Origin of the sequence: Nonomuraea antri (assembly GCF_013283785.1) — a bacterium.
GTDB classification, from domain to species: Bacteria; Actinomycetota; Actinomycetes; order Streptosporangiales; family Streptosporangiaceae; genus Nonomuraea; species Nonomuraea antri.
Map to the genome: position 1 here is coordinate 1 of NZ_JABCPZ010000079.1, position 42,647 is coordinate 42,647.

Consider the following 42,647-nt stretch of genomic DNA (forward strand, 5'->3'; position numbering starts at 1 on the left):
AAGAGACAGGGGGCAAGGGTGGTGCGGTGGGTTATAGGTCGGTGAGGAAGTCGAGGGCGATCGACCAGGCGCGTTCGGCGGCTTCGGCGTCGTAGTCGGGCAGGTCGGGGTCGGTGAACAGGTGGCCGGCGCCCGGGTAGTGGAAGACCTCGACGTCGGCCCTGGCCCGGCGCATCTGGATGTACCAGGCGTTCAGCCAGTCGACGGGCTCGTAGGTGTCGGGTTCGGCGACGTGCAGTTGTACCGGCAGGTCGTCGGCGGCGACGCCGTCGGCCATGTCAGAGGTGCCGTGCATCAGGAGCAGGCCGCGTGAGCGTTCGTCGCCCAGGGCGAGGTTCTGGGCGAGTGCCGCGCCCAGGGAGAAGCCCACGTAGACCAGGCCGTCGAACGACAGCGGGGCGGCCGCGGCCACGGCTCGTTTCAGGAGTTCGTCCCGGCCGATCTCCTCCTTGATCGCGATGCCGTCTTCCGGGTTGTCGACGACCCGGCCGTCGTACAGGTCGGGGACGTGTACCTCGTGGCCGGCCGTCCGCAACCTGTCGGCGGCCTGGTGGACGGCGGGCCGCAGACCGTACATCGAGTGCAGGAGCAGAATTCTGGCCATGTGCGCAGCTTAGCCAGCGGCGGGCGGCGGGCTCTCACAGGCGTAGGCACAGCGCGGGGTCGGGGTGGTCGGTGAAGCCGAGGTCGCGGTAGAGGGGTTCGGCCTGGTGGGAGGCGTAGAGGTCGACGCGGACGGCGTCGCGTTCGGCGAACCAGTCGAGCAGGCCGCGCATGATCGCCCGGCTGTAGCCGCGGCGGCGGTACGCCGGGTCGGTGACCACGCCGATCACGTGCCCGATCCGGCCGTTGCGCGAGTGCGGTCCGGGGAACCACTGCTCGATGGTGCCGATGCCGCAGGCGGCCAGGCCGTCGTGGCCGGGGACGACGAGGATGCGCGTGTTGTCGTCCTGGGTCAGCTTCTCCTTCAGCACGGTGGCGAGGGCGGAGCGCCAGTCGTCGCCGGCGGACTCGGGGTTGAAGAAGTCGCCGCCGAGGGTCTCGAACAGCAGGGCGCGCAGGCGGACGAGCTCCGCGACGTCCTCCGGCAACGCCGGGCGCACATCGATGGGGTGAGTCATGCCCGCCAGCATGCTGTAATGGTCTTATGCATCTCAACCCTTACGGCGAGGATGCCGTCAAGCTGGCCGCGGATCTGGCCAACCGGCGTCCGGCCGACCCGGTGGAACTCGCCGAGCGTTGCCGTGCCGCCGGGCTCGTCCTGGAGCGCCCGGTCACTCGTGACGATCTGGAGCGCACCGGGGCCGTGCTGGACGCGTGGGAGAAGGTGGTCGACGCCGTCGACGAGCGCGAGCGTGCCGACCTGGTGAACCGGATGCTGGCGGCGGCCGCGGCCTATCCTCGGCTGACCGATCACGCGGACAGCGGCTGGCATCTGCACTACCGCGACGATCACCAGCCGCTCGGCTCGCTGTTGTTCTCGCTGATCTCCGTCGGCACCGCGTTGCATCTGGCGGGACGGGGGATGCATCGGCTCAGGCGATGTGCTGTGATCGAGTGTGCTGTGATCTTCGCTGATACGTCGCGGACGGGGCGGCAGCGGTACTGCGGGCAGCGGTGTGCGAATCGGGACGCGGTTCGCAGGCACAGGAGCCGGGTGGCGCGGCTCCCCTGATCGGGGCAGGTCTGCCGCTGGTGGTGGGTCTGCTGGTGCTGGCAGGTCTCCTGTCGGTGGCGGCTCTGCTGGTGGTAGCTGGTCTTCCGGTGGTGGCGGGTCTCCTGTCGGTGGTGGGCTTCCTAGCAGTGGGGGCTCCCGCCGGTGTGGGAGTTCCCGGTCGTGTGGGTTCGCTGTAGTGCGGGTCCTCAGTGGTGGCGCTCGTATCCGGCTGCGCGGGTCCGGGTGGTGGGCGGTCAGGGCTTGTCTGTCGCTGCTCTGATCATGCGGTTCATGAAGGCCTGGATGCGGCCGTCGGACGCCGCCGTGGTCCACAACTCGGCGGTGGCCGGTTCGGTGTCCCGGGCGAGACGGTCGAGTCGGTCGTTCGTCTCGTGCCTGAGCTGCGCCTTGGTGTGGCGGAAGGTGTCGGCGGGGATGCCGGTGGCCAGGTCTCGGGCGGCCGCTGCGGCGCGGGCCGGGAGTGCGTCCGGGGCGATCAGCTCGTCGACCAGGCCCTGGGCCAGGGCCGCGGACGGCTCGTGGTTGGTGCCGTCGAAGATGGCGCGGCGGGCGGCGACCGGGCCCAGCGCGAACAGCATGATCTCCAGCGCCGCGGCCGGGAACGGCACGCCGACCCGGAGTTCCGGTACGCCGATCCGACTGGTTCCCGCGGCCATGATCCGGTGGTCGCAGGCGGCGGCCAGGACGCAGCCGCCGGCGATCGCGTGCCCGTTGATCGCCGCGACCACCGGTTTGCCGAGGTCGAAGACGGCACGGAAGGCGCCGCTGAGCGCGGGCAGGAACTCCGTCACGTATGCGGCGCCGCCGTCGATGACACGCTTGAGATCGACGCCGGCCGAGAACGTGTGTCCGGTTCCGGTCAGCACGACCGCCGTGGCGGGGTGGTCCCGGTCGTCCAGGTCGCGCATCGTGCGTTCGATCGCCCGGCACAGTTCCAGGTCCAGGGCGTTGACCTTGCCGTGGGCCAGGCGTACGGCCGCGATGCCGTCCGCCATGTCGACCTCGATCACGGCGCTCCTCCGTCCCTCGCGTGCGTCCAACCTAACGGGCGGGCGCGGGGCCCGGCGGATCGCGGCGAGGGGTGACCGCGTCGCACCCATGAGATGATCTAGCTCATGATGGGTCTGTCAGGGGCGGGCCGACGCGGGCGGCACTCCCGCGCGTCGGCCGGCATGGGCGTCCCGTGAAGCACGCGGACGGTCGGGAGATGACCAGCGTCGGGCAGCTCGACGGGCTGCGTCCGCGCGTGCGCCAGGGCGACGGGGGCCAGGTCCCCGCCGCCGACGTCGCCGTCGTCGACGAGCTCGATCCGCCGGCCAGGCGGGTGGTCGTAGCCTGGCTGAGCGAGAAGACCTCGATGTCGGGACGCCGGTCCTGCCTGCGCGATCTGGCCTCGTACCTGCGCTGGCTGGGTGAGACCGAGCCGGGGCTCGAACCGCTCGCGGCCAGCGGCGCCCATCTCGACGCCTACTGCTACGCCGCGCTCACCACCGGGCTTCGCACGCCCGGACGTCCGCTGGCCCCCTCGACGGTGGCCGGCCGGCGCGCCAGGCTGGCCTCCTTCTACGCCTTCGCCTGGCGGCACGGCGCGACCCGGTCGCCGCATCCGGTGAACGGCGCGTCCCCGCTGACCAGGACGGAACGTCGGCTGCTGCGTGCCGGGGTCGCACGGCTGGCCGAGACCGGACGGACGGCGGAGGCGCTGGCGGTCGCGCTGCTGGAGTCGACCGGCGCGTCCGTGGCGGCGCTGGCCGCGTTGACCACCGACGACCTGCATCCCCAGCCCGGCGACGGGCATCCGCTGGTGATCACGGTGCGGGAGAGCCGCGACGGCGCCGTCGCGTTCCCGATCCCCCCGCGGGTCGGCGTGCTGTTAGGCGGCGTGCGCGACGCGCTGACCCCCGGCGCGCGAGCGGTGATCGTGGGCGCCGGCTGGATCGGGGCCGAGGTGGCGACCGCGGCCGCGGGCAAGGGCTGCCTGGTCACCGTCGTGGAGGCCGCGGACCTGCCGCTGGCCGCCGTGCTCGGCCCGGAGATCGGCGGGCTGATCGTCGGCTGGTACGAGGAGCTGGGCGTCGAGCTGCGTACCGGGACGAAGGTGGCCTCGGTCGATCCCGGCGGCGTGCGGCTGGCCGACGGGGACTTCCTGGCCGCCGACGTGGTGGTGACCGGCGTCGGCGTGCGACCCGAGGTCGGCTGGCTGGCGGGTTCCGGCATCGAGGTCGGGGCGGGGGTCGTCGTGGACGGCTCGCTGCGCACGTCACGGCCGGAGGTGGTGGCCGTGGGCGATTGCGCCGCCTGGTGGTCGGCGCGGTACGGCCGCCGGTTGTCGGCCGAGCACTGGGACACCGCGCTGAACGCCCCCGACGTCGCCGCCGCGGCGCTGCTGGGCCAGGAGGCGGTCTACGACCCGGTGCCGTACATCTGGTCGGAGCAGTTCGGGCGGATGGTGCAGTACGTTGGTCATCACTCGGCGGCGGACCGCCTGGTGTTCCGCGGCGACCCCGGCGCGTCCGCCTGGACGGCGCTGTGGCTGAGCGATGATCGGCTGCGTGCCGTCCTGGCCGTCGACCGGCCGCGCGACGTGACCCAGGGCCGCCGTCTCATCGCCGGCGGCGCGCCCGTGGCGCTCGGCCTGATCGTCGACCCGGACGTCGCGCTGAGCAGCGCGGCCCGGGTGGCGTCGGCGGGCGCACATGGGGAACGCTGATCGACAAGCCGGGAGAGAGCGAGGATCTGGATGGACGCGGACGAGGCCCGGGCGCGGTTCGGCGCGGCCAGGGTCGCGCATCTGGCCACGGCCGGCGCGGACGGGATGCCGCACGTGGTGCCCGTGACCTTCGCCGTGACGGGCGACGTGGTCGTGTTCGCGGTCGACCACAAGCCCAAGCGGACGACCGACCTGCGCAGGCTGCGTAACATCCGCGAGAACCCGCGGGTCGGCTTCCTCGTCGATCACTACGACGAGGACTGGGACCGGCTGTGGTGGGCCCGCGCCGACGGCGTCGCCAGGATCCACCAGGACGGCTCCGCGCGGGAGGCGGCCGTGGCCGCCCTGGTGGGCAAGTATCCGCAGTATCAGGCGCAGGCGCCGGGCGGGCCCGTGGTCGTCACCACAATCAGCCGCTGGTCAGGCTGGTCCGCCCGCCCCGCCCCGCCGCCGTAACCATGCGGCATGCGGTTCGGGGCCGGGCCGACCGAACGGACACGGGCCGAGACGGCCGTGCGGGGTCAGGCCGGGGCGACCGGTTTGATCGGGGTGCGGCCGCGGCCGAGCAGCCAGAGCATGCCGCCCAGGGCCGCGACCTGCAGCGGCCAGCCCATGACGATCTTGGCGAAGCCCAGCGCCGCCACCGCCTCGTCACCGCCGCCGAACAGCCACACCGGCAGCTGCACCGCCACCCGCACCACGCACGGGATCATCAGCAGCCAGGTGAGCTTGGTGCACAGCCGCACGATGCCCGGGTCTTTGTGCCAGGCCAGCGGGTCGTTGGCGTTGGTCACCGAGCCGATGATGAAGCCCACGATCGGCCATCTGGAGACGATCGAGATGAGCATCGCGACCGCGTAGCCGCCGTTCCACAGTATGCCCGGCAGGAAGTAGTCTTTGGCGTCGCCGGTCCGGCTGGCGAAGAACCAGCCGATGCCGATGCCGATGAGGCTGTTGATCACGAACTGCGGCGTCGACCGCTGGACGATCCTGACCAGCAGCAGCACCGCCGACAGCGAGATGCTGATGATCAGCGACGTCTTCATGTTCTGGGTGGTGATCCAGGAGAGCGTGAAGGCTGCCGTGGGCACCGCCGCCTCGATCATCCCGCGCACGCCGCCGAAGGCCTTGGCGAGCTGGGCTCGCACGGCCGCCTCGACGGTGTCGTGGGCGGCTTCTTCCGCCTTAGCACTCACCTGATCAACTCCCTGGGCGCAGCTCGTAACGCGGATTGAACATCACCTTGCGCCCGTCCTGCATGCTGACCAGGCCCTCGGCCTTGACAGTGCGGCCGGGCTCGATGCCGGCGATCTTGCGGCGGCCGAGCCACACCAGGTCGATCACGTCTGACCCGTCGTAGAGCTCGGCTTCGAGCGCGGGGGCGCCGCCCCTCGGACGCAGCGTCACCGTACGTAGCGTACCCGCTACGCAGAACCGCCGGCGACCGCCACACGACGCGATGGGGGTGGCGCCGACCTCGTCGGCGTCTTCGCGCAGCTCCTGGGCCTCCATCTCGGACTGGGTGGTGGCCAGCCGACTGAAGAACCCTCGCAATCCCCCGCGTTTCGGAGGCTCTGCCGTACTCATGATGAATCAGCCTATGTGATGAGAGTTCGTCAGCGTATCTCGCTGATTTCCGGTCCTCGTTTGAACGGGTTGAGTCCGGGACCCTCGCTCGCCGGGCCCGCCGGCTGCTCGTTGGGACGGCGCAGCGGAATCGACTCTTCCCGGGCCATCGGCTCGTCGCCGCGCACGACCACGACGTCCTTGATGAAGTCGAGGTAGGCCGTGGCGACCGACTCGTCGAGCGCCCCGCGCCCGGTGATGACGGCCAGCAGGAACCAGCGCGGGCCGTCGATGCCGAGGTAGCGGGCGGGACGGTTGGTGCCGTCGGTGTTGATCTCGCCGGCCAGCTCCACGCCGAACGGCCCCTCCTGCTCCTTCAGCGTGGGGGCCTGCGCGAGGATCTTCGTCTTGACCTCGTCCCACAGGCCCGTGGACCGCGGCGCGGCCAGGGCCTGGAGCTGGAGCGAGCTCTCCTCGTACAGGGCGACCACGCCGACGTGCTGATCCCCCACCGAGGCCAGGCGCAGGTCGAAGTCGGGGTTGTGCGGCAGGCGCAGCCCCCCGAGGTCGATCCGGTCCGTCTCGGGGTGGGGCTCGTCGGCGTCCCACGGGCCGGACTCGCGCGTGGGGGCGGCAGGCTCCTGCTCGGCCACCGGCTCCGGCTGCTCACGACGTCGACGTCGGAACACTTTCCTCACTCTCCCTGGTTGGTTGTGCTCAGCGTCCGGTAGATCCGAACCCGTTGGCGCCGCGCGCCGAGCCGGGCAGGCGTTCGACCTCGTAGAAGGCGGCCCGCTCGACCCGCTGGATCACCAGCTGCGCCACCCGGTCGCCCCGCTGGAGGCGGAAGGGCTCCTTGGCGTCGGTGTTGATCAGCGTCACCCTGATCTCGCCCCGGTAGCCGGCGTCGACCGTGCCTGGGGCGTTGACCAGCGTCACGCCGTGCTTGGCGGCCAGGCCGGAGCGCGGGTGCACGAACGCGGCGAAGCCGTCGGGCAGCGCGATCGCCACGCCGGTGCCGATCACGGCTCGCTCGCCCGGCTGCAGCTCGACGTCCTCGGCCGCGTACAGGTCTGCGCCGGCGTCGCCCGGGTGGGCGTAGGACGGCAGCGGCAGCCCGGCGTCGAGCCGGTGGATGAGGACCTCGACGTCGCTCAAGGGTTCACCTCGTAGTCGTGGGGTACGCGGTCCTGGTGCTCTGCGGCTATGGCGGCCAGATCGCCGTGCTGGGCGAAGTGCTCCATGTTCACCTCGATGAACAACGCCGCCGCGCGCACGGCGACCGGGCCGTCGGGGGCGTCTACACGCCCCTCTGCCTCAAGGTACGCCTTCCTGCCCGAGATCCCGTTGCACCAGGCACGCAGGTGGAGTGTCGTGCCCACGGGAACGGGGAGAAGGTAGTCGGTCTCCAGGCGTCCTGTCACATACGGCTTGTGGAACAGCCAGACGGACATTCCGATGACCTCGTCCATCGCGGCCGCCAGCACGCCGCCGTGCGCCAGACCCGGCGCCCCCTGGTGAGACTCGCCGACCGTGAACCGCGCCTCGACCGTGGTGCCGTCGGGGGTGACGGCGTTGAGGTGCAGGCCGGTCGGGTGGTCGGCGCCGCAGCCGAAGCAGCGGCTGTAGTGGGAGCCAAGCGCGCTGCCCGGCGGGGGCGCGTTGAGGTGCGCCTTGGGCTGGTCGGCCCCCGGCGGCGGGGTGGTCAGGGAGGAACGAGTCACGGGTGACGAGGTTACTCGGTATCGGGCCGACGTCCGTCCTCGACGCTCTTTCCCGCGCCGGCGGGCGCGGGTTCCTCCCGTTCGTTCCGGTCCTCGCGCGCTTCCAGAGCCTCCGGGGCCTCATCGGACGGCGGCCCCGGCTCTTCTGCGGGGGGCTGGTCGTCGGCGGGCGGTGGCAGGGCGGGCGGTTTGTGCCTGAGCTCGGGCAGCGCCCGGTAGATCACCGCCGCCACCGGGACGGCGACGGCCGCGCCCGCGATTCCGGCCAGGATGCCGCCGATGGCCAGCACCAGGATGATCGCCAGCGGGTGGAAGTTGAGCGCCCGCCCCACGATCAGCGGCTGCAGCACGTGGTTCTCCAGCTGCTGCTCCACGACGAGGATGCCGAGGAAGATCAGCGCGTAGACCAGGCCCCGCGCGCCCAGCGTGACCAGGGTGGCGACGGTGCCGGCGAAGAAGATGCCGACGATCGGGATGAAGCTGGCGAAGAAGATCAGCACCGCCAGCGGCGCCCACAGTGGCACGCCCATGCCGGCCAGCACGATGCCCATGATCACCCCGTGCACGGCGGCCACCGCGACGGTCCCCTGGACGTAGTGGGACAACGTGGTCCACGCGGCCCGCCCGGCCCTGTCGACCCTGGGCGCGACGTCGCCGAACCCCTTGAGGAACCAGGACCAGATCCGGTCGCCGTCTTTGAGCAGGAAGAACGTCACGAACAGCAGCAGCACGATGGAGGCCAGCACCTCGACGGCCACGGCGCCGGCCGTCAGCACGGTACCGGTGATCGCGTTGCGCTGGGTGTTGACCATGTTGGCCAGCTCGTTGACGTAGCCGGTGATCTGGGCTTCCTTGAGGTGCAGCGGCCCGGTGATCAACCAGTTCTGGACGTCTTCCGCGGTGGACTTCACCTGGTCGACCAGGTTGGGGAACTCCTCGGACGCCCGGACGCCGACCAGCCACCCGGTGCCCACGATCACGGTCAGGGCGACCAGCATGGTGATCCAGGTGGCGTAGATCGGGCGCATGCCGGCCCGGCGCAGCCTGTTGGTCAGCGGGAACAGCAGCGCGGTCAGCAGCAGCGCGATCGCCACGGGCAACGCCACGAAGGTGAGCCTGGCGATCACCTGGACGAAGAAGTAGACGACCACGCCGACGAGGATCAGGCACACGCACCATGCGGCCATCTTGGCCAGCACGGGCGGCACGAGCTTGGTGGGGCGGTCGGTCAGCACGTAGTAAAGCCTGGCACGTCCGGAGCCCGGATGCGCGCCGATAAACGTTCGGCCTTCGGCCGCGAGTACGCCCGCCGTGAAACGCCGCGATCCGGACACCGCAAACACCACGATCCGGACACCGGAAGCGCCGCGATCCGAACCCCGGACGCGCGGCAGCCCGGACCCGGGAAACGTGGCGGCGGCGGAAGATCGGGTCTGGGCAAGGTCCCCGCCGCGTGTCACCGTCGTCGTCATGAAGGCTGTGGCGGTCCTCATCATGCTCGCGAGCCTCATCGCGGCGCCCGCTCCCGCGTCCGCCTCACGCGCAGGCCTGGCGCTCGAGGTGCTCTCCAGCCGTCCCGACCAGGTCAGCGGCGGCGACGCGCTGATCAGGGTCCGGGCGGACCACGCCGCCAGGCTCACGGTGACACGCAACGGCGAGGACGTCACCGCCGTCTTCGCGCCCGACCCCGGCGGACGCACCCGTACCGGGCTGGTGACCGGCCTGCGTGACGGCGACAACACGATCCAGGCGGTCGCCTGGCCGCACCGCAGGACGCTGCGGCTGCGCAACCACCCGGTCCAGGGCCCGATCTTCTCGGGCGCGCACCAGTACCCGTTCCTGTGCAAGACCGAGCGCGCCGGGCTGGGCCCGCCCGTGGTGGACAACCAGGACGGCCAGGGCTACCGGGTCGAGGGCGGCTGGAGCAGGGACTGCTTCGCCCCGGCGGTGACGGACCGGCTCTACCGGTCCACCGACGGCACGTTCAAGCCGATGCCCGCCGAGCGGCCGGCGGACCTGGCCACGACCACGCTGCCCGACGGCCGCACGGTCGACTTCGTGGTCAGGCGAGAGCGCGGCGTGATCAACCGCTTCCTCTACTCGATCGCCGTGCTGGAGCAGGGCTACACCGGCCGGGCGCTCTACCGGTTCGACGGCGGCGTGGCGATCGGCCACGACCAGGGCACGCTGGGCGGCGGCGCGCTCGACCCGAACGGGCTGGGCCAGGGCTACGCGGTGCTGTACTCGTCGGGCACCCGCACCTCCACCCACTACAACCTGATCCTGGGCGGCGAGACGGCGCTCATGGTCAAGGAGCGGTTCATCGAACGCCACGGCGTGCCGCTGTACACGGTCGGCGTGGGCGCCTCCGGCGGCGCGATCCAGCAGTACATCTACGGCCAGAACCTGGGCACGCGGGTCATCGACGCGGCCATCCCCCAGTACTCCTATCCGGACATGGTCACCCAGACCATCCACGTCGGCGACTGCGAGCTGCTCGAACGTCACATGGACCACGATCCGCGCTGGGCCCGCTGGGACGAGAGAACCGCGCTGATCGGCATGAACGCCAGTGACACCGTGTTCAACCGCTACACCGGCAAGCCGGGCTCCACCGAGTGCGTGAACGGCTGGCGCGGGCTGACGCCGCTGTCGATGAACCCGCTGTGGACGTCCAACAACGACCCGGAGTGGCAGCGCATGGACCCGCCGGGCGTCAAGGACACCGTGCAGTGGACGCACTGGGACGACCTGCGCAAGGTCTACGGCGTGGACGAATCCGGCTACGCCCGCTCCACCTGGGGCAACGAGGGCGTCCAGTACGGGCTGGCGTCGCTGGTGAAGGGTGTCATCACGCCGGCCGAGTTCCTGGACGTCAACGCCAAGGCGGGCTCCTGGAAGGAGGCGAAGGACATGGTGCGGGAGGGCTGCCCGTTCGTCCCGTCCGCCTGCCCGGGCGACCTCGACCCGTGGAGCGCGCGCAACGCGCGCCTGGGTGACCCGGCGCCGCGCCGCACGGCCGACCCCGTCGCGGTCAGGAACGTCATGCGCAGCGGCCTGGTGTTCACCGGCGACATCGACCTGCCGATCATCGACTGGCGGCACTACCTGGAAGAACAGCTCGACATGCACAACGCGCACCAGTCGTTCGCGTCCAGGCGGCGGATGCTGGACCACGACGGGCGGGCCGGCAACCAGGTCATCTGGTTCACCGACGCCCGTCCCGACGGCCCGCGCTTCGACCAGACGCCCGAGGCGCTGCGCGTGATGGACGCCTGGATGGCCAACATCCGCGCGACGCCGTGGCGCGGCGTGGCGGGCAACAGGCCGCCCGAGGCGGTGGACCGGTGCTTCGCCACCGACGGCGGCCCGATCGCGGCCGGGCCCCACGTGTGGGACGGCGTGCTCGACGACCGGCCGCCCGGCGCCTGCACCGCCCGCTTCCCGCTGTACGGCACCTCGCGCACGGTGGCCGGCGGCCCGATCGCGGGCGGCGTGTACCAGTGCGGGCTCCAGCCGGTCGCCCGGGCGATCGCCCGCGGCCTGTACGGCTCCTGGCGCCCGTCGGCCGAGCAGCGGGCCAGGCTGGAGCAGATCTTCCCGACGGGGGTGTGCGACTACTGAGCGGCAGCCGCGGGCAGCTCGCGCAGGGTCCGCAGCGGCGAGGTGAACACCCACAGGAACGCCAGGCAGCCACCACAGGCGGCGACCAGCAGCGCGTTCCTGATCCCGATCACCTCGCCGAGGATCCCGCCGAGCAGCCCGCCCAGCGGCAGCGTGCCCCAGACCAGGAAGCGCATGGTGGCGGTCATCCTGCCGAGCAGCGGCTCGGGCGTGACGGCCTGGCGGAAGCTGAGCTGAGTGACGTTGTAGACGACCACGCCGGCCCCGGCCGCGAACTCCTGCAGCGCCACCAGCGTCAGCCGCCAGTCCGCCGCGGCCCACGGCAGCAGGAACAGCAGCGGCGCGGGGACTGCGATGGCCAGCCAGATCGCCGGGCCCTGACCGATCCGGCGCGCCAGCGGCCCGGCGGCGAACGCCCCGGCCAGCCCACCGAGCCCGCCTGCGGCCATGAGCAGCCCGATCGTGCCGGGCGCCAGCCCGAGCTCCCTGGCCAGCAGCAGCAGGATCATCGGCTGGGCCATGGCGGAGAACAGGTTCGCGGTGGCCGTGCAGCCGGCGATCCTGCGCAGCAGCCGGTGCCCGAGCACGAACCGCAGCCCCTCGCCGATCTCCCTGCCCAGCCGCACGCGCCCGCTGCCCGGCCCCACGAGGTCGCCCGGACGAGTGCGCGGCTCCGGCCGGCGGATGCGGCCCAGGCACAGGGCCGACCAGGCGAATCCGCCCACGGTGGCGGCCAGCGCGAACGGCGCGCCGAGCACCTGAACCAGGTATCCGCCCGCGCCGGGCCCGCCGAGCTGGGCCACCGTGCGCACCACCTCCAGCGCCGAGTTGGCGCCGACCAGGCCGTCCCTGGCCACCAGGTGCGGCAGGTAGCTCTGGTAGGCCACGTCGAAGAACACGGTGCACGCCCCGAGCAGCACCGCCACCACGTACAGCTGGGGCATGGTCAGCGCGTCCAGCCCCCAGGCGACGGGGACGGAGGCCAGCGCGAGCGCCCGGCCGAGATCGCTGACGACCATGACCGCGCGCTTGCTCAGCCGGTCGACCAGGGCGCCCGCGGGCAGCCCGATGACCACGAACGCGAGCGTCTGGCACATGGCCAGCACGCCGACCTCGGCCGGCGAGGCCCGCAGCGCCGTCACCGCCGCCAGGGGCAGCGCGAGCATGAGGATCTGGGCGCCGACCTGGCTGGCGGTGTCGCCGAGGAAGAGCAGCCTGAAGTCACGCAGGCGCAGCAGTGCGGAAATCCTCACGAGCAGAGGCTCACGTACCGATTGATAAAAGTCAATCGGTTGTGGACGCGTTATGGTGACCCGGCATGGGGATCCAACGCCGTCCCGCCACCGAGGCCGAGGCCCGCGCGCTCGCCTCGGCCGTCCGGCTGCGCGTCCTGCGGCTGTGCCTGGACCGGGCGCTGACCAACAAGGAGATCGCCGAACGCCTCGGCGCGAACCCGGCCACGATCCTGCACCACGTGCGCAAGCTGGTGGCCACCGGCTTCCTGGCCGCCGAGCCGAGCCGGCCCGGCCCGCGCGGCTCCACCGAGATCCCCTACCGGGCCACCGGCAAGTCGTGGCAGCTCGACGTGGGCGAGAGCCACGACGCCATGCTGGAGGCGTTCCTGCAGGAGGTCAGGCTCGCCGAGGCGAAGCAGACCGACTTCACCAGGCTCGGGCTGTGGCTGGACGACGCCGAACGCGCCGAGCTGCTGGCCCGGCTGCACGAGGTGCTTGAGGACTTCCGCACCCGCGAGAGGTCGGCGGACGGCGAGGCGTATTCGCTGTTCCTCGCCGTCCACCGGGACATCTCACGCGACTAGGACGCGGGCGGCTCGTCCTGGAGCTCGACCGCCACGGTCAGCGTGCCGGCGGCGCCGTCGAGCACGAACTCCTCGACGTTGCCCGCCGCGCACAGGTCGTCCTGCGCCTGGCGCACCAGCTCCAGCTCGGGACCCGAGACGGTCAGCCGCGAGACCTCCGCCCGCATCGACAGCTTCGACGCGGACTTGGCCTTGCGCACCTGGCGCAGCACCTCGGAGGCGACGGTCAGCACGGCCGGGTCGCCGGTGCCGCGCTCGGGCGCCGGCCAGGCGGCCCGGTGCACCGAGCCGTCGCGCCACCAGGACCAGACCTCCTCGGTCACGAACGGCAGGAACGGCGCGAACAGCCGCAGCAGCACGTCGAGCGCCCGGCGCAGCGCCGCGTGCGCGGAGGCCGCACCCGGGCCCGATTCGTACGCCCTGGCCTTGACCAGCTCCAGGTAGTCGTCGCAGAACGCCCAGAAGAAGCGCTCGATGACCTCGACGGCCCTGGTGTGGTCGTAGGACTCGAACGCCTCGGTGGCCTCGCGCGTCATGTCGGCCAGGGCCGCCAGCATGGCCAGGTCGAGCGGCTCGGTGACGTGGTCCGGCCCAGGGTCGTCGCTCTCGGCCAGCCCGAGCACGAACTTCGACGCGTTGAGCACCTTGATCGCCAGGCGTCGCCCGATCTTGAGCTGCCCCACGTCGAAGGCGGTGTCGACGCCGTAGCGCCCGTTGGCCGCCCAGTAGCGGACCGCGTCGGAGCCGTGCTGCTCCAGCAGGTCCATCGGGGTGACCACGTTGCCCTTGGACTTGGACATCTTCTTGCGGTCGGGGTCGAGGATCCATCCGGAGATGGCCACGTCGCTCCACGGCAGGCTGCCGAACTCCAGGTGCGAGCGCACGACGGTGGCGAACAGCCAGGTGCGGATGATCTCGTGCGACTGCGGCCGCAGGTCGGCCGGGAACACCCGCCGGTAGAGATCGTCATCGCTGGCCCACCGGCCGGCGATCTGCGGCGTCAGCGACGAGGTGGCCCAGGTGTCCATCACGTCGGGGTCGGCCGCGAAACCGCCGGGCTTGCCGCGCTGGTCCTCGGTGTAGCCGTCGGGCACGTCGGACGACGGGTCGACGGGCAGCAGGTCTTCTGACGGCGTGATCGGCGCGTCGTGGACCGGCTGGCCGGACTCGTCGAGCGGGTACCAGACGGGGAACGGCACGCCGAAGAAGCGCTGGCGCGAGATCAGCCAGTCGCCGCTCAGGCCCTCGACCCAGTTGTCGTAACGCACCCGCATGTGCGGCGGGTGCCAGTCGAGCTCGCGCCCGCGCTCCAGCAGCCGCTCGCGCAGCGCGGCGTCGCGGCCGCCGTTGCGGATGTACCACTGGCGGGTGGTGACGATCTCCAGCGGCTTGTCGCCGCGCTCGTAGAACTTCACCGTCCGCTGCACCGGGCGCGGGTCGCCCACCAGGTCGCCGGACTCGCGCAGCAGCTCCACGATCCGCTCGCGGGCGCTGTGCACGGTCTTGCCGGCCAGCTCCTTGTACGGCTCGGCGTCGACGCCGTCGGGCGGCTCGGGCAGCAGCCTGCCGTCCCAGCCGATGACCGGCCGGGTGGGCAGGTGCAGCTCACGCCACCAGGTGACGTCGGTGACGTCGCCGAACGTGCAGATCATCGCGATGCCGGTGCCCTTGTCGGGTTCGGCCAGGTGGTGGGCCAGCACCGGCACCTCGACGCCGAACAGCGGCGTCAGCACCGACGTGCCGAACAGCGGCTTGTACCGCTCGTCGTCGGGGTGGGCGACCAGCGCCACGCAGGCGGGGATCAGCTCGGGCCTGGTGGTCTCGATCAGGACCAGGCCCTGCTCGCCGTAGAAGGAGATCTTGTGGAAGGCGCCGGGCCACTCCCGGTCCTCCAGCTCGGCCTGGGCCACGGCGGTGCGGTACGTGACGTCCCACAAGGTCGGGGCCTCGGCCAGGTACGCCTCGCCCCGGCCCAGGTTGCGCAGGAACGCCCGCTGCGAGACCGCCCGCGACTCGTCGCTGATCGTGGTGTAGAGCAGCGACCAGTCGACCGACAGGCCGACCCGCCGCCACACCTCCTCGAACGCCTGCTCGTCGACGGCGGTCAACCGGTGGCAGAGCTCGACGAAGTTCCGCCGCGAAATGGAGACCTCACGTTTGCCGGGCTTCTCCGGTGGAACGAAGTCGGGGTCATAAGGCAACGACGGGTCGCAGCGCACGCCGTAGACGTTCTGCACCCGCCGCTCGGTGGGCAGGCCGTTGTCGTCCCAGCCGATGGGATAGAAGACCGACTTGCCGATCATCCGCTGGTAGCGGGCCATGATGTCGGTGTGGGTGAAGGAGAAGACGTGACCGACGTGCAGGGAGCCGGACACGGTCGGCGGCGGCGTGTCGATCGAGTAGACCTGCTCACGCGGCTTCGACCGGTCGAACCGGTAGGTGCCCTCCTGCTCCCAACGCGCTACCCATACCTGCTCCAAGCCGTCGAGAGTCGGTTTTTCCGGCATGGGCGCATGGCGTAGTCGCTGTTGAGTCATGCCTCCTTATGGTACGGCTTCGGGGGCACTCGAATCGGTAGAGACTAGTGTTCGTTACATAGGGGAAGGAGAGATCGGGATGGCGGATGAGAAGCCCGACGTCGCCTGGCGGGTGATCGGCGGACTGGTCGGCCTGGCGACCGCCTGGGGGGCACGCAAGATCCTCGGGTTCGTCTGGGTCAAGGCGACCGGCAAGGAGCCGCCGGTCGACACAGACTCACCCGAGGTCAGCATGGGTGAGGCGATCGGTTACGCGGTGGTCATGGGTGTGGGCATGTCCGTGGCGCAGATCGTGGTCAACCGGACCGCCAAGAAGCGCTACGACGCGTGGCGGGCTGTGAAGCAGGTGACTCCAGGGCGGTGAGGAACTCGCTCGCCCAGCGGTCCACGTCGTAGGTCGAGACCCGGCGGCGCATCGTGCGCATGCGCCGGGCCAGCTCGTGCGGCGTGGCCCGCATCGCCGACATCATCTGGCGCTTGACGTCCTCCACGTCGTACGGGTTGACCAGGTACGCCTGCCGCAGCTCGTCGGCGGCGCCGGCGAACTCGCTGAGCACCAGGCCCCCGTGCAGGTCGTGGTGGCACGAGATGTACTCCTTGGCCACCAGGTTCATCCCGTCGCGCAGCGGCGTGACGACCATGACGTCCGCGGTCAGGTAGAGCGCGGCCAGCTCGTCGTGGGCGTACGACTGGTGGAAATACTGGATGGGCTGGTAGCCGAGCGAGGCGTGCTCGCCGTTGATCCGGCCCACCTGCAGTTCGATGTCGTCGCGCAGCCGCCGGTACTCGTCCACCCGTTCCCGGCTGGGCGTGGCGATCTGCACGAACACGGCCTCGCCCGGTGACAGGCTGCCGTCCTTGAGCAACTCGCCGAACGCCTCCAGGCGCTGGCCGATGCCCTTGGTGTAGTCGAGCCTGTCGACGCCGAGCAGCACGTGCTCGGGGTCGCCCAGCTCGACCCTGATCTCCTTGGCCCTGGCCACGATGTGCGGCTCGCGGACGAGCGTGTCGAGCGCGGAGAAGTCCACCGAGATCGGGAACGCCTGCGTGCGCACCACGCGGTCGTCGAGGAAGATCTCGTTCCCCTTGTACGGCAGGCCGAGCAGCCTGCGGCACAACATGCGGAAGTTCGAGGCGCCGCCGGGCAGCTGGAAGCCCACCAGGTCGGCCCCGAGCAGCCCTTCGACCAGGTCCTTGCGCCACGGCAACCGCCAGAACAGCTCCACCGGCGGGAACGGGATGTGCAGGAAGAACCCGATCCGCAGATCGGGCCTGAGCTTGCGCAACATGGCGGGCACGAGCTGGAGCTGATAGTCCTGCACCCACACCATCGCGCCGTCGTCGGCGGCCGCGGCGGCGGCCTCGGCGAAGCGCTCGTTGACCCGGCGGTAGCACTCCCACATCTCGCGTTCGAACACCGGTGGCGCCACCACGTCGTGGTAGAGCGGCCACAGGGTCGCGTTGGAGAAACCCTCGTAGTACAGCTCCACCTCTTCGGCCGTCAGCGGCACCGGGATGAGCTCCATGCCATCGTGCTCGAACGGCTTCAGCCTCTCGTCGGCCGCTCCGTGCCAGCCGACCCAGGCACCGTGCCGGCGCTGGAGCACCGGCGCTATCGCCGTGACCAGGCCGCCGGGGCTCCTGCGCCATGAGGCCGTTCCGTCAGGCTCGATCGTCCGGTCCACCGCCAGGCGGTTCGCCACGATCAAAAACGAGCTACGGCCAGTCACGCAGTCCTCCTAGGGTCTATACGAAGAGAGCCGCGTCGCGCGGCTCACAGCGGCCGCCACCCTGTCCGGCCCCGCAGCGGGGATGATCGCGGCGATGTGGGCATCGGGCCTGATGAGCCACGCCTCGTCCGGCTCCGCTCCGAGAGTGGCTGCGAGCGTGCCGGTCCCATCGATCTCCGCGAGCTCGCGGACGGCGAGCGGCGCCCTAATGACCTTGCCCAGGACCTGCACAAACAAACTCGAATCGCACATATCACCCAATAGAACGAGAAATCCGTTTCGGCAGATTTCGCGCAATCTGCCGGACGGCAGCGGCACGTCGGGCAGGATCACTCCGGGCGCCGGATCACACGTCGCGCCCTTCTGCGGCCGGCCCTTGAACGGCCGCCCCGGCTCGGGCGTGGTGAGCGGCGAGTCGACGTACCAGAACGGCTCGGCGAACCTGCCGGAATCGACCTCCTCGATCGCGCCGCGCTCCAGCACCGCCCGCCGCCTGGCCCGCTCCCCCGGGCTCCTGGGCACCAGGAAGCGCATGGTGGCCTCGGTGATCTCCAGGTTCTCCCGCGCGGCCGCGTGCCGTTCGTCGTGGTAGGTCTCCAGCAGCTCCTCCGGCGCCCAGCCGTTGAGCACGAACGCCAGCTTCCACGCCGCGTTCTCGGCGTCGGGCACGCCCGAGTTCAGCCCGCGCGCGCCGAACGGGGCCACCAGATGGGCGCAGTCGCCGGCCAGCAGCACCCGGCCGACCCGCATCCGGGAGGCCAGGCGGGAGTGGAAGCGGTAGGTGCTGCGCCAGATCAGCTCGTACGGCCGGTCGCCGATGACCTGCCTGATCTTCCGCGAGACGTCGTCGTCGGAGGGAAGGTGGTCCGGCGGGATCTGCCAGTCGATCCTGAACGTGCCGCCGGGACACGGATGGATCAGCACCTGGCGGCCGGGGTTCCACTCCGGGTCGAAGTAGAAGCGGCGCTCGTGCTCCCAGCCGGGCAGGTCGGCCTTGATGTCGCAGATCAGGAACTGGTCCTCGAACGTCTCGCCGTCGAAGGAGACGCCGAGCGCCTGGCGTATCCCCTGGGCGCGGGCGCCCGCGCAGGCCAGCACGTAGGACGCGCGCAGCCGCCGCTGCCCGCAGCGGACCGTGACGCCCGAGTCGTCCTGGGTGAGCCCGGTGACCTCGTGGTCCCAGCGCACCTCGATGAGCGGCTGGGCGGCGATCGCCGCGTCGAGTATCCGCTCGGTACGGGTCTGGGAGATGTTGACGAACGGCGGCAGCGGCCCCTGCCGCTCGAACGACCAGGAGAACAGCTCCTTGTCGCGGTAGTAGGTGCGGGCGGTGGTCCAGGTCAGGCCCTCCTCGGCCACCCGGCCCGCGCCGACGGCCGACCAGACGTCGAGCACGTCGCGCTGCTGGCAGATGGACTTCGACCCGGCCGAGTCGCGCTCGCGCCGCCGGTCCAGCACCAGCACCCGGATCCCCCAGCGGGCCAGCAGCAACGCGGCCGTCTGGCCGACCGGGCCCGCGCCGACGACGATGACCTGTGCTTCCTCCGTCATGACTGCAGTTCGTCCCAGACTTCGCGGTCGCGCTCGGCCGTCCAGATCCTGGGCCGTTCGACGCCGTGCAGTTCGTCCCAGAGCCTGGAGACGTTGAACGGCAGGCAGTGCTCGAAGATCGGCCAGGAGCCGTAGCGGGGGTGCAGCGCGCGGTGGGTGCGCTCGAACGCCTCCTTGACGCTGCCCGCCGCGCCGACCTCGCGCAGCATGACGGCGAGGAAGTCGCGCGTCTGCGCGATGGCCGCCTCGACGCCGTCCTCGCCCCTGGCCACCGCCCCCCTGCCGCCGACCAGCGTCCGCGCGCCGAACGAGGCCACCAGGTCGAGCGTGCCCGACGACCACTCCCGGTGGAAGGCGTCGCCGGTGTACAGGGCGGCCTGCGACTCGACCAGGTCGCCGGCGAACATGATCCGCTGCTCCGGCAGCCAGGCCACCAGGTCGCCCTCGGTGTGGCCGCGCCCGCAGTACTGCAGCACCAGCTCGCCGCGGCCGCCGCCCAGGTCGATGCTGAACCTGTCGCTGAACGTGGCCGTGGGCCAGGTCAGGCCGGGGATCGAGTCGGGGTCCTGGAACAGGCGGGGCATCCTGGCGTACTCGCTGGCCCAGTCTTGCGCCCCGCGTTCGGCGATCAGCTCGCGGGTCTTCTCGTGCGCGACGATCACCTCGGCCCCGAACGCCGACGCGCCCAGCACCCTGACCGCGTGGTAGTGCGACAGGACCAGGTACCTGATCGGCTTCTCGGTGTGCTCGCGCAGCCGGCCGAGCCAGGCGCGGGCGGCCGTGGGAGTGGCCAGGGCCTCGAAGCAGACCAGGAAGTCCTCGCCCTCGATCGCGCCCACGTTGGGGTCTCCCTCGGCGGTGAGCGCGTACACGCCGTCGGCCAGCACCTCCAGCGTCTGCTGTTTCTCGCCGAGATCCGCCGACGAGGCGAACGGCTTCGTCATCGTCCCTCCTCCAGCTCAGGCGTCGAAATCGACCTCTACCCCGGGTGGCGCCGGGTGACTCTGGCAGGCCAGCACGTACCCGGCGGCCAGTTCCTCCGGCTCCAGCGCGTAGTTCCGCTCCATGCGCACCTCGCCGGCCGACAGCCTGACCCGGCAGGTGCCGCAGACGCCGCCCCGGCAGGCGTACGGGGCGTCGGTGCGCACCCGCAGCGCGGCGTGCAGCACGCTCTCGCCCGGCCTGACCAGGGCCTGGCTGGTGCGGCCGTCGAGACGGAACCTCAGCGACACCTCCACCCCCGGCTCGGCGGTCGCGGCGGGCGATGCGGGCTCACCGGCGTAGAAGAGCTCGTAGTGGACCCGTTCGCGGGCCACCCCGTCGAGCGCCCGCTGGGCCGACTCCACCAGGCCCTTCGGGCCGCACAGGTAGTAATGGTCGGCCGGGCCGAACAGCGGCAGGACGCGGGCGACGTCGATGCGGCCCGAGGCGATCGGCGCCTCCTGCTCCTCGCGGCTGAGCACGTGCAGCAGGTTGAGCCGGTGACGGTAGCGGTCCTTCAGGTCGGCCAGCTCCTCGGCGAACATCACCTCGCCCGCCGTCCTGTTGCCGTAGACGAGCGAGAACCTGCTGCGCGGCTCCTGGGCGAGCGTGGTGGCCAGCAGGGACAGGACGGGGGTGATGCCGCTGCCGGCGGCGATCGCCAGATGATGTCTCGATTTATCCGGATAAAGCGGCGTATGGAACCGGCCGAGCGGCGGCATCGCCTCGACGACGTCGCCCGGCCTGAGCCGGTCGTTGGCGTACGCGCTGAACGCCCCGCCGGCCAGCCGCTTGACCCCGATGCGCAGCGGGCCGCCCACCGGGGAGCAGATGGAGTAGCTGCGCCGCACCTCCTGCCCGCCGAGCCGGACCCGGACGGTGAGATGCTGCCCCTGCACGAACGGCAGGCGCTCGGCGAACGTCACGGCCACCGCGTCGTCGGTGAGCCGGTCCACGGCCGCGACGGTCAGCGGCTGGAATCGGCTCACCCTAGATCTCCTTGACGTGGTCGAACGGTTCGAGACAGTCACGACAGGCGAAGTGCGCCTGGCAGGCGGTGGAGCCGTAGCGGCTGACCAGCCGCGTCCTGAGCGAGCCGCAGCGAGGACAGGCCGGGGCCAGCGTGAGCGCCACAGGCCCCCCGGTCGGGCCTGGGGGTGAGATGCCGTGTTCGCGGAGTTTTCTGCGGCCTTCCTCGGTGATCCAGTCGGTCGTCCACGGCGGGGACAGGACGGTGACGACCGACACCCCGGGCAGCGCCCGCCGCAGGTCGTCGCGGATGGCGTCCATGGCGGGGCAGCCCGAGTAGGTCGGCGTGATCACCACCTCGATCCCGCCGTCGCCGGTGCGCCGGACGTCGCGCAGGATCCCCAGGTCGCCCAGCGTGACCACGGGCAGCTCGGGATCGGGCACGGCGGCGGCCACCGCCCGGATCTCCGCCACACCCCGGTTGCTCACCAGGTGGCTCCGGCGTGCTCGCGGTGCAGGGCCTGCAGCTCGTCCAGCAGCTCGGTGAGGTGTGCCTCGTGCTCGCCCCGGCGCCCGCCGCGCCGCTGCGGCCCGCCTTCCGGCGCGCTGAGTCCGGAGTCGTCCAGGACCCCGTGCACGTACGCCGCCCACGGCGCCCGGAGCGCGGGGTGGTCGTCGAACAGCTCACCGGTGTACGGCCACAGGCTCTCCAGCGCGGCCGTCATGCGCCGGCGGCTCTCCTCGGTGCCCCGGCCCAGCCGCACCGACCACAGCCGGGCGTAGTCGCGGTGGTAGGCCAGCTCCTTGACGCCCTTGGCGGCCACGTCGTCCTCGGGGTGGTCGGCGTAGAGGGCGTGCAGGAACGTGGCGTACAGCAGGTGGCGCACGACGGTGTGCGCGAAGTCGCCGTTCGGCTGCTCGACCAGCAGGCAGTTGCGGAACCCGGCCGGGTCGCGCAGGTAGGCCAGCTCGTCCTCGTCGCCCGCGCGCGACAGCAGCGACCTGGCCTGCCCGAGGAGGTCGAGGCTCAGGTTGGCCAGCGCGATGTCCTCCTCCAGCGTGGGCGCCCTGGTGACCCATTCGGCCAGCCGCTGGGACAACACCAGGCAGTCGTCACCGATCTCCAGCGCGCCGATCACAGGTGTTCCACCCCTTCCGGCACCTCGTAGAACGTCGGGTGCCGGTACGGCTTGTCGGCGGCCGGGTCGAAGAACGCGTCCTTCTCGTCCGGTGAGGAGGCGGTGATCTGGTCGGCGGGCACCACCCAGACGCTCACCCCCTCCTGGCGGCGGGTGAACAGGTCGCGGGCGTGCCTGAGCGCCAGCTCGGCGTCGGGGGCGTGCAGGCTGCCCGCGTGCACGTGCGACAGCCCGCGCCTGGGCCGGACGAACACCTCCCACAGCCGCGTCACGCCCGGCTCCCCTCGGAAACGCTCGTGGTCTCGGAAACGCTCGTGGTCTCGGGGACGGGCATGCTCTCGGGGACGGCCGCGGCGTAGGCGGCCGCGGCCTCGCGGACCCAGGCGCCGTCGTCGTGGGCCCGCCGCCGGTGCGCCATGCGCTCGGCGTTGCACGGCCCGTCGCCCGACAACACCCGTTTGAACTCCGCCCAGTCGATCTCCCCGTGGTCATGGTGCCCGCGTCCGACGTTCCAGCGCAGCTCGGGATCGGGCAGCGTGACCCCGAGGATCTCCGCCTGCGGCACGACCATGTCGATGAACCGCTGGCGCAGCTCGTCGTTGGAGTGCCGCTTGATCTTCCAGGCCATCGACCGGGCGGAGTGGGTGGACTCGGCGTCGGGCGGGCCGAACATCATCAGCGACGGCCACCACCACCGATCCACCGCCTCCTGCGCCATCCGGTGCTGGGCCTCGGTGCCGTGGGCGAGCGCGTACAGCAGCTCGTAACCCTGCCGCTGGTGGAAGCTCTCCTCCTTGCAGATGCGCACCATGGCCCTGGCGTACGGGCCGTAGGAGCAGCGGCACAGCGGCACCTGGTTGACGATCGCGGCCCCGTCGACCAGCCAGCCGATGGCGCCGACGTCCGCCCAGGTGGGGGTGGGGTAGTTGAAGATCGAGGAGTAGCGCTGGCGGCCTTCGTGCAGGGCGTGCAGGAGCTCGTCCCTGTCGACGCCCAGCGTTTCGGCCGCGCCGTACAGGTAGAGGCCGTGGCCGGCCTCGTCCTGGACCTTGGCCAGCAGGATGGCCTTGCGCTTGAGGCTGGGGGCGCGGGTGATCCAGGCGCCTTCCGGCTGCATGCCGATGATCTCGGAGTGGGCGTGCTGGGCGATCTGCCTGATCAGGGTCTTGCGGTAGTCGTCGGGCATGTCGTCGCGGGGTTCGATGCGTTCGTCGGCGTCGATGAGGTCCTGGAAGGTGCGCGTCACTGCCACTCGTAGAAACCCTTTCCCGTCTTGCGTCCCAGCTCGCCGGCCGCCACCTTGGCGCGCAGCAGCGCCGGCGGCTCGAATCGGGGGCCCAGCCTGGCGTGCAGGTATTCGGCGATGGCCAGCCGGACGTCGAGCCCGACCAGGTCGCCCAGCCGGAGCGGGCCCATCGGGTAGCCGTAGCCGAGCGTCATGGCGGTGTCGATGTCGTCGGCACTGGCCACGCCCTCCTCCACCATGCGGATCGCCTCCAGGCCGAGCAGCACGCCCAGGCGGCTGGTGGCGAAGCCGGGCGAGTCGTACACGACGACGCCGGTCTTGCCGATCCGCTCGGCGTACGCCCTGGCCCGGTCGAGCACGTCGCCGGCGGTGGCCTTGGTGACGATGATCTCGACCAGCCGCTGCACCGGGACCGGGTTGAAGAAGTGCATGCCGATCAGCCGTTCCGGCCGGTCCAGCCCGGCGCCCAGCTCCCCGATGGACAGCGAGCTGGTGTTGCTGGCCAGCACGGCCCCGGCGCCGACGGTGGCCTCGGCCGCGGCCAGCACCTCGACCTTGAGCCGCGGGTCCTCCGGCACGGCCTCGATCACCAGCTCGGCGTCGGCGGGCACGCGGCCCAGGGTGAGCCTGCTCAGCGCCTCGTCCGCGGGGCCGCCGCCTTTGGACTCGGCGACCGCCAGCCCCTTGGCGACGCGCTCACGGGCCGCCTCGGCCTCGGGCTCCTGGACGGTGACCTGGTCGCCGCGCGACAGGAAGACCTGGGCGATGCCGGATCCCATGCGGCCACCGCCGATGACGGCCACCTTCACGACGCCCCCTTGTCCAGAAATTTCTGCATCCGTGCGTGTTTCTCGGGGTCCTCGAACAACACCGCCTGGGCCAGGTGATCGACCGCAGGGTGCGCCTGCGGCGGCGCGTCGAGCACCAGCTTGGTCAGCCGCAGCGCGGCGGCCGACGCCTTCGCCATGCGGTCGATCAGCGCGTGCGCGCGGGCCTCCAGCTCGGCCGGCTCGCACACCTCGGACACCAGCCGGCAGTCCTTCGCCTCGGCCGCGTCGATCCGGTGCCCGGCCAGCAGCACCAGCTTGGCCAGCGGCTCGCCGACCAGTTCCTTGAGCCGCCAGCAGGCCCCGGCGCCGGCGATGATGCCCAGGTTCGGCTCGGGGTTGCCGAAGACCGCCCTGGTGCTGGCCACGCGCAGGTCGCAGGCGTAGGCCAGTTCCGCGCCGCCGCCGAGCGCGTAGCCGTCGACGGCGGCCACGGTCGGCATCGGCAGGCGGCGGATGCGCTCGAACAGCGTGCTGTTGATGCCCTGCAGCGCCTCGTCGCGGCCGCGCAGCAGCAGTTCGCCGATGTCGGCCCCGGCCGCGAACACGCCGTCGCCGCCGGTCAGCAGCAGCGGCCTGGGGTCGCCTTCCAGCAGGCCGCACACCTGGTGCAGCTCGCCGACCATCTCCGCGTCGATCGCGTTGCGCGCGTCGGGCCGGTGCAGGCGCACCACCACCCGGTCGCCGCGCTCGTCAACCAGCAGCGTCCTCACGTGTCACCTTTCCGCGCGTGGTCGTCCGCCTGGCCGTCCGCCTGGCCGTCCGCCTGGGCCGAGGGGTGGCCGGCCCCCTGGGGGGTAGGGCCGGCCACGTCCGCGCCGCGGGCGTTCCCATCGCGCGCGGCCGTCCTCGTGAGGGTGCCGCCCCGCTGGGGAGGGAGGGGTGCCTGCCCGTACGTGACACGGTTCACAGGCGCTCCACCAGCAGGGCGACCCCCTGGCCGACACCGACGCACAGGGTCGCCAGCCCGCGCCGCCCGGACTCGCGTTCCATCCGGCCGAGCAGCGTGACGACGAGCCTGGCGCCGGAGCACCCGAGCGGATGCCCGAGTGCGATGGCGCCGCCGTCGGCGTTGACCGTCTCGGGGTCGAGGCCGAGGCGGCGCACGCAGGCCAGCACCTGCGGCGCGAACGCCTCGTTCAGCTCGACGGTGTCGGCCTCGCTCCATCGGGCCCTGGACAGGGCCTTGCGCGTGGCGGGCACCGGGCCGAGGCCCATGAGGTGCGGCTCGACGCCCGCGGCGGCGCTCGCCACGATCCTGGCGCGCGGTGTGAGCCCGTGGCGGCGCACCGCCTCCTCGCTCGCCACCACGACGGCCGCCGCGCCGTCGGACAGCGGCGACGACGAGCCCGCCGTCACGACGCCGCCGTCGCGGAAGATCGTCCTTAACCCGGCCAGGCGGTCCATCGAGGTGTCGGGGCGCGGGCCCTCGTCCGCACGCACCTCGCCGACCGGCACGATCTCGGGCGCGAAGCGGCCCTCCTTGGCCGCGGCGACCGCGCGGGCGTGGCTGCGCAGCGCCCAGGCGTCGGAGTCGGCGCGGGTGATGCCGTCGAGCGCGGCCACTTCCTCGGCGGTCTCGCCCATCGACAGCGTCGTGCGCGGTTCGAAGCGCGGGTTGGTGAAGCGCCAGCCCAGCGAGGTGTCGGCCACCTCGCCCGGCTTGGCCCACGGGGTGCCGGGCTTGGCCATCACCCAGGGCGCGCGGGTCATGGACTCGACCCCGCCGGCCACCACCAGGCCGGAGTCTCCCGCCCGGACCGCCTGCGCCGCCGAGACGACCGCGCTCAGCCCGCTCGCGCACAGCCGGTTGACCGTGTAGGCGGGGGTCGTCTCCGGCAGGCCGGACAGCAGGGTGGCCATGCGGGCCACGTTCCTGTTGTCTTCCCCGGCCTGGTTGGCGGCGCCCAGGACCACCTCGTCGACTGCCTCGGGATCGACCTCGGCGCGGCGCACCGCCTCGCCCACGACCAGCGCGGCCAGGTCGTCGGGCCGCACGCCGGCCAGCGCGCCGCCGTAGCGGCCCATCGGCGTCCGCACGCCGCCGACCAGGAAGACCTCGGTCATGCCGGACGCCTGGACTGCACCACGTGGAAGCGGCCCGCGACGTAGCCGGGGTCGGTCAGCGAGGCCGTGGCCGCCGGGTTGGCGCCGGTGCCGTGATAGTCGCTGAACGCGGCCGACTGGTTGACGAACACGCCGCCGGTGAGGTTGCACGACAGGTTGACCCCGGCCTCGAGCGCGGCCCGCTCGGCCTGGTCGAGCACGTCGTCGGAGGTCGAGTACGCCGCCGCGGTGAGCGCGCCGCGCGCGGTGATGGTGCGGCGCAGCACGTCGAGGCTCTCCTGCGTGGACGCGGTCGGGACGAGGAACGCGATGGGCCCGAAGTGCTCGCGCCCGAAGACCTCCTCCTTGCCCGGATCGACCCGGACGATGACCGGCGTGCGCACGGTCGCGTCGGGGAACGACGGATGCTTGATCGCGCGGGACTCCAGCACCACCTCGCCGAGCGAGGGCGCGGCGTCGACCCTGGCGAGCACGTCGGGGTTGACGATGGCGCCGGTCAGCTCGACCGCCTTGGCGTCGTCGCCGAGCAGCCTGCTCACCGCCGCGGCGAGGCCGGCCGCGACCTCGTCGAAGCTCTTGTGGCCCTCGTCGGTCTCGATGCCGCCGGCCGGGACGAGGATGTTCTGCGGCGCGGTGCACATCTGGCCGCTGTAGAGCGACAGCGAGAACGCCAGGTTGCCGAGCATGCCGCGCCAGGAGCCGGTGGAGTCGAGGACGATCGTGTTCACCCCGGCCTTCTCGGTGTGCACGAGCGCCTGGCGGGCGTTCTGCTCCAGCCAGTCGCCGAACTCGGTGGAGCCGGTGAAGTCGACGACGCGCACGTCGGGGTGGGTGGCCAGGGTCTTGGCCAGGCCGCGCCCCTCCTCGACCGCCAGCGACACCAGCGCCGGGTCGAACCCGGCCTCGGCCAGCACCTCGCGGGCGATCTGAACGGTGATCGCGAGCGGCAGCACGGCGCGCGGATGCGGCTTGACGATCACCGGGTTGCCGGTGACAAGCGAGGCGAACAGGCCCGGGTAGGCGTTCCAGGTGGGGAACGTGTTGCAGCCGATCACCAGCGCGACGCCCTTGGGCACGACGGTGAAGCGCTTGTTCATGACGAGCGGGTCGCCCTTGGCGGGCTTCTCCCAGCGGGCCTCGGCGGCCGAGGCGGTCATGGCGGCGTAGCCGTAGGCGATGGCCTCCAGCGCGCGGTCCTGCGCGTGCGGCCCGCCGGCCTGGAAGGCCATCACGAACGCCTGCCCGGTGGTGTGCTGGACCGCGTTGGCGAGCTCGAAGCTGCGCTGGTTGACGCGGTGCACGATCTCGACGCAGGTGAGCGCGCGCCGCTCGGGCCCGGCGTCGCGCCAGGCGGGCAGCGCCGACCTGGCCGCCGCGATGAGGTCGTCGATCACCGGCTCGGGGTAGGTGACCCCCAGGTCGATCCCGTACGGCGACCGCTCGCCGCCGATCCAGGCCCCGGTGCCGGGCTGCTCGATCGGGAACGGCTTGCCGAGATACGACTCGAACGCCTCCTTGCCCCGCTCGGCCGCGCCCTCACCGTAGACGCGGGGGCTCGGGGATTCGGGGTAGGCGCTCCAATAGCCACGGTCGGCGATCGCGGAAAGGGCTTTCTCCAGGGTCTCGCGATGCTGTTCGAACACGGTGTTCACCCTCTTGACAGGATCGGCCGGACGGTGATGTGTTTACCGAACATTCGGTCAGTTGACAAGGGAGACTTCCGTTGGAGAGCGCGCGTCGCATGATGGACGCCGATCTGGCCTCCGCGTCCCTGGGTATCGAACTGGTGGAACTGGGCACAGGACGGGCGGTGTGCCGCATGACCGTGACCGGCATGATGATCAACGGTCATGCCCTGTGCCACGGCGGGTACGTCTTCCTCCTGGCCGACACCGCCTTCGCCTGCGCCTGCAACAGCCACGGGCCGGTGACGGTGGCGGCCGGGGCGGAGATCACGTTCGTCTCACCGGCGCACGAGGGTGACGTGCTGGTGGCCGAGGCCGTGGAACGCACCAGGTACGGACGCAACGGCATCTACGACGTCACCGTCCGCAAGCCGGGCGGGCAGGTGGTGGCCGAGTTCCGCGGCCGCGGCAAGTCGTTAAGGGAGAACGACCGATGAAGTACGGCGAACCCCCCGAACCCGGAGAACTCCACCCGATCGAGCGCGTATCCCGCGACGAACTCATGGCGCTTCAGCTCGAGCGCCTGCAATGGACGCTGCATCACGCCTACGAAAATGTCCCGCTATATCGGCGTAAATTCGACGAACACGGCGTGCACCCGAACGACTGCAAGGAACTCGACGACCTCGCCGGGTTTCCTTTCACCACGAAACAGGATTTGCGCGACAGCTACCCCTTCGGGATGTTCGCCGTGCCGCGCGAGCGGATCGCTCGGGTGCACGCCTCCAGCGGCACCACCGGCAAGCCCACCGTGGTCGGCTACACCGCCAGGGACCTGCGTACCTGGGCCGGGGTGATGGCCCGCTCGATCAGGGCCTCCGGCGGGCGTCCTGGCGACCTGGTGCACGTCGCGTACGGCTACGGGCTGTTCACCGGCGGGCTGGGCGCGCACTACGGGGCCGAGCGGCTGGGCTGCACGGTGGTGCCGGTCTCCGGCGGGATGACGCAGCGCCAGGTGCGGCTCATCGCCGACTTCCGGCCCGACGTGATCATGGTGACGCCGTCGTACATGCTGGCCCTGCTGGACGAGTTCGAGTCGCAGGGGCTCGACCCGCGCGCGTCCTCGCTACGGGTGGGGATCTTCGGCGCCGAGCCGTGGACGGAGGAGATGCGCGCCGAGATCGAGGACCGCTTCGACCTGCACGCCGTGGACATCTACGGTCTGTCCGAGGTGATGGGCCCGGGCGTGGCCAACGAGTGCGTCGAGACCAAGGACGGCCTGCACGTCTGGGAGGACCACTTCTACCCAGAGACGGTCGACCCGTTCACCGGCGCGCCCGCGCCCGAGCAGGGCGAGCTGGTGTTCACCACGCTCACCAAGGAGGCCATGCCGGTCATCAGGTACCGCACCCGCGACCTGACCACGCTGCTGCCCGGCACCGCGCGCCCCGCCTTCCGCCGGATGGCGAAGGTGACGGGACGGACCGACGACATGATCATCCTGCGCGGCGTGAACGTGTTCCCGACGCAGATCGAGGAGCTGGTGCTGCGCACGCCAGGCCTGTCGCCGCACTTCCAGCTCCATCTGACCCGTCCTGGACGGCTGGACGTGATGACCGTCAAGGTCGAGTGCCGCCCGGGGTTCACCGGCAGGGACGAGGCCGCGGCGGCGCTGCGTGGCGCGGTCAAGGACGGGGTCGGGGTGAGCGTCGAGGTCGAGGTCGTGGACCCGGAGACGCTGGAGCGCTCGGTGGGCAAGCTCCGGCGAGTCATCGACAAGCGGGATAATTAGCCATATGGCCACCACCACCCGTCAGCGAAAGCGCGGGCACGACCCGGAATCCGTGCTCTCCATCGCCGTGAACGTCTTCAACGAGCGCGGCTACGACGGGACCAGCATGGAAGACCTGGCCCGGGCGCTCGGCGTCACGAAATCCGCCATTTACTACCACGTACCAGGCAAGGAACAACTGCTCGCCCGGGCGCTGGACCGGGCGCTCGACGGGCTGTTCACCATGATCGCCGACGAGCGAGCCGCCACCGGGCCGGCGATCGAACGCCTGGAGTGGGTGGTGCGGCAGAGCGTCCGGATCCTGGTGGACCGGTTGCCGTACGTGACGCTGCTGCTGCGGGTCCGCGGCAACAGCCACACCGAGCAGCAGGCACTGGAACGGCGGCGGGAGTTCGACCGGTTCATCGCCCACCTGGTCAAGCAGGCGGCGACGGACGGGAGCATCCGATCGGACCTGGACCCGGCGCTGGTGACGCGGCTGCTGTTCGGGACGGTGAACTCGATCACCGAGTGGTACCAGCCGGGGGGCGGCGGGTCGGCGGACGACCTGGCGGACGCCATCCTGACGATGACCCTCGACGGACTACGCGTCTGACCCGCCCCAGGTCCCTTGGGGGCAGGTGCCGCGTGCGCGGCACCGGCGGGCGGCGGGTGCTCCCGAGTGAGGGCGGGAGCCGGGGCGGCTAGTCGGTGAGTTCGTCGCGCTGCGGAACCGGGGGGAGCTTTCCGCGCAGGTCCTGGCGGATCGCGTCGCCGAGCTTCTTGGTCGCGATGCGGTTGAGCGCGCCCCCCGCCACGGCGCCCGTCAGGAACGGCCCGAGCGTGGTCAGGTGGCGGCCGAGCGTGCGCATCAGCCGGTTGCGCAGGGCGGTCTTGGTGGCCGCGCCGAGCGCGAGCGTGACGGATCCGGGGGCGAGCGGGTCGACGCCGCGCTGCTTGGCCCAGGCGGAGGTGAACGCGAAGGCGCGCTGGGTGCCGCTGCCCTGGACGCGGACGCCGTACACCTCGTGCAGTTCGGCCAGCAGCTTGACCTCGATGGCGGCGACCACGATGGTCTCGGCCACGAGCTGTGCGGGGGCGGAGAGCAGGAGGGGTGGCGCGGCGAACTGGGCCGCGGCCAGTGCTCCCCCGATGGCCCCGACGGCCGTGGTGGCCTTCTGGGCGGTGCGCACCAGGTCGTCGGCCAGCGCCTCGCCGGTCAGGCCGTGGTGGTGCTCGGAAAGGGTCTGCAGATCTCTGATCGGGATGCGCGGCGCGATGTTGAGGAAGACATCGGCCAGCCAGCGCCCCCGGCCCGCGCCGGTCGCGCGCGCCCGTTTGGCGCCCGCGGCCAGGGCCTGGGCTAGGCGGCCGAGCAGCCTGCGCCGCTCGGCCGGCTCGAGCTCACCGGGCTCGGTGAGCCTGCCAACGAGCTCGCCGACCTCGTTCTCGGGGTCGGCGATCTCTTTACCTGGCTGGTTGTCCTTCTCTGGTACGGCCACGCGGTTGCCTCCTCGTCAGGCGGCGCACTCCCGGCAGACCTGCTGGCCGTTCTTCTCAGAGGCCAGCTGGCTACGGTGGTGCACCAGGAAACAACGCGAGCAGGTGAACTCGTCGGCCTGACGGGGGATCACCCGCAGGGAGAGCTCTTCGTTCGACAGATCCGCACCGGGCAGTTCGAGCGACTCGGCAAGGTCCGTCTCATCGATGTCGATGCTGCCAGACGACTTGTCGGTGCGCCGCGCCTGGAGTTCCTGAAGGCTGTCTTCACCCAGGTCGTCGTCTGTCTTGCGCGGGCTGTCGTAGTCGGTAGCCATTGTGCTTACTCCATCCCCCTCATCTATATGTCTTCGCGCCCTTCGCGCGTCTTCTAACGTCCGGGAGGCCCATCTTGTGCCCGTTCCGCCGGGGAGATTTCCCATCGGTACCCCGCGGAAACGGACAACGAACCTCCCAACACGTCAGGGCCTGCTGCCGTCGGCAATGGTTAGCCAAATATGGCGAAACCCACAGCCTTGGCGTCATGCACCACCGTGTTCGACGGCACATCCAACCACATGTACGGCGTGAACGAGACGCGCCCCGTCGAGCAACACGCCGGACCGGCACACGGATTCAGCGTCTCGGCAGCCGGATGGTGACCACCAGGCCCCCGCCGTCGCGCGGCACGGCGGTCACATTCCCCCCGTGTGCCTGGACGACGGCGCGGACGATGGACAGCCCGAGGCCCGCTCCCTTGGCCGACTCAACGCGGTCCGCGTTGAGCCGTCTGAAGGGCTCGAACAGGCTGTTCACCTCGTATGCCGGGACGTGCTGGCCCGTGTTGGCCACCTGAACAACCAAGCCCCCGTCCACCATTCCCGTTCGGATCCAGACTTTTCCGTTTTCGGGAATGTTGTACTTCACCGCGTTCTCGAGCAGGTTGCTGACGGAGCGTTCCAGCAGCACCGGGTCGCCGATCGTGGGGGCCGCGCCCAGATCAGTGCTTATCGTCACACCGTGTTCCTCGGCGAACGGCGTGACCTGCTCCACGGCGGTGCGCGCCACGTCCTGGACGTCCACCGGCTTGCGCACGGCCAGCTCGCGCTCGCTCCTGGCCAGCAGCAGCAGGCCCTCGATGAGCTTCTCGTTGCGGGCGTTGACCTCCAGGAGGGTGCGGCCGAGCGCCTTGAGGTCCGCTGAGGCCTCCGGGTCGGACAGGGCGATCTCCAGGACCGTCCTGTTGATGGTGAGGGGCGTACGCAGCTCGTGAGAGGCGTTGGCGACGAATCTGCGCTGGGCGTCGAAGGCGATGTTGAGCCGGGTGAGCATGTCGTCGAAGGTGTCGGCCAGCTCCTTCAGCTCGTCGTCCGGGCCGTGCAGGTCGATGCGCTGGTGCGCCAGCGTGCTCTCGGACAGCTTGCGCGCGGCGGCGGTCATCTGGCTGACCGGCTTGAGCGCGCGGTCGGCGACGAAGTAGCCGATGATGAGCGCCAGGATGGCCACGCCGATCAGGGCCATGAGCGCGTTCTGCAGGAGCAGGTCTCGTGCGTTCTGCACGGTCAGCTCCTTGGCCTGGGCCCACTTGACCTGGAAGATGGCCGCGTCGATGGCGTCGACGCCGCGGGTGTCGATCTGCGGCCAGCCCGCCACGATCGCGTTGCCGACGATGGCGTACATGGTGAACAGCAGCACGGCCCCGGCCAGGAAGACGAAGCCGCCGTAGGTGACGGTGAGCCGCCAGCGGATGCTGACCTTGCCCTGCAGCCCCCTCATCCGCTCCATCGTCGTGCGCTGCTGCGCGGCGGCGTGGCCAGGCGGGGCGGGGCCGTCCCAGGCCGGTGGGCCCGTGGGCGGCGGCGCCTCCTGCACGCGCGTCGCCTTGCGTGCCGAGTGCGGGCTGATCATCGGGTGCGTCGGGCCCGCCTTGGGGTCTGGCCGTTCGCTCACAACTTGTATCCCACTCCGGGTACGGTCTCGATCACCTGGGGGTCGCCCAGCTTCTTGCGCAGCGTCATCATGGTCACGCGAACCACGTTGGTGAACGGGTCGATGTTCTCGTCCCACGCCTTGTCCAGCAGGTCCTCCTGGCTGACCACGGCGCCCTCGGCGCGCATCAGCTCCTCCAGGACCGCGAACTCCTTCTTGGTCAGGACGATCTCCTTGCCGTCGCGCTCCACCAGCCGCTTGCCCGGGTCGAGCCTGATCCCGGCCCGCTCCAGCACCGGCGGCAGCGCGGGCGCGGAACGGCGGCCGAGCGCGCGCACCCTGGCCACCAGCTCGATGAACACGAACGGCTTGGCCAGGTAGTCGTCGGCGCCCAGGCCGAGGCCCTCCACCTTGTCGTCCACGTCGCCCGAGGCGGTCAGCATCAGGATGCGCGAGGCGGAACGCTGCTCCACCAGCCGGCGGCACACCTCGTCGCCGTGCACGACCGGCAGGTCGCGGTCCAGCACGATCACGTCGTAGTCGATGTAGGAGGTGCGCTCCAGCGCGCCCCCGCCGTCGTAGGCGACGTCGACCGCCATGGCCTCGCGCCGCAGCCCCGTCGCGATCGCGTCGGCGAGCACCCGCTCGTCCTCAACCACCAGCACCCGCACGCCGGTACACCTCTCTCCGATTCTGGTCATTCATTCTGCCCACAGACTCGATAAGCGCACGGTAAGACATGTTCAGCCCCGGGTGAGGCCCCGGTCGGGCATCCCGCGGCGAAATTCATGTTTCGGAGGGCGAGAACCCGGGGTATGCCTGCGGAACACCCATTGCCCGGACATGAACCCGCAATGGGCGCACATCGCCCCCACGCAAGACTGAACCCCCCTGAGAGAGTAGGTGAGATGGGCGAGTTCACGACCACGATCGAAACCCGACTCGACCAGGCCTACAAGGGTCTTCGGGAGGCGCGGAGCACCGGCGACGACTACCTCGCCGACACGCTCACCGCCGAGATCGAGGACCTGCGCCGCCTGGCCGACGATCATGGCATCCCGCTGAACGGATAGAGCCGCCGTCAGCGGACGCGAACGGCCGGGGCCCAGGAGGAGGGGCGCCGGCCGTTCGCCGTGCGGGCGGTCGCCCGCTCAGACGTCGCGTTCCGGATCGAGCGGGACGAGCAGGTCGTGCAGCTCCTCGAACAGCCCGGCGGCGGCGCACAGCGTCAGATCGGTGTTGGCCGGACGGCCGCGCAGCCCGCCGAGCCTGGCGCCCGCCTCGGTGGCGATCAGGCCGGCCGCGGCGTAGTCCCAGCGGTTGACGCCGCGCTCGTAGTAGGCGTCCACCCGTCCCGCGGCCACCGAGCACAGGTCGATGGCGCACGAGCCGCCGCGCCTGATGTCGCGTACGCGCGGCAGCACCTGGGCCACCACCTGACCCTGGACGGCCCGCCGGTCGGCGCCGTAGCCGAATCCGGTGGCCACCAGCGCCCGTTCCAGCGGCACGCCGGTGTTGCAGCGCAGCCGCTCGCCGCCGAGCCAGGCGCCCTCGCCGCGGGCCGCGCAGAACAGCTCGCCCCTGGCCGGCAGGTTCACCGCGCCGGCCACGACCTCGCCGTTCACCTCGACCGCGATCGACACCGCCCAGTCGGGCAGCCCGTACAGGAAGTTGACCGTGCCGTCGATCGGGTCGACGACCCAGCGCACGTCGGACTCGCCGCGCGCCTCGCCCTCCTCCTCGCCGAGGATCGTGTCGTCGGGCCTGGCGGCCAGGATGCGCTCGCGGATGAGCTGCTCGGACGCCTTGTCGAGGATGGTGACCACGTCGGTGGGGCTGGACTTGGTCTCCACGGCCCCGGACATCGTGGGCCGCCTGGCCAGCAGCATGTCGCCGGCCTCGCGGGCGATGTCCTCGGCCAGTTTCGCGAAGCCGGGCATCACACCACCGAGTCCGGGCGCTTCCACTCCTGGCCGAGCACGTGCTGGGCGAGGAAGGCCAGGACGGTCTCGTACCAGGCGACGGCGTTGCCCGGCTTGAGTATCCAGTGGTTCTCGTCGGGGAAGTACAGGTACTTGGACTCGACGCCGGTGCGCTGCAGGTCCCACCACAGGCGCAGGGCCTCGCCGATGGGCACCCGGTAGTCCTTGTCGCCGTGGATGACCAGCATCGGCGTGGTGATCTTGTCCAGGCTGAGGTGCGGCGACAGCAGCTGGTAGCGTTCCGCGCCCGGCGCGCCGAACTCGCGCTGCCAGTACGAGGAGGCGTCGGTGGTGCCGACGAACTGGTCGAGGTTCCACAGCGAGGCGTGGGTGACGATGGCCTTGTAGCGGTCGCTGTGACCGGCGATCCAGTTGGCCATGTAGCCGCCGAACGAGCCGCCCATCGCGGCGATGCGCTCGCTGTCGATGTCGTCCCTGGCCAGCGCGGCGTCCACGATGGCGTCGAGGTCGGCCTGGGTGCGCGGGCCCCAGTTGCCCCAGCCGCGGTCGATCCACTCCTGGCCGTAGCCGGTGGACAGGCACGGGTCGGGCATCAGCACCGCGTAGCCGTGCTGCGCCATGATCCACGCCTGCCAGCGCCACTGCCAGTCGTTCCACGAGGCGATCGGGCCGCCGTGGATCCACAGCAGGAACGGCGCGGGGTCGTCGGCGGAGGCGCCTTCGGGCAGCACGAGCCAGCCGCGCACGGTCGCGCCGTCGTCGGCGGTGGCGGAGATCTCGGTGAGCGTGCCGGGCACCTCGGGACGCGGCGCGGGCGAGGGCAGGTCGGTGATCTCGCCGGTGGCGAGGTCGATCCTGGCCGGGGCCGGGGCGAGGTCGATGGCGCTGCGCAGCGCGTAGAGCGTGGTTCCGTCGGCGGCGGGGTTGGGCGCGAGGTAGGCGGCGTGGTCCTGGGTGAGCCTGGTGGTCTCGCCGTCCAGCGGGACGCGGAAGAGCGGGCGGCGGCCCTGGAAGTCGGCCACCAGGTGGACGGCCGTGGAGTCCGGCGTCCAGGCCAGGTCCATCGGGAACAGGTCGCCGGCGTAGGTGCGGCCCTGGCCGGTGGCCAGGTCGCCGATCCACAGCTCGGCCTTGGCCGACACCTCCAGGCTGTCGACGCGGTCGCGCGAGCAGGCCACGCGGGCGCCGTCGGGCGAGATCGCCAGCGGCCCGGTGAAGTCGAAGCCGGTCTCGGTGAAGAGCGTGCGGCGTTCGCCGGTGGCCACGTCGATGGCGACCAGGTCGCTGCGCAGCTCGCCGCCGGGCAGCGGGATCCGCCAGGTGGCGACCACGGTGGCGCCGTCGGGGGTGAGCTCGAAGGCGACCTCGCGCAGCGCCTCGCCGGCGTCGGGGGTCAGGTCGCGGACGTCCTCCAGCCGGTCGGCGCCGAGCCTGGCGGCGAACAGGCGGGTGCGGCCGGGGCCGAGGTCGTGGTCCCAGAAGCGGACGGGGTAGCCCTCGTACAGGATGGCGCTGATGCCGGCGTCCTTGCGGGCCTTGCGCCGTTCCTCCTCGGTGGACTCCTCGCCGTCGAGCACGTCGGCGGCGAACACCACGACGTCGCCCGCGGCGCGCACGGCGCCGATGCCGCCTGGGCGGGTGGCGATCTGGCGGGCCTCGCCGCCGGCGCGGGGCAGCAGCCACAGCGAGGGCGTCTCGTCGGAGGAGTCCTTGACGGTCGCGTCGGCGCGGGCCGAGGTGAACAGCACGTCGCCGGACGCGGTGAAGACGGCCTGGCTCTCGCCCTTGGCCGAACGCGTGAGCCGGTACGGCGCGGTGTCGGGGGATCCGGTGTGCGGACCAGAGAGGGGACCAGGGAGCGGAATCGCCCAGAGCGCGGTTCCGTACGACTTGCCGTCGGGGTTCAGCGACTGGACCACCGAGACGAGCCTGGACTCGTCGGGCGAGAGCTTCAGCGAGAGGACTCGCGGAATGGCTACATAGTCGCGTATGTCGTTGAATGCGCTCACGTGATCGAACCTACCTCTCCGGAGGGACCGCCCGCACGCCGACATAGGGTTGCGACGTGGGAACTTACGATGCTCTGCTGCTGCTGTCGTTCGGCGGCCCTGAAGGCCCCGACGACGTGCTCCCGTTCCTGGAGAACGTCGTGCGCGGCCGCGGCGTGCCCAGGGAGCGGCTGCTGGAGGTCGCCGAGCACTACCAGGGCTTCGGCGGCGTCAGCCCGATCAACCGGCAGAACCGCGACCTCGTCGAGGCGCTGCGCCCGGTGATCGACGTGCCGGTCTACTGGGGCAACCGCAACTGGCACCCGTTCGGCGAGGACACCGTGCGGCGGATGAAGGCCGACGGCGTGCGCAGGGCCGCGGTGTTCGCCACGTCGGCGTTCGCGGGCTATTCGAGCTGCAGGCAGTACTACGAGGACATCGCCAGGATCTCCGTCGATGGCGGCCCCGAGCTGGTGAAGATGCGCCACTACGGCGAGCACCCCGGGTTCGTCGCGGCCATGGCCGACCACGTGCGCGACGCGCTGGAGCGGCTCGGCCGCGACGACGCCCGCCTGGTCTTCACCGCGCACAGCATCCCGGTCTCGATGGCCGAGACCGCCGGGCCGTCCGGCGGGCTGTACGAGGCGCAGCTGCGCAGGAGCGCCGAGCTGGTCAACCGGGAGCTCGGCCGCGACCAGCCGTGGGACCTGGTGTGGCAGTCGCGCAGCGGGCCGCCGCAGGTGCCGTGGCTGGAGCCGGACGTGTGCGACCACCTGCGCAAGACCGACGCCCCCGCGGTGGTGCTGGTGCCGATCGGCTTCGTCTCCGACCACATGGAGGTCGTCTACGACCTCGACACCGAGGCCAGGCAGGTGGCCGGCGAGCTGGGGCTGCCGATGGAGCGGGCGGCGACGGCGGGCACGCACCCGCGGTTCGTCCGCATGGTGCGCGAGCTCATGGACGAGCCGGAGCCGACCCCGTGCCCGCTGACCTGCTGCCCGCCGCCCCGCCGGGTTCACGCGTAGGCGCGGGCGTAGCCCTCGGCCAGGCTCATGACCTTGTTCACGTAGTCCCAGGAGTGGTTGTAGAACCAGATCGCCTTGCGTAACCTCTCGCCGCCCTGGCCGGCCTTGTTGGCGCACAGGTAGTTGGCCGCGCCGGGCACGGCGTCGTACGGGCTCCAGATGTCCTTCTTGCCGTCGCCGTCGCCGTCCACGCCGTAGTGTTTCCAGGTCGCGGGCATGAACTGCATCGGCCCGAGCGCGCCGGCGCTCGACGGCCCGTTGTTGCGTCCGTGGCCGCTCTCGACCTGGCCGATGGCCGCGAGCACGGTCCACGACAGTCCTGGGCAGCGGGTGGCGGCGGCCTTGTAGAGCTCCAGGTAGCTGCTCGGCCGGCCGACGGTGACGGTGGCGGGCTGCTGCGGCTTGGGCGTGGCGGCCCGGCGCGTGTCGGCGTCGAGCATGACGATCTGGGCGTCCTTGCCGAGCAGCTTGCGCACGCCGGCCTCGCTGATCTTGCCGGGTTTGCCGTGCAGCAGCACCGCCACGCCTGGGGCCAGGCCGAGCGCCTTGCCCAGTTCGGCGCCGACCAGCGCGTCCACGCCTTTGAGCCCGAGCGTGGCCGAGGCGGCCAGCCGGAGTCTCGGGCCGCCGTCCACCTGGTAGTGGGCGCCGGGGATCATGCCGTTCCTGCGTGCCGTGGCCATGTCGACGACGAGCTCGCCCCTGGCCAGGGCGCTCCAGACGGCGGGCTGGTCGGCGACGGGCTGGGGCGTCCAGGAGCGGAAGTGCGCCGGGTCGACGGCCAGCAGGTTCAGCGGGGTGCCGGAGATCTTGACCGAGCCGGCGTCCACGACGATCACCTTCTGCACGTCGCGCAGCGCGCCGAGCGCGTGCCGGGTCTGCCGGGGCACGGCCGCCGGGGTGACGGCGAGCACGCGGGGCGGGGTCGCGGTGACGCCGGGGCCGCCCTGGCCGAAATCGGTGACGGGCGCGGCGCTGGGTACGAGGCTGTCGAGCCGGGGCGCGGGCTGCTGCGGCCGGCGCTCCTGCTGCCCCGCCGCCTGGCTGACCGGCGCCTGCGCCGTCCTGAGCAGGTCCTCGCCGAGGATCAGCGCGAGCGCGCCGCCCGCTCCGGTGATGGACAGCACCGCGACGACCATGAGCACGACCGCGCGGACGGAGGGAAGACCGGACACTGGGGACACGTTACTTGACTTGCCGAAATATCACTTGCTGTCGTCGCGGATCGTGCGTCATTGTTAGGGCGTTTGACGTAAGGGGGAAATGACGTGGTCGGGCCTTACCGGGGATTGTTCGACGGGCCCGGGGTCAAGGGTTTCGTGGTGGCCGGGTTCTTCGGCCGGATGCCGATGTCCATGCTCGGCATCGGGGCCGTACTCCTGATCACCGGCGCCCACTACGACTACGCCGTCGCGGGAGCGGTCTCCGGGGTCGTCAGCGTCGCCTTCGCCGTCGCCGCGCCGCTGTCCGGGCGGCTGGTCGACAAGGCCGGCCAGGCCCGGATCATCGTGCCGTTCGCCGTGGTCAACGGGCTGGCGCTGGCCGGGCTCATGCTCTGCGTGGCGTTCGGGCTGCCCGAGTGGACGCTCTACGCCGCATCCCTGCTGGTCGGCGCGACCTCGCTGTCGATCGGATCCATGGTCAGAGCCCGCTGGTCGAACCTGCACGCAGGATCGAGCAAGCTGCACACGGCCTTCGCGTTCGAGTCGGTCGTCGACGAGGTCATCTTCGTCACCGGTCCCGCGCTGGTCACCGTGCTGGCCACGACGATCAACCCGTACGCCGGACTGATCGTGGCGCTGGTGGCCAGCCTGGCCGGGTGCCTGGCCCTGGCGGCGCAGCGGCGCACCGAGCCGCCGGTGAGCAGGATCAAGACCGGTGGCGGCGGCACGCCCATCACGATCCCCGGCATCGCACTGCTGGCCTGCGTCTACGTGGCGCTGGGCGCGGTGTTCGGCTCGGTGGACCTCATCACGGTGGCCTTCGCCGAGGAGCACGACGTGAAGTGGGCCGCCGGGTTCCTGCTGGCCTCGTTCGCGGGCGGCTCGATGGTGTCGGGGCTCTGGTTCGGCGCGCGGGCCTGGAAGATCTCGCTGCGTGGCCGGTTCGTGCGGACGCTCGGCGTGTTCGTCGTCGGGCTGCTGCCGATCATGTTCATCGACAGCGTGCCGATCATGGCGATGGCGCTGTTCCTGGCCGGACTGGCCATCTCGCCGACGCTCATCACCGGGTTCTCGCTGACCGAGCGGCTGGTGCCGCCGTCCCTGCTCACCGAGGGCATGGCGTGGATCTCCACGTCGATCGGGCTGGGGGTGGCGATCGGCGCGGGCGCGGGCGGGCGGCTCACCGAGCTGTACGGCCCGTCCAACGCCTACGGCTTCGCGCTGGGCGCGGCGGCGCTGGCGGTCGTCGTCGGTGTCGGAGGTTCGGGTTTGCTGAGACTTCCCGAAGCGCCTTCACCCCCCAAGAGTTGATCCGCTACGGTCGGGACATCCCTCGCAACATCCATCACATTGGAAACTTTTGCTATGTCCCGACAAATCACTTCACTTCTAGCCATCGCGGCTGTTGCCGTCGCGCTGACCCCCACACCCGCCCTGGCCCAGGCCCCCAAGAAGCCGGAGGTCGACTGCGAGCAGGTCAAGTGCATCGCGCTGACCTTCGACGACGGGCCTGGGAAGCATGCGGGCAAGCTGCTCGACACGTTGAAGAAGTACGACGCCAAGGCGACCTTCTTCCTGGAGGGCCAGTACGTCAACAGCCGTCCGGCCTACGTCAAGCGGATGGTCCAGGAGGGCCACGAGCTCGGCAACCACAGCTACAAGCACCCTGACTTCACCAAGGTCGACCCCTGGGTGATCAAGAGTGAGATCCAGCGCACCCAGGACGCGGTGAAGAAGGCGGCCGGGGTCGAGCCCAAGCTGCTGCGCCCGCCGTACGGGCTGGCCGACCTGCAGGTGTCCGACATCGCCGCCGAGTTCGGCATGCCGATCATCCTGTGGACCGCCGGTTCCAACGACTGGAACACCAAGAACGTCGAGGCCATCAAGAAGAAGACGCTCGAGGTGGCCGAGCGCGACGGCATCATCCTCATGCACGACTGGGTCGAGCAGACGGTCCAGGCCATGCCGTCGATCGTGAAGTCGTTGCAGGCCAAGGGCTACACGCTGGTGACGGTCTCGGACATCATCAAGCGGCAGGAACTGCAGCCCGGCGACGTGTTCCCGCTTCCCGAAGGCTGGGATAAGTGAGTATCGTTCACGTTTAATCGGAACGATGCTCTGTGACAGGGGTGCTCATGGTCTTCTCCAACTGGGCCGGCAACCAGACGGGCACCCCTGCTGAGGTGCGTACCCCCACGTCCGTCGAGGACGTGGCCCAGGCCGTGCAGGACGCGGCCGCCACCGGGCGGCGGGTGCGCATGGTGGGCACGGGCCACTCCTTCACCGGAGTGGCCCTCACCGACGGCATCATGCTGCGCCCGCACGGACTGACCGGGATCAGGTCGTTCGACGGCGACCGGGTGACCGTGCTGGCCGGCACCCCGCTCAAGGCGCTCAACGAACTGCTGCACGAGCGCGGCACGGCCCTGGCCAACATGGGCGACATCACCGAGCAGACCATCGCGGGCGCGATCCAGACCGGCACCCACGGCACCGGACGCGACAGCGGCGGCCTGGCCGACCAGGTGACCGAGCTGGAACTGGTGCTGGCCGACGGCTCGCTCGTGACCGCGCGCCCCGGCGAGGACCTGTTCGACGCGGCCAGGGTCGGCCTCGGCGCGCTCGGCGTGCTGACCGCCGTCACGTTCCGCGTCGAGCCCGCGTTCCTGCTGCACAACCGGCGGCGCAAGATGACGCTCACCGGCATCCTGGACTCGCTGGACGACCTCACCTCGGCCAACGAGCACCTCGACTTCTTCTGGCTGCCGCACACCGACGCCTGCCTGGCCAAGACGAACAACAGGAACCCAGGCCCGCCCAAGCCGCCCAGCGCGGTCAAGCACTGGCTGGACAACGTGTTCCTGGAGAACACCGTCTTCGGCGCGGCGTGCGCGCTGGGCGGGCGCTTCCCCGACCTGATCCCGCGGATCAACGCGGTCACCGCGGCGGCGCTGGGCGACTCGGAATCCGTCGACACCTCCTACAAGATCTTCACCGCGCAGCGGGACGTGCGCTTCCTGGAGATGGAGTACGCCGTCCCGCGCGAACACCTCGGCCAGGCCCTGCGTGAGACGCGCGATCTGGTCGAGCGGATGGACTGGAAGATCACCTTCCCGGTGGAGGTACGGGTGACGCCGCCCAGCGAGGCGTGGCTGTCGACCGCGTACGGGCGGGAATCGGCCTACATCGCCTGCCACATCTACCGTCCCACGCCCAACCCGGACTACTTCGAGGGCGTGGAGGAGATCATGACCAGGCTGGAGGGCCGGCCGCACTGGGGCAAGCTGCACACCAGGGACGCGGGCTATCTGGGGAAGGTGTATCCGCGGTTCGCCGACTTCCTGGCGCTGCGCGACCGGCTGGACCCGCGGCGGCTGTTCACCAACGACTACCTGGACCACGTCCTGGGCTAGAGCTCCCCGGCCGGGGTTTCCGGTTCCTCGGCTTCACCCGGGTTCGGGTCCTGGTCCGGGGTGCCGGTGGGTTCGTCCGTGCCCGGGTCCGTCTCCGTCGGGGTCTGCGTCGGGGTCTGCGTCGGCGTGGGGGTGGACGTGGG

At 71.2% G+C, this 42,647-nt stretch carries 44 protein-coding genes; 14 read left to right on the forward strand and 30 right to left on the reverse strand.

Features of this window, described 5'->3' with window-relative positions:
- Positions 1–31: 31 nt before the first annotated feature.
- A complete protein-coding gene (locus HII36_RS24985; RefSeq protein WP_173525669.1) occupies positions 32–604 on the reverse strand; it encodes a dienelactone hydrolase family protein in 573 nt (190 codons plus the stop codon).
- Between the two features lie 34 nt (positions 605–638).
- Positions 639–1,121: a GNAT family N-acetyltransferase gene (locus tag HII36_RS24990; protein WP_173525670.1), complete on the reverse strand. Its 483-nt coding sequence runs from the start codon at positions 1,119–1,121 to the stop codon at positions 639–641.
- Between the two features lie 26 nt (positions 1,122–1,147).
- On the opposite strand from HII36_RS24990, the gene HII36_RS24995 reads away from it, so the two are divergent.
- A complete protein-coding gene (locus HII36_RS24995) occupies positions 1,148–1,675 on the forward strand; it encodes a CGNR zinc finger domain-containing protein (protein ID WP_173525671.1) in 528 nt (175 codons plus the stop codon).
- 236 nt (positions 1,676–1,911) lie between these two features.
- Here HII36_RS24995 and HII36_RS25000 read toward each other — a convergent pair whose 3' ends face one another.
- A complete protein-coding gene (locus tag HII36_RS25000; RefSeq protein WP_173525672.1) occupies positions 1,912–2,688 on the reverse strand; it encodes an enoyl-CoA hydratase/isomerase family protein in 777 nt (258 codons plus the stop codon).
- A 197-nt stretch (positions 2,689–2,885) separates the two neighbouring features.
- Here HII36_RS25000 and HII36_RS25005 point away from each other — a divergent pair, with 197 nt between their 5' ends.
- A complete protein-coding gene (locus HII36_RS25005) occupies positions 2,886–4,388 on the forward strand; it encodes an FAD-dependent oxidoreductase (RefSeq protein WP_236003845.1) in 1,503 nt (500 codons plus the stop codon).
- A gap of 30 nt (positions 4,389–4,418) precedes the next feature.
- Positions 4,419–4,844 carry a TIGR03668 family PPOX class F420-dependent oxidoreductase gene (locus tag HII36_RS25010; RefSeq protein ID WP_173525673.1) on the forward strand — a complete coding sequence of 142 codons (426 nt, stop codon included), beginning with the start codon at positions 4,419–4,421 and terminating at the stop codon, positions 4,842–4,844.
- Positions 4,845–4,909: 65 nt separating this feature from the next.
- Here HII36_RS25010 and HII36_RS25015 read toward each other — a convergent pair whose 3' ends face one another.
- The 6 genes from HII36_RS25015 to HII36_RS25040 all read right to left on the reverse strand — a co-directional run bounded on the left by HII36_RS25015 (position 4,910) and on the right by HII36_RS25040 (position 8,913).
- A complete protein-coding gene (locus HII36_RS25015) occupies positions 4,910–5,584 on the reverse strand; it encodes a DUF3159 domain-containing protein (protein ID WP_328807869.1) in 675 nt (224 codons plus the stop codon).
- A gap of 4 nt (positions 5,585–5,588) precedes the next feature.
- On the reverse strand, positions 5,589–5,795 hold the full coding sequence (locus HII36_RS59485; protein WP_225289212.1) for an OB-fold nucleic acid binding domain-containing protein: 207 nt from the start codon (positions 5,793–5,795) through the stop codon (positions 5,589–5,591).
- Positions 5,796–6,004: 209 nt separating this feature from the next.
- Positions 6,005–6,643 (reverse strand): DUF3710 domain-containing protein, encoded by a 639-nt coding sequence (locus HII36_RS25025; RefSeq protein WP_328807870.1) that lies wholly within the window; start codon positions 6,641–6,643, stop codon positions 6,005–6,007.
- 28 nt (positions 6,644–6,671) lie between these two features.
- Positions 6,672–7,112 (reverse strand): dUTP diphosphatase, encoded by a 441-nt coding sequence (gene dut, locus HII36_RS25030; RefSeq protein ID WP_173525675.1) that lies wholly within the window; start codon positions 7,110–7,112, stop codon positions 6,672–6,674.
- Positions 7,109–7,678, reverse strand: a complete 570-nt coding sequence (locus tag HII36_RS25035; RefSeq protein ID WP_173525676.1) for a PaaI family thioesterase — start codon at positions 7,676–7,678, stop codon at positions 7,109–7,111. The genes dut and HII36_RS25035 overlap by 4 nt, the downstream gene beginning before the upstream one ends.
- 11 nt (positions 7,679–7,689) lie before the next feature.
- Positions 7,690–8,913: an AI-2E family transporter gene (locus tag HII36_RS25040; protein WP_173525677.1), complete on the reverse strand. Its 1,224-nt coding sequence runs from the start codon at positions 8,911–8,913 to the stop codon at positions 7,690–7,692.
- Positions 8,914–9,148: 235 nt separating this feature from the next.
- Here HII36_RS25040 and HII36_RS25045 point away from each other — a divergent pair, with 235 nt between their 5' ends.
- Complete coding sequence (locus HII36_RS25045; RefSeq protein WP_173525678.1) at positions 9,149–11,302, forward strand: DUF6351 family protein; 2,154 nt, start codon at positions 9,149–9,151, stop codon at positions 11,300–11,302.
- On the opposite strand, the gene HII36_RS25050 is transcribed toward HII36_RS25045, so the two are convergent.
- On the reverse strand, positions 11,296–12,555 hold the full coding sequence (locus tag HII36_RS25050; protein ID WP_173525679.1) for an MFS transporter: 1,260 nt from the start codon (positions 12,553–12,555) through the stop codon (positions 11,296–11,298). The genes HII36_RS25045 and HII36_RS25050 overlap by 7 nt on opposite strands.
- A 65-nt stretch (positions 12,556–12,620) precedes the next feature.
- Here HII36_RS25050 and HII36_RS25055 point away from each other — a divergent pair, with 65 nt between their 5' ends.
- Positions 12,621–13,121, forward strand: coding sequence for an ArsR/SmtB family transcription factor (locus tag HII36_RS25055; RefSeq protein WP_173525680.1), 501 nt, complete (start codon positions 12,621–12,623; stop codon positions 13,119–13,121).
- Here HII36_RS25055 and valS read toward each other — a convergent pair.
- Positions 13,118–15,628, reverse strand: coding sequence for a valine--tRNA ligase (valS, locus tag HII36_RS25060; RefSeq protein WP_173525681.1), 2,511 nt, complete (start codon positions 15,626–15,628; stop codon positions 13,118–13,120). The two genes, HII36_RS25055 and valS, sit on opposite strands and share 4 nt — an antisense overlap.
- A 109-nt stretch (positions 15,629–15,737) precedes the next feature.
- On the opposite strand from valS, the gene HII36_RS25065 reads away from it, so the two are divergent.
- Positions 15,738–16,022: a DUF4235 domain-containing protein gene (locus HII36_RS25065; protein ID WP_173525682.1), complete on the forward strand. Its 285-nt coding sequence runs from the start codon at positions 15,738–15,740 to the stop codon at positions 16,020–16,022.
- Here HII36_RS25065 and HII36_RS25070 read toward each other — a convergent pair.
- From HII36_RS25070 to paaN, 12 genes are all read right to left on the reverse strand, one after another.
- Positions 15,955–17,388 (reverse strand): alpha,alpha-trehalose-phosphate synthase (UDP-forming), encoded by a 1,434-nt coding sequence (locus HII36_RS25070; RefSeq protein WP_173525683.1) that lies wholly within the window; start codon positions 17,386–17,388, stop codon positions 15,955–15,957. The genes HII36_RS25065 and HII36_RS25070 overlap by 68 nt on opposite strands.
- A 9-nt stretch (positions 17,389–17,397) precedes the next feature.
- Positions 17,398–18,939: an FAD-dependent monooxygenase gene (locus HII36_RS25075; RefSeq protein ID WP_173525684.1), complete on the reverse strand. Its 1,542-nt coding sequence runs from the start codon at positions 18,937–18,939 to the stop codon at positions 17,398–17,400.
- A complete protein-coding gene (locus HII36_RS25080; RefSeq protein ID WP_173525685.1) occupies positions 18,936–19,883 on the reverse strand; it encodes an MBL fold metallo-hydrolase in 948 nt (315 codons plus the stop codon). The genes HII36_RS25075 and HII36_RS25080 overlap by 4 nt, the downstream gene beginning before the upstream one ends.
- A 15-nt stretch (positions 19,884–19,898) precedes the next feature.
- Complete coding sequence (locus HII36_RS25085) at positions 19,899–20,909, reverse strand: 2Fe-2S iron-sulfur cluster-binding protein (RefSeq protein WP_328807871.1); 1,011 nt, start codon at positions 20,907–20,909, stop codon at positions 19,899–19,901.
- Between the two features lies 1 nt (position 20,910).
- Complete coding sequence (gene paaD, locus HII36_RS25090; RefSeq protein ID WP_173525687.1) at positions 20,911–21,378, reverse strand: 1,2-phenylacetyl-CoA epoxidase subunit PaaD; 468 nt, start codon at positions 21,376–21,378, stop codon at positions 20,911–20,913.
- Complete coding sequence (gene paaC / locus HII36_RS25095; protein ID WP_173525688.1) at positions 21,375–22,028, reverse strand: 1,2-phenylacetyl-CoA epoxidase subunit PaaC; 654 nt, start codon at positions 22,026–22,028, stop codon at positions 21,375–21,377. Before paaC ends, paaD begins: the two co-directional genes overlap by 4 nt.
- Positions 22,025–22,300: a 1,2-phenylacetyl-CoA epoxidase subunit PaaB gene (gene paaB, locus HII36_RS25100; protein WP_173525689.1), complete on the reverse strand. Its 276-nt coding sequence runs from the start codon at positions 22,298–22,300 to the stop codon at positions 22,025–22,027. The genes paaC and paaB overlap by 4 nt, the downstream gene beginning before the upstream one ends.
- A complete protein-coding gene (gene paaA / locus HII36_RS25105) occupies positions 22,297–23,280 on the reverse strand; it encodes a 1,2-phenylacetyl-CoA epoxidase subunit PaaA (protein ID WP_173525690.1) in 984 nt (327 codons plus the stop codon). The genes paaB and paaA overlap by 4 nt, the downstream gene beginning before the upstream one ends.
- The gene (locus HII36_RS25110; protein ID WP_328807872.1) at positions 23,271–24,083 is read right to left on the reverse strand and encodes a 3-hydroxyacyl-CoA dehydrogenase family protein; all 813 of its coding nucleotides are present in this window, start codon (positions 24,081–24,083) and stop codon (positions 23,271–23,273) included. Before HII36_RS25110 ends, paaA begins: the two co-directional genes overlap by 10 nt.
- Positions 24,080–24,814 (reverse strand): enoyl-CoA hydratase/isomerase family protein, encoded by a 735-nt coding sequence (locus HII36_RS25115; RefSeq protein ID WP_173525691.1) that lies wholly within the window; start codon positions 24,812–24,814, stop codon positions 24,080–24,082. The genes HII36_RS25110 and HII36_RS25115 overlap by 4 nt, the downstream gene beginning before the upstream one ends.
- 193 nt (positions 24,815–25,007) lie before the next feature.
- On the reverse strand, positions 25,008–26,168 hold the full coding sequence (locus HII36_RS25120) for a thiolase family protein (RefSeq protein ID WP_173525692.1): 1,161 nt from the start codon (positions 26,166–26,168) through the stop codon (positions 25,008–25,010).
- Positions 26,165–27,811, reverse strand: coding sequence for a phenylacetic acid degradation protein PaaN (gene paaN, locus HII36_RS25125; protein ID WP_328807873.1), 1,647 nt, complete (start codon positions 27,809–27,811; stop codon positions 26,165–26,167). Before paaN ends, HII36_RS25120 begins: the two co-directional genes overlap by 4 nt.
- 98 nt (positions 27,812–27,909) lie before the next feature.
- Here paaN and paaI point away from each other — a divergent pair, with 98 nt between their 5' ends.
- From paaI to HII36_RS25140, 3 genes are read left to right on the forward strand one after another with little or no spacing between them, the layout of a single operon-like run.
- Positions 27,910–28,290 carry a hydroxyphenylacetyl-CoA thioesterase PaaI gene (paaI, locus tag HII36_RS25130; protein WP_173525707.1) on the forward strand — a complete coding sequence of 127 codons (381 nt, stop codon included), beginning with the start codon at positions 27,910–27,912 and terminating at the stop codon, positions 28,288–28,290.
- The gene (gene paaK, locus HII36_RS25135; RefSeq protein ID WP_173525694.1) at positions 28,287–29,585 is read left to right on the forward strand and encodes a phenylacetate--CoA ligase PaaK; all 1,299 of its coding nucleotides are present in this window, start codon (positions 28,287–28,289) and stop codon (positions 29,583–29,585) included. Before paaI ends, paaK begins: the two co-directional genes overlap by 4 nt.
- A gap of 4 nt (positions 29,586–29,589) precedes the next feature.
- Entirely contained in the window at positions 29,590–30,180 is a 591-nt protein-coding gene (locus tag HII36_RS25140) for a TetR/AcrR family transcriptional regulator (protein WP_173525695.1), read from the forward strand.
- A gap of 88 nt (positions 30,181–30,268) precedes the next feature.
- Here the strand turns inward: HII36_RS25140 and HII36_RS25145 are convergent, their stop codons facing one another.
- The 4 genes from HII36_RS25145 to HII36_RS25160 all read right to left on the reverse strand — a co-directional run bounded on the left by HII36_RS25145 (position 30,269) and on the right by HII36_RS25160 (position 33,643).
- A complete protein-coding gene (locus HII36_RS25145) occupies positions 30,269–31,066 on the reverse strand; it encodes a hypothetical protein (RefSeq protein ID WP_328807874.1) in 798 nt (265 codons plus the stop codon).
- A gap of 15 nt (positions 31,067–31,081) precedes the next feature.
- Positions 31,082–31,381 (reverse strand): DUF4193 domain-containing protein, encoded by a 300-nt coding sequence (locus HII36_RS25150; RefSeq protein ID WP_020542847.1) that lies wholly within the window; start codon positions 31,379–31,381, stop codon positions 31,082–31,084.
- Positions 31,382–31,679: 298 nt separating this feature from the next.
- A complete protein-coding gene (locus tag HII36_RS25155) occupies positions 31,680–32,951 on the reverse strand; it encodes a sensor histidine kinase (protein WP_173525709.1) in 1,272 nt (423 codons plus the stop codon).
- A 38-nt stretch (positions 32,952–32,989) separates the two neighbouring features.
- Positions 32,990–33,643: a response regulator transcription factor gene (locus HII36_RS25160; protein ID WP_173525696.1), complete on the reverse strand. Its 654-nt coding sequence runs from the start codon at positions 33,641–33,643 to the stop codon at positions 32,990–32,992.
- Positions 33,644–33,880: 237 nt separating this feature from the next.
- On the opposite strand from HII36_RS25160, the gene HII36_RS25165 reads away from it, so the two are divergent.
- Positions 33,881–34,045 carry a hypothetical protein gene (locus HII36_RS25165; protein ID WP_173525697.1) on the forward strand — a complete coding sequence of 55 codons (165 nt, stop codon included), beginning with the start codon at positions 33,881–33,883 and terminating at the stop codon, positions 34,043–34,045.
- A gap of 78 nt (positions 34,046–34,123) precedes the next feature.
- On the opposite strand, the gene HII36_RS25170 is transcribed toward HII36_RS25165, so the two are convergent.
- Positions 34,124–34,912, reverse strand: coding sequence for an inositol monophosphatase family protein (locus HII36_RS25170; RefSeq protein WP_173525698.1), 789 nt, complete (start codon positions 34,910–34,912; stop codon positions 34,124–34,126).
- Positions 34,912–36,969, reverse strand: a complete 2,058-nt coding sequence (locus HII36_RS25175; RefSeq protein WP_173525699.1) for a S9 family peptidase — start codon at positions 36,967–36,969, stop codon at positions 34,912–34,914. The genes HII36_RS25170 and HII36_RS25175 overlap by 1 nt, the downstream gene beginning before the upstream one ends.
- A gap of 11 nt (positions 36,970–36,980) precedes the next feature.
- Between HII36_RS25175 and HII36_RS25180 the strand changes: the two genes are divergently transcribed.
- The gene (locus HII36_RS25180; protein ID WP_173525700.1) at positions 36,981–37,928 is read left to right on the forward strand and encodes a ferrochelatase; all 948 of its coding nucleotides are present in this window, start codon (positions 36,981–36,983) and stop codon (positions 37,926–37,928) included.
- Here HII36_RS25180 and HII36_RS25185 read toward each other — a convergent pair.
- Positions 37,919–39,103, reverse strand: coding sequence for a lytic transglycosylase domain-containing protein (locus HII36_RS25185; protein ID WP_328807877.1), 1,185 nt, complete (start codon positions 39,101–39,103; stop codon positions 37,919–37,921). The two genes, HII36_RS25180 and HII36_RS25185, sit on opposite strands and share 10 nt — an antisense overlap.
- A 93-nt stretch (positions 39,104–39,196) precedes the next feature.
- On the opposite strand from HII36_RS25185, the gene HII36_RS25190 reads away from it, so the two are divergent.
- Genes HII36_RS25190 through HII36_RS25200 form a run of 3 tightly spaced genes read left to right on the forward strand, consistent with a single transcriptional unit; the run spans position 39,197 to position 42,504 of the window.
- Entirely contained in the window at positions 39,197–40,402 is a 1,206-nt protein-coding gene (locus tag HII36_RS25190) for an MFS transporter (protein WP_173525701.1), read from the forward strand.
- Between the two features lie 54 nt (positions 40,403–40,456).
- Complete coding sequence (locus HII36_RS25195; protein WP_173525702.1) at positions 40,457–41,179, forward strand: polysaccharide deacetylase family protein; 723 nt, start codon at positions 40,457–40,459, stop codon at positions 41,177–41,179.
- Between the two features lie 47 nt (positions 41,180–41,226).
- The gene (locus HII36_RS25200) at positions 41,227–42,504 is read left to right on the forward strand and encodes a D-arabinono-1,4-lactone oxidase (RefSeq protein ID WP_173525711.1); all 1,278 of its coding nucleotides are present in this window, start codon (positions 41,227–41,229) and stop codon (positions 42,502–42,504) included.
- The last annotated feature ends 143 nt before the right edge of the window (positions 42,505–42,647 follow it).

Bases quoted from the DNA above. Each gene is read 5' to 3' on its own strand.
- HII36_RS25065 (WP_173525682.1), top strand. From the start codon at position 15,738: ATGGCGGATGAGAAGCCCGACGTCGCCTGGCGGGTGATCGGCGGACTG.
- HII36_RS25080 (WP_173525685.1), bottom strand. From the start codon at position 19,883: ATGACGAAGCCGTTCGCCTCGTCGGCGGATCTCGGCGAGAAACAGCAG.
- HII36_RS25175 (WP_173525699.1), bottom strand. From the start codon at position 36,969: ATGTCGGCGTGCGGGCGGTCCCTCCGGAGAGGTAGGTTCGATCACGTG.
- HII36_RS24985 (WP_173525669.1), bottom strand. From the start codon at position 604: ATGGCCAGAATTCTGCTCCTGCACTCGATGTACGGTCTGCGGCCCGCC.
- paaI (WP_173525707.1), top strand. From the start codon at position 27,910: ATGATGGACGCCGATCTGGCCTCCGCGTCCCTGGGTATCGAACTGGTG.
- HII36_RS25200 (WP_173525711.1), top strand. From the start codon at position 41,227: ATGGTCTTCTCCAACTGGGCCGGCAACCAGACGGGCACCCCTGCTGAG.
- HII36_RS25170 (WP_173525698.1), bottom strand. From the start codon at position 34,912: ATGCCCGGCTTCGCGAAACTGGCCGAGGACATCGCCCGCGAGGCCGGC.
- HII36_RS25140 (WP_173525695.1), top strand. From the start codon at position 29,590: ATGGCCACCACCACCCGTCAGCGAAAGCGCGGGCACGACCCGGAATCC.
- HII36_RS25010 (WP_173525673.1), top strand. From the start codon at position 4,419: ATGGACGCGGACGAGGCCCGGGCGCGGTTCGGCGCGGCCAGGGTCGCG.
- valS (WP_173525681.1), bottom strand. From the start codon at position 15,628: ATGCCGGAAAAACCGACTCTCGACGGCTTGGAGCAGGTATGGGTAGCG.
- HII36_RS25195 (WP_173525702.1), top strand. From the start codon at position 40,457: ATGTCCCGACAAATCACTTCACTTCTAGCCATCGCGGCTGTTGCCGTC.
- HII36_RS24995 (WP_173525671.1), top strand. From the start codon at position 1,148: ATGCATCTCAACCCTTACGGCGAGGATGCCGTCAAGCTGGCCGCGGAT.
- HII36_RS25045 (WP_173525678.1), top strand. From the start codon at position 9,149: ATGAAGGCTGTGGCGGTCCTCATCATGCTCGCGAGCCTCATCGCGGCG.
- HII36_RS25155 (WP_173525709.1), bottom strand. From the start codon at position 32,951: ATGATCAGCCCGCACTCGGCACGCAAGGCGACGCGCGTGCAGGAGGCG.
- paaK (WP_173525694.1), top strand. From the start codon at position 28,287: ATGAAGTACGGCGAACCCCCCGAACCCGGAGAACTCCACCCGATCGAG.
- HII36_RS25055 (WP_173525680.1), top strand. From the start codon at position 12,621: ATGGGGATCCAACGCCGTCCCGCCACCGAGGCCGAGGCCCGCGCGCTC.
- HII36_RS24990 (WP_173525670.1), bottom strand. From the start codon at position 1,121: ATGACTCACCCCATCGATGTGCGCCCGGCGTTGCCGGAGGACGTCGCG.
- HII36_RS25005 (WP_236003845.1), top strand. From the start codon at position 2,886: ATGACCAGCGTCGGGCAGCTCGACGGGCTGCGTCCGCGCGTGCGCCAG.
- HII36_RS25150 (WP_020542847.1), bottom strand. From the start codon at position 31,381: ATGGCTACCGACTACGACAGCCCGCGCAAGACAGACGACGACCTGGGT.
- HII36_RS25075 (WP_173525684.1), bottom strand. From the start codon at position 18,939: ATGACGGAGGAAGCACAGGTCATCGTCGTCGGCGCGGGCCCGGTCGGC.
- HII36_RS25120 (WP_173525692.1), bottom strand. From the start codon at position 26,168: ATGACCGAGGTCTTCCTGGTCGGCGGCGTGCGGACGCCGATGGGCCGC.
- HII36_RS25165 (WP_173525697.1), top strand. From the start codon at position 33,881: ATGGGCGAGTTCACGACCACGATCGAAACCCGACTCGACCAGGCCTAC.